Raw genomic sequence first — 45,567 nt, 5'->3', positions numbered from 1 at the left:
TTACTGTGACTCTTCCTGAGATCGCAGGGTCTTTGACGTCTCGTATTAACGATAACTTTCAGATGTTCAATCATGCATCTTCAAGTTAATTGGGTATATTGGTGTGTCGATTGCGGTGGCTCTGATCTTAGGGTTAGGATGCTTTGTGCAGAGTTTGATTGGCTTTGGAATGGCGATCGTAGCGGCGCCACTTTTATTGATGATTGATCCGAAATTGGTACCAACGACAATTTCGATGGTGGGGCTGACATTAGCCAGTATTAACGCTTGGCAATATCGTCATCAGTTGTCTTTTCGTGATTTGAGTTGGGCGTACTTCGGCCGAGTGCCAGGCACCGCGGTTGCGGGCGGGATCATGTTGGTAGTCACAACACAAATGCTTGAAATTATTATAGGTGCTGCCGTCTTGCTCGCTGTGTTTGCCAGTGTGATGCGCTTTAATATTGCCCCCAACCGGCGTAACTTTTTTATCGCTGGGTTTACGTCGGGAGTCATGGGAACAACGACCAGTATCGGTGGTCCACCGATGGCGCTTGTGTTACAGCATGCAGAGGTGAATAAAATGCGCGCCTGTTTGGCAGGCTACTTTGTTGTGAGCTGCATTTTGTCTTTAATCGCCTTGAGCGCGACCGATTATCTAACCTGGTGGCATGTCAAACAAGCGGCATTTGCTGTTCCTGCCGTATTGCTGGCGACCTGGTTGGCTTACCGTATTGCGCCACGTGTTAAACCGCAATTTGTTCGCCGAGCGATGCTAATACTCTGTACATTGGCGGGGATAAGTACATTGGCGCGCGGACTTATCGGTGCTTAAAGGTCGCACCCCATCAGCGTGGGGTGCGACCGATGGTGTGAATCAAGGTCGGCCCTCGGTGTGTTATCCGATAAATTGCGCCGCGACAACCGTGATACCGCCGACCATTGCCAGGCTCAATCCAAGATTACCGCCAATGACTTGATAGTGCTCGTCAGTTGAGACCGTCTGGCGTGCCTTACGCACCATCAAAACCGGGAGTACCACGGCAAGAATGACGAGTGCGATCGCGGCGTATCCTAACGCTGTGATAAAACCCTGCGGATAATACAGCGCAAAGACCAACGGTGGGAGGTAGGTAATAGCCGCTGTTTGTAAGCGCCCACGCACGCTATCTTGGCGGTTAAAGCTGTCGGAGATAAAGTCAAACAAGCCTAAACTGACGCCGAGAAAAGACGTAGCTAGTGCTAAATCGGCGAACAGTGAGATGCTTGAAGCGATATAGTCTTGTTGAACCACTGATTGGATAATTGCCACAAACTGGGACAGTTCACCGTTTTGTACCAAGGTAGACTGTGCCACCGTCCCGAGGCTGGCTACTTGCCAAAAGATATACAAGGCCAACGGAAGGGTAGAGCCAATAATCATGACCTTTCTTAGCGAAGGTAAGTCGATCCCGACGTATCGCACAATAGAAGGAATACTGCCGTGGAAGCCAAAAGACGTGAAAATGACCGGTAACGCGGCAACCAGCAAACCTCGTTCAACGGGCATTTCGACTAAGTTGATGCTAGAGACATGAGGCGTCAGTAGGGTTAAGGCCAAGATTAAGAATAATAACTTAATGGTGAATAACCCGCGGTTAATTAAATCCACTTTACTGGTGCCCAATGTCACCACAAGACCGAAAACCAGCGTAAATAAAACGGCGCCTGCCGCAGGTGGTAGCTCAATGGCCGACCATTGCGCTAGCTTTTCATTTAATTGGCTGCCCCCACCTGCAATATATGCGGCACAAAGTGAGTAGAATAAAAAGAGCATCGCAAACGACGCCAGCCATTTTCCTTTATTCCCCAAAAACTGTTTCGCTAAACTGTGCAATGTCGCGTCGGCCTCTGCGAACTGATGCACTTCTAACATCAGTAAGGCGGTATAGGTCATTAAGGCCCACATCGCACCCATGAGTGCCATCGATGCGCCAAACCCGATGCCGGCAGAGGCAAGAGGCAACGCCAGCATACCGGCGCCAATGGTTGTGCCCGCAATAATGAGCGAACTTCCGAGTACTTTATTCATATTATGTTTAACCAATGTTAATAAATAGTTAATTGTTGTGTTCGCACAAAAGATAACCTGAATTTATTCGTATTGTGCATCGTCTAGACAGATAAAAAAACGGCTTTGTGTAATGTTACAGGTACGGTGTTGTAAAATAAAGTGTACGACAAGGGTGGGGTAGTGCATTGTGCCGTCTAATGTCATAATCAAGGTCGGATGATCGCGACAACAAGGAGCGGCAAGGTGGACAAACAACAACATGAAACCCCATTGCCACGGATCGCAATGCTCTCGACAGGTGAAGAGGTATTGCTGGGTGATATTACCGATACCAACGCCGCTTGGCTTTCAAGAGTATTATTTGAAAACGGGCTGGCGATGTCTCGTCGTGTGACTATCGGCGATGAACTTGATGATATGGCGATTGAGCTTGTACGCCTGTCACAAACGGAAGAGGTCGTGATCGTAAATGGCGGATTAGGACCGACCACGGATGATTTAACCACGGCGGCCATGGCTGCTGCGATGGGGGTAGAGTTAACCCTCAATGAAGCGTGGTTAGACGAGTTAAAACAGCGGTTTGAGCGTCGAGGCCGGCCGATGGCCCAAAGTAACCTCAAGCAGGCGATGCTGCCAGAAGGCGCAAGGTTAATTGATAACCCCAAAGGCACTGCTTGTGGCTTTCACTGTGAGCTCAACGGGTGTCACTTTTACTTTACGCCCGGAGTGCCTTCTGAGTTTTTCTCAATGGTTGAACAGCAAATTCTTCCTGAGTTGTTACATAATTACCCAGCCAAAGCGCGATCGTGTTACCGTTTATTTACATTTGGGCTGTCAGAGTCGGGGATAAGCGATGTGATGGCATCGTTAGTGCTTCCCAATAGTGCAACACTCGGGTATCGCTCCAGCTTGCCGTTTATTGAAGTTAAGTTGTTCATCGAAGCGGATCATGTTGAAAAAGATGCGGTTCTGGACGCGTTACGGCATCGTCTTGCGGACTATGTCGTGTCCTTTTCTGAGCCGATGACGGCGGCATTGGCTGCGGATATCAATCATCACGGTGTGGTGTTAAAAGTTGCGGAACAATTCACTGGTGGTTGGCTGGCGAGCACTTTAAACGGTCAGGCGGCACATCTGGTTGAGCAGGGGTGGGTAATGTCGAATGCGCATGTGCCAGAGCAAGCGGTCGCTAATCCCTTAGCCGCGTCATTAGCGATGGCAAGTGCGACGACGTCGCCAGGACAGCGTCAAATCGGACTTGCCTGCGGACCTGAGCTTCACGGCCAGATATGTGTGGCGATTTCTACCCCAGAAGGTGAATGGGGGCAGCGGCTTAGTTTTAAGCGACACCTTTCAAATGACGATGCACGTTGTTATATGGCGACGGTCTTATTAGACATGCTACGGCGTTATCTTAGTGGTGAAGCCGTTATTGCGGATTATGCATCCTTAACTCGCCACGACGACATTTTTATCGATGCACAGACGCTGGCGTAGAGAAGGTTACAGAAAAGAAGAACACGCCACGAGGCGGTGACTGTCGGTCACGCCTCGTTCACTTGTTTTTTAATGCATGCCGGTTGGTAGTCAAAGACAATTGAGACGTTAGTTTGTGGGGCACTTTGGCAGGCAAGGATTTCCCCGGGCATCACGAAAGCCATGGCATCGTGTTGAGTGACCGAACCTTGATTAAGTTTACAGCGACACGCACCACACAGACCACTTCGGCACTGATATTCAGGCTGAATGCCAGCATTTTCGAGCTGTTCAAGCAAGTTTTGGTGGGTGTTGCCACCCACCTCCACGCCATTCACGTCGATAGTGATACGGGTCATAGTTCAAAATCACCGAAGTCTTCAACGCTGACTTCATTGTCAATCTGTCCCACCAAGTAGGAGCTAATCTCCGCTTCTTGTGGGGCAACTTGCACGTTATCCGATGACAACCATGCATTAATCCAAGGAATGGGGTTTTGGGTTGCATCGTCGTACGCGGGGGCGAGGCCAACAGCGGACATACGCAGGTTGGTAATGTATTCCACGTATTGACACAAGATGTCTTTGTTCAACCCAATCATGGAGCCATCACGGAATAGATACTCGGCCCAATCCTTCTCTTGCTCGGCGGCTTTTTTAAACAGATCAAAGCATTCTTGCTCGCATTCTTTTGCGATCTCAGCCATTTCAGGATCGTCCTGACCGCTCCGCAGAATATTGAGCATATGTTGTGTGCCGGTCAGGTGCAGCGCTTCGTCACGCGCGATAAATTTAATGATCTTGGCGTTACCTTCCATTAATTCGCGCTCAGCAAACGCAAACGAACAGGCAAAGCTGACGTAGAAGCGAATCGCTTCAAGTGCATTCACTGACATTAAACACAAATACAACTGACGTTTTAGGGCACGCAAACTCACGGTGACGGTATGACCGTTAATGGTGTGTGTGCCTTCACCAAGCTGATGATAGTAGTTGCTTAGTTGAATAAGATCGTCGTAATACTGCGCAATATCTTCGGCGCGCTTTTGAATGTGTTCATTCATCACAATGTCGTCAAAGACAACCGCTGGATCAGCGACAATATTACGAATGATATGCGTGTAAGAGCGCGAATGAATGGTTTCTGAGAAACTCCACGTTTCAATCCAGGTCTCTAGCTCCGGAATGGAAACCAATGGAAGCAGTGCCACATTTGGGCTACGACCTTGGATAGAATCCAATAATGTTTGATACTTCAAGTTACTGATGAAAATATGCTTTTCATGTTCAGGTAGCTTGTTGTAGTCAATACGGTCGCTTGATACATCGACTTCTTCTGGGCGCCAAAAGAAAGACAGCTGCTTTTCGATCAGCTTTTCAAAAATCTCATATTTTTGCTGGTCATAACGGGCAACGTTGACCGATTGGCCCAAGAACATCGGTTCTTTAAGCGGATCGTTGTTAATTTTAGAAAACGTACTGTAAGCCATGAATCTTATTAACCTCTAGAAAAGGGCCCGGGTGGGGCCCTTCGCATATTGTGTTAGATCTTACATGCACCGCCGGCACAATCATCATCGGCAGCTTGTGCCGCGCTTGAGTCGGATTGACCGTCCGTCGCGCCATCACGGGTGTTGTGATAATACAGGGTTTTTACCCCTAATTTATAAGCTGTGAGCAGATCTTTAAGCAGTTGGTTCATAGGAACTTTACCGCTTGCATGTCGGCTCGGATCATAATTGGTGTTGGCAGAAATCGCTTGGTCAACGAATTTTTGCATGATACCCACTAACTGTAAGTAACCCTCATTGCTACCAATGTTCCAGAGTAGTTCGTAGTTATTTTTATATTTATCATACTCCGGTACCACCTGCTTCAAGATGCCATCTTTTGATGCTTTGACCGAGACAAAACCACGCGGTGGCTCAATGCCATTGGTGGCATTTGAGATTTGCGAAGACGTCTCAGACGGCATCAGCGCTGTCAGGGTCGAGTTACGCAAACCATGGGTTTGAATATCCTTACGTAGGGTTTCCCAATCCAGATGAAGCGGTTCGTCGCAAATCGCGTCTAAATCTTTTTTATACGTATCAATAGGGAGAATGCCCTGTGCATAGGTGGTTTCATTAAAGGCTGGACACGCGCCTTTCTCTTTCGCCAGCTCTACCGATGCACGCAATAAGTGGTATTGGATGGCTTCAAAGGTACGATGCGTGAGGCCATTCGCACTGCCATCCGAATAACGCACGCCATGTTTAGCCAGGTGGTATGCGAAGTTAATGACACCCACACCGAGCGTACGACGGTTCATGGTCGCTTTACGTGCGGCGGGCAATGGATAGTCTTGGTAATCCAACAACGCATCCAGTGCACGAATGGTCAATTCAGCTAGCTCACCCAACTCATCGAGTGATTCAAGCGCACCCAGGTTAAAGGCCGAGAGGGTACACAGTGCAATTTCACCGTTCTCGTCTTCAACATTATTCAGTGGCTTAGTGGGGAGGGCAATCTCCAGACACAGGTTCGACTGACGAATCGGCGCAACAGATGGATCAAACGGGCTATGCGTATTGCAATGGTCCACATTTTGAATGTAAATACGGCCTGTTGACGCACGCTCTTGCATCATCAGTGAGAACAAATCCACGGCTTTAACGGTTTCACGCTGGATTGATTCATCTGCTTCGTACTGGGTATACAGACGCTCAAATTCTTCTTGGTTTTCAAAGAATGCGTCATAGAGCCCTGGCACATCTGATGGTGAGAACAACGAGATGTTGCCACCTTTAAGCAAACGGGTGTACATCAGCTTGTTAATTTGTACCCCGTAGTCCATATGGCGGACACGGTTCTCTTCGACGCCTCGGTTATTCTTCAATACCAGTAGCGATTCAACTTCACGGTGCCACATCGGGTAGAACAAAGTCGCTGCACCACCACGTACGCCACCTTGTGAGCAACATTTCACCGCGGTTTGGAAATACTTATAAAAAGGGATACAGCCGGTGTGGAAAGCTTCACCGCCACGAATAGGGCTACCCAGTGCACGAATGCGGCCTGCGTTAATGCCAATCCCTGCGCGCTGTGACACGTAGCGAACAATGGCACTGGACGTCGCATTGATTGAATCCAAGCTGTCGTCACACTCAATCAGCACGCAAGAGCTAAACTGGCGTGTTGGTGTCCGTACGCCTGACATAATCGGCGTTGGCAGCGAAATTTTAAACTGCGACGCGGCATTGTAGAAGCGGCGAATATAGTCAAGACGCGTTTCTTTGGGATAAGAGGCAAACAAACAGGCAGCGACCATCATGTACAAGAACTGCGCGCTCTCGTAAATCTCACCGGTGACACGGTTTTGTACCAGGTATTTACCTTCCAGCTGTTTGACGGCCGCATACGAGAAATTCATATCACGCCAGTGATCGAGATAGCCATCCAGGGTCTCGAGCTCTTCGAGGCTGTAGTCTTCCAAAATGTGTTTATCGTATTTGCCTTTCTCAACCATGCCTTTTACATGATCAACCAGCTTAGGTGGCTCGAATTGGCCATAGGCTTTTTTACGTAAATGGAAGACAGCCAAACGCGCAGCGAGATATTGATAATCCGGGCTTTCTTCAGAGATAAGGTCGGCAGCGGCTTTGATGATTGTCTCGTGGATATCTTCAGTGCGCATGCCATCGTAAAACTGGATGTGAGAGCGCATCTCAACCAGAGAAACGGAAACGTTTGAGAGGCCTTCGGCAGCCCAAGTCACAACGCGATGGATTTTGTCGAGGTTTAAGTTTTCTTTGCGTCCATCACGCTTTAATACGGTAATTTCTTGGTTCATTTGTATGCTTTCCCAATATTTCCTTGCCAAACTGCTCTTTTTGCAAGTTCTTATAAAATGCTGATGATTTTTTGGTCGGCCTCTATGCGGACGTTGCGTCGTTCATACACTATATATAGGGGTCGGCGTGTAAGTCGGTTACAAGATAGTGATATAGGCGCACTTTTGCAAGCCAATCTGACGGCCTTAGGGTGTGGATATCTTGGGGATGTTATCCTTAAAGTTAGTAACTACCAACCTACTGGCTCAAGGCCGCCAAGATTAATGAAAATTTCAATCACTGAAAGGCAAAAATTAGCAATAAAAAAAATTTATTTTGGTTGATCTTAGTCATGATCAGTGATCGGTTTTAACTGATTGAAAAGTCAGCAAACCCCACAAAATGTGGGGTGTGACTAGGATCCAAGAAAGGCGCTAAGCTGTGTTGGTGTGGTAAAAATATGATCTGCTTCCCAATTGCGAATTAGCGCCGGATCACCCACATATCCCCAGCCAGCAACAATCGACTTCATATTCGCTGCATGAGCCGCCCGAGTATCATTTTCGATATCTCCGACGTAGAAGCAGCACTCTGGCGCACAATCAAGCGTTTTGGCCGCTTCTAAAAGAGGTAATGGATGTGGCTTAGCGTGCGCATAAGTATCGGCACCCACAATCACTTGTGCCGCTTGCAGACGCGGAAAGTGGTCGAGTAACTGATGAGTGAGCCCTTCAGGCTTATTGGTCACAATGCCCCAACGCATCGCTAAATGCGTCAACTTATCCAGCAGTGCATCAATACCTGGATACACCTGCGTCCCTTGGCAAATCGCTTGGCCATAATGATAAAGAAAGCGCGCACGTAAGGCGATAGGATCTTGATGTTTTGCTTGCTCGCCAAATCCGGCCGTGAGCAGCCCTCGCGCCCCAAAACTGGTGTGGGTGTATATTTGCTCCGCGGTCAAAGGCGGCAGGTCAAATTCGGCTAAAACACGATTCGCAGCTTCACCCATATCGGGCGCAGTATCGAGCAGGGTGCCATCAAGATCAAAGAGGATGGTCGACGGAGTCATGCCAGCTTGCTTCCTTTTCAGTCGGTTAGGGGGCCTGAGTATGAACGAGATAATTCACATCGACATTGGTATTCGACAGCTTATAGGTGTCGAAAAACGGATTATAGTGCAACCCAGTCATATCTTGGGCATTAAGCGAGGTGTTATCAATCATTGTCATCAGCTCTGAGGGCCGAATAAATTTATGATGCTCGTGGGTGCCTTTCGGGACTAACTTCAGAATGTGCTCGGCACCGACAATCGCAAATAGCCAGGATTTTGTATTGCGATTTAAGGTTGAGAAAAAGACATGGCCACCCGGTTTAACCATTTGGGCACAGGCGTGAATGACAGAGGCGGGCTCAGGGACATGCTCTAGCATCTCCATACATGTCACTACATCGTATTGCTGGACAAAGCTACTGGCGTGTTCTTCGGCTGTTGATTGGATGTATTGAACATCGACGCCCGCTTCAAGCGCGTGGAGTCGGGCAACGGTGAGTGGCTCTTTACCCATATCTAAGCCGGTGACGTCGGCGCCTTCTTGCGCCATGCTTTCTGCAAGGATCCCGCCACCGCAGCCGACATCGAGCACCTTCTTACCAAATAGTCCACCGGCTTTGGCCATCACATAGTCAAGACGCAGAGGATTGATTTGGTGTAGAGGCTTAAACTCACCCTCTAAATCCCACCAACGTGATGCCATGTCTTCAAACTTTTGAATTTCTGCCGGATCGACATTTGATACCTGAGTCATAACTACAGCTTCCTTATCGGTTTTGCTGCATTATAGCGAAATCCAACACGATAAAAAGAAGCCTATCTATCAGCGCGACGTGATACATCAGGCCAGCGCGCTCAGACACCTTGTGGGCTTATATTCTTAAAAATGCATAGCCAGATACGGAAGTGGTGGGTTTTTATCCGTATAGACGCATTCAGAGCGTCTACTAACGAGATCCGTGATACATCTTGGCCATATTCACGTGTCTCGTAGAAGGCTTTGTGTTATTCTCCGTAGTCACGTATTTGAATACGCAAACATTATTTTGAGGGATGTTGGCTCCATGAGCGATCTTGCTAAAGAGATCACGCCAGTCAATATCGAAGAGGAGCTGAAAAGCTCATACCTCGACTATGCAATGTCCGTCATTGTTGGCCGAGCTCTTCCTGACGTGCGTGATGGCCTAAAGCCAGTACACCGCCGCGTATTATTCGCGATGAACGTACTAGGCAACGACTGGAACAAGCCATATAAGAAATCGGCCCGTGTGGTCGGTGATGTGATCGGTAAGTATCACCCACACGGTGATAGTGCGGTTTACGACACCATTGTGCGAATGGCGCAGTCATTCTCGCTACGCTACAGGTTGGTAGATGGTCAAGGTAACTTCGGTTCTATTGACGGCGATTCTGCGGCGGCGATGCGTTACACCGAAGTGCGCATGGCAAAAATTGCCCATGAACTGCTCGCCGATCTTGATAAAGAAACCGTGGATTATGTGCCAAACTACGATGGCACCGAACAAATCCCGGATGTGTTGCCAACACGCGTACCTAACCTGCTCGTCAACGGTGGGTCAGGCATTGCGGTCGGGATGGCAACCAACATCCCACCTCACAACTTAACCGAAGTGGTTAATGGTTGTCTGGCTTACATCGATAACGAAGATATTACCATCGACGAGTTGATGGACTACATCCCAGGCCCTGACTTTCCAACCGCGGCAATGATCAATGGCCGTAAAGGGATTGAAGACGCTTACAAAACGGGCCGTGGTAAAGTTTACTTACGTGCCAAAGCGGATATCGAAACAGAAAAAAATGGTAAAGAGACCATCGTTGTTAACGAGATCCCTTACCAAGTCAACAAAGCGCGTTTGATTGAAAAAATCGCCGAGTTGGTAAAAGACAAAAAAATCGATGGTATTTCTGCACTGCGTGATGAGTCGGATAAAGACGGCATGCGGATTGTCATCGAATGTCGCCGCGATGCGGTTGCGGAAGTGGTTCTAAACAACCTCTACGCGCAAACGCAATTGCAGACATCGTTCGGTATCAACATGGTGGCGCTGGACAACAACCAGCCGAAGCTTTTCAATTTGAAAGAAATGTTGAAATGCTTTGTCAATCACCGCCGCGAAGTGGTTACACGTCGAACGGTTTACGAATTACGTAAAGCACGCGATCGTGCCCATATCCTGGAAGGGCTCGCGGTCGCGCTTGCCAACATCGATGAAGTGATTGAACTGATTCGTCAAGCACCAACACCTGCTGTTGCCAAGCAAGAGTTACAAGACCAAGGTTGGAAACTCGGTGGCGTATCGGCAATGCTTGAAGCGGTTGGGGGCGAAAATGCCCGTCCAGAGTGGCTCGCGGCAGAATTTGGTGCCCGCAACGATGGGTCTTACTATCTCACTGAGCAACAAGCGCAAGCGATCTTGGATCTGCGTTTGCACAAGCTTACTGGGCTTGAGCACGAAAAGATCTTAGACGAGTACAAAGGGCTTCTAGAGCAAATCGCGGAGCTATTACACATCTTAGCGAGCACTGAGCGCTTGATGGAGGTCATCCGTGAAGAGCTGGAAGCGGTGCGTGATAGCTATGGTGATAAGCGTCTAACTGAGATCACTGCGGCAAGTGCCGACATTGATATCGAAGATCTGATCAACCAAGAAGATGTGGTAGTGACGTGGTCACACGACGGGTACGTCAAGTACCAAGCGTTGAGTGACTATGACGCGCAACGTCGTGGTGGTAAAGGCAAATCGGCGACGCGCATGAAAGATGAAGACTTCATCGAGCGTCTATTGGTGGCAAATACCCACGACACCATCTTATGCTTCTCCACCCGTGGCCGCATGTACTGGCTGAAAGTTTATCAATTGCCGCATGCGTCACGTAATGCCCGTGGTAAGCCGATTGTTAACTTACTCCCGCTTGAAGACGGTGAGCGAATTACCGCTATTCTACCGGTGCGTGAGTACGAGGAAGACAAGTATGTCTTTATGGCAACCGCACACGGCACGGTGAAGAAAACGCCGTTGACTGACTTTAGTCGTCCACGTAGCGCCGGTATTATTGCGGTGAACTTACGTGACAACGATAGCCTGATTGGCGCGCAGCTCACCGACGATAGCAGCGAAGTCATGTTGTTCTCGCAATTCGGTAAAGTCGTGCGGTTTGTCGCTTCAAATGACACCGTGCGTGCAATGGGTCGTACCGCTGCAGGGGTGCGAGGTATTCGATTGGCCGAGAATGACCAAGTTGTCTCGCTGATTATCCCGCAAGCCGGCGCTGAGATCCTAACCGTCACCGAAAATGGCTTTGGTAAACGTACCGCTTTGGATGAATATCCGACCAAGAGTCGTGCAACCAAAGGGGTGGTATCGATCAAAGTCTCCGAGCGTAACGGTGATGTCGTGAGTGCCATTCAGGTGTGTGAAGGCGACGAGCTGATGATGATCACCAATGCGGGCACACTGGTACGTACTCGCGCCGAAGAAGTGAGCCAAGTGGGTCGAAATACCCAAGGTGTTCGCCTGATCCGCGTCAGCGATGACGAGAAAGTAGTTGGCCTACAGCGCATTGAAGAGCCTGATGAAGAAGAAATGGAAGCGCTGGCGAATGAAGCTGCTGCGACCCATAAATCAGAGGGTGTCGACACGTCGGACGAGGATGTTTCACCTACGGTGAATGATGATCAAGACGACGCGCCAGCGCCGGATGAGGATTCAAACACCTAATCGTGACTCGGTGTAAGATTAAAAAGGGTGCAGTGAACTGCGCCCTTTTTTATTGCCTATTGATTGGGTAGCGCTAAAAATATCCAGGCGTGCCAAGAAATCAGGGTGGAATGTGCCTTGGTGCTTTCAAAATGTGCGTGAAACGTGTTAAATCAATCACACGCCTTTTAAAACGAACGGCTTAAAACGTCTTTTTAAAACAACGAGTATTCTTGCCGTCCAACGGACGCGGGAGATGACAAAAAGCAGGAGCCCCTCCCCAACATGGATAACGTCTATAACTTCTCAGCTGGCCCGGCGATGCTGCCGCGTGAGGTCATGCTTAAAGCCCAAAAAGAATTCATGAACTGGCAAGGCCTTGGCACGTCAGTAATGGAAGTTTCGCATCGCAGTGAGGCATTTTTATCTTTAGCTCGCCAGTCTGAGCAGGATCTGCGAGAACTGCTGGTTATTCCAGAGAATTATCACATTCTATTTTGCCAAGGTGGCGCACGTGCGCAATTTGCCGCAGTACCCATGAACCTCATGGGCAACCATACCATTGCTGATTACGTTGATGGTGGTTATTGGGCCGAGAGTGCCGTCAAAGAAGCAAAGCGCTATTGCACACCGAATGTGATTAACGTTCGACGCGAGCGTGACGGTAAGCGAGCTATCTCGCCAGCCAAAGATTGGTTGCTCAGTAGTGACGCTGCGTATGTGCATTTTTGCCCGAATGAAACCATTGATGGCATTGAAATTAACGATCTGCCCGACACCCATAAGCCGATTGTCGCCGACATGTCATCGACCATTTTGTCACGTCCGATCGACGTGTCTCGATATGGTGTTATTTATGCGGGTGCACAGAAGAATATTGGCCCTGCTGGACTCACACTGGTTATCGTGCGTGATGACTTACTGGGCTTGGCAAAAGATGTATTGCCAAGTGTGCTCAATTACAAAGTATTGGCCGATAAAGACTCCATGTTTAACACACCACCGACCTTTGGCTGGTATCTTGCGGCTGAAGTGTTTAAGTGGTTAAAACAACAAGGTGGTATTGAAGCGGTGTACGCGCGTAACCAACAAAAAGCGGCGTTGCTATACGATGCCATAGACCAGTCAAGCTTGTACCGGAACCAGATTCATCCTGACAACCGATCATTGATGAATGTGCCGTTTCAACTGGCCAATAGTGAGCTGGATGAAACCTTCCTCGCGGAAGCGACAGCGCAAGGCCTACATGCACTCAAAGGCCACCGTGACGTGGGTGGGATGCGAGCGTCTATTTATAACGCGATGCCACTAGAAGGGGTGCAAGCCCTCGTGGACTTTATGCATGAGTTTGAGAAAATGCACGGCTGATTCACTGTGTCCAGGTAAGATTTATCGAAAAAGACCGCTTTTGTCGTGAAAGCGGTCTTTTTATTTCCCTTCTCGACACTTTGATAAAAATAATAATTGTGAGACCGCTTGTATTTTGGTTACTCTGGGGACACTAAGCATCACGGATATAAACCAGAATGGAGCAACTGACACTTTCCCCCATCTCTCATGTTAATGGTCAAATTAACCTACCTGGCTCGAAAAGCGTGTCTAATCGCGCCTTGCTGCTCGCCGCGTTAGCGTCAGGCACCACACGATTGACCAACCTACTCGATAGTGATGACATTCGGCATATGCTTAATGCATTTACCGCGTTAGGTGTGTCGTATCAACTGTCTTCGGATCGCACCGAATGTGTGGTAGAAGGGCTGGGACAAGCTTTTCAGGTCGACACCCCGCTTGAGCTATTTTTGGGCAATGCCGGCACAGCGATGCGGCCTTTAACTGCGGCACTGTGCCTGGGTAAAGGCGAGGTGACCTTGACTGGCGAACCAAGAATGAAAGAACGCCCGATTGGTCACTTGGTCGACGCGCTCAATGCGATCGGCGCTGATGTCCGTTATCTCGAGGCCGAAGGTTACCCGCCATTGCGCATCAAAGGTACAGGGTTAGCTGGCGGTGATGTCAACATCGATGGCAGTATCTCCAGCCAATTTCTGACCGCGCTGCTGATGGCTGCTCCGTTTGCGCGCCAAGAAACGCGTATTACTATCAAAGGCGATTTAGTCTCTAAGCCTTACATTGATATTACCCTTGCTATCATGGCGCAATTTGGTGTCGAGGTGCAAAACGACAACTATCAGCGCTTTGTCGTGCCGGCTGGTCAGCACTATCGCTCGCCTGGGCATTTTATGGTTGAAGGCGATGCATCGTCTGCCTCTTATTTTCTTGCGGCCGCGGCAATCAAAGGCGGTGAAGTTAAGGTCACAGGCATTGGACGGAAAAGTGTACAAGGTGATATCCAGTTTGCCGATGCGCTAGCCGCAATGGGCGCGGACATAGAGTGGGGCGACGATTACGTGTTAGCGCGCCGCAATACGCTACAAGGCGTGGATATGGATTTTAACCATATCCCCGATGCCGCGATGACCATTGGTGTCGCTGCGTTATTTGCAAACGGACCGACGCGCATTCGTAACGTGTATAATTGGCGAGTCAAAGAAACCGATCGACTTTATGCCATGGCAACGGAGTTGAAAAAACTCGGCGCCGTGGTCGAAGAAGGTGACGATTATCTGTATGTTGAGCCACCTAAGCAACTTAAGCATGCGGCAATCGACACGTATGACGATCATCGCATGGCGATGTGTTTTTCGCTGGTGGCACTCAGTGATACGCCCGTTACCATCAATGACCCGGGTTGCACCTCAAAAACCTTTCCTGATTACTTCGACAAGCTAGCGGCGATCAGCGCTGACTGATGATAAAGCGTGAGGGTTTTTTATTGCTGCTGATATTGAGTCAGCAGCAATGATTTCCTTGTCCATTTCTTCTATAATGTGCACCGAATTATACAACCGCCCGTTTTCGTTAAAGCGTGATGCAAGCAAAAGCCTGATGCGACTAACAAGCATCATGTGACTAACAAGCCTGATGCGACAAAACGGGCGCGTTGAGCGATCGAGACCAACGTGGAGAGATTTATGCCGATACAGGCGCCTGTCATTACAGTAGATGGACCAAGCGGTGCAGGAAAAGGAACCCTATGTATGCGACTGGCTGAAAAGCTCGGTTGGCACCTGCTCGACTCAGGAGCTATCTATCGGGTACTGGCTCTCGCAGCGATTCATCATGACGTTGATACCGAATCTGAAGAAGCACTGGTGCCACTGGCCGCCAACTTAGACGTGCAGTTTTTGGCCGAAGGAGACTTGGTGAAAGTGATCCTGGAAGGCGAAGATGTGTCCGGGACCTTGCGGACCGAGCAGGTAGGCAACCAAGCCTCAAAAGTGGCTGCGTTACCCCGGGTTCGTGAAGCATTATTACGCCGCCAGCGCGCCTTTGTTGGTGAGCCGGGGTTGATTGCTGACGGACGTGATATGGGAACGGTCGTGTTCCCGAAAGCGGCGGCTAAAATCTTTTTGGATGCCAGTGCAGAAGAACGCGCGCGTCGCCGTCAGCACCAGTTGCAAGGTAAAGGGGTTAATGTTACCTTTGAGCAACTTTTAAGTGAAATTCAAGAGCGTGATGATCGCGATCGCAACCGAGCGGTGGCACCATTGCGCCCTGCGTCTGACGCCTTAGAGCTAGATTCGACCTCGTTATCGATTGACGAGGTGATCGAGCAGGCGTTAGCGTTTATTGAAAGCAAATTATCGGCTGCATAAGCAGTCTATAACCGTTAGCTGCAAGGATGATAGCTGACATATTTTACAACCCCATGCGGTAGGATACCCGTGGACGTTTATCAAATTGAAGATTTTAAATATAATGACTGAATCTTTTGCTCAACTCTTTGAAGAGTCTCTAAAAGAAATCGAAACTCGCCCAGGTTCTATTGTTAAGGGTACTGTTGTTGCTATCGAGAACGGTTTCGTTCTGGTTGACGCAGGCCTGAAATCTGAATCGTCCATTCCGGCTGACCAATTCAAGAACGCTGCTGGCGAACTTGAAATTGAAGTAGGCGGTGAAGTCGATGTAGCCCTGGACGCAGTGGAAGATGGTTTCGGTGAAACTCAGCTTTCTCGTGAGAAAGCTAAGCGTCACGAAGCTTGGATCCAGCTAGAAAAAGCGTACGAAGAAGCTGAAACCGTTAACGGTGTTATTAACGGTAAAGTGAAAGGTGGTTTCACCGTAGAACTGAACGGCATCCGTGCGTTCCTACCGGGTTCACTGGTTGACGTTCGTCCAGTACGTGACACTTCTCACCTGGAAGGCAAAGAGCTCGAGTTCAAAGTAATCAAGCTTGACCAGAAGCGCAACAACGTTGTTGTTTCTCGTCGTGCGGTTATCGAGTCAGAAAACAGCGTTGAGCGTGACGAGCTGCTAGCTTCTCTGCAAGAAGGCATGGAAGTTAAAGGTATCGTTAAGAACCTGACTGACTACGGTGCGTTCGTTGATCTGGGCGGCGTTGATGGCCTGCTTCACATCACTGATATGGCGTGGAAGCGCGTTAAGCACCCATCAGAAATCGTTAATGTTGGTGACGAAATCAACGTTAAAGTTCTGAAGTTTGATCGTGAGCGTACTCGTGTATCACTTGGTCTGAAACAACTGGGTGAAGATCCATGGGTAGCCATTGCTAACCGTTACCCAGAAGGTCACAAGCTGACTGGTCGCGTAACCAACCTAACTGACTACGGCTGCTTCGTTGAAATCGAAGAAGGCGTTGAAGGTCTGGTACACGTGTCTGAAATGGACTGGACCAACAAAAACATCCACCCATCTAAAGTGGTTAACGTGGGTGACGAAGTTGAAGTTATGGTTCTGGACATCGACGAAGAGCGTCGTCGTATCAGCCTAGGTCTGAAACAGTGTAAAGCCAACCCATGGCAGCAATTCGCTGAAACTCAGAACAAAGGCGACCGCGTTACTGGTAAGATCAAGTCAATCACTGACTTCGGTATCTTCATCGGTCTAGACGGCGGCATCGACGGTTTGGTTCACTTGTCTGACATTTCTTGGAACGCAACGGGCGAAGAAGCCGTTCGCGAATACAAGAAAGGCGACGAGATCTCAGCAGTGGTTCTTCAGGTTGACGCAGAGCGTGAGCGCATCTCACTCGGCATCAAGCAGATGGAAGAAGACCCATTCAATAACTACCTGGCAGCCAACAAAAAAGGTGCTATCGTTAATGGTACGGTAACTGCTGTTGACGCGAAAGGCGCAACGGTTGAGCTAGCAGAAGGTGTTGAAGGTTATCTGCGTGCTTCTGAAGCATCGCGTGACCGTGTTGAAGACGCGACGCAAGTGCTTTCAGTTGGCGACAGTGTTGAAGCGAAGTTCACCGGTGTTGACCGTAAGAACCGCGTTCTTAACCTGTCTGTCCGTCTGAAAGACGAAGCTGACGAGCAAGAAGCAGTAGCGAGCCTGAACAAAACCGAAGAAGGTTCTATCGGCAACGCTATGGCTGACGCGTTTAAAGCAGCGAAAAGCGAATAATGTATATGTTGAGGGGGAAATTTTCCCCCTCTGCACTTATACTGTTGAGAAACATACTAAAGCGGGGTGTTTATGACCAAATCTGAGTTGATTGAAAGACTCTGTAGTCAACAAACCCATCTATCTGCGAAGCAGGTAGAGGATGCCATCAAGGAAATCCTTGAGCATATGGCAAGCACACTAGAAAGCGGTGATCGTATCGAAATCCGTGGTTTTGGTAGTTTCTCACTACATTATCGCGCGCCTCGTGTGGGGCGTAATCCTAAAACAGGCGAAAAGGTCGAGTTAGACGGCAAGTACGTCCCTCACTTTAAACCTGGTAAGGAACTTCGTGATCGCGTTAACATTTATGGTTAATCGATAGACGCTGAAAAAAACGGCATGCTGCAAGTATGCCGTTTTTTTATGTCCGCTGATCATAGCTTGCGTGACGAATTTCCTGCATAATCATACCTCCTGTGTAAGATCTTATACCTACGACGACACGTTGTTATTCGGATTAACCTTAGCCTGAATAAAGCGTAAGCTAGGGGAAGGGTAACGACGACGTTTGGTATTGAAATCAAGCGTCAATGTTCACAATGGCAGGTGCCTCGCACTTTGTCTATCTACCATAACTGATCGGGCATTCGGCCTTTCGCAATGAGGGAATACTTGTGAAAATACTCGGCATTCTGTTTCTGGTATTATGCTTTTTGATCGCCTTGGCGCTAGGAGCGCAAAACCAAGCTGTGGTCAATTTTAACTATTTAATCGCTCAGGGTGAGTTTCGTTTATCCGTCATCTTGGGTATTGTCTTTGTCATCGGGTTTGGCATTGGCTGGCTCGTTTGCGGCGCACTATATCTCAAAGCCCGAATGACGGCTCGAGGACTACGTAAACAGGTGGAAAAGCAACGCAAAGAACTTGATAAGTTGCGTACGGACCCGCTTAAGGAACAATAATTCATGCTAGAGCTGTTGTTTCTGTTACTCCCGATTGCCGCCGGTTACGGCTGGTACATGGGTAACAGGAATGCTCGTCATCGACGGCAAGAACAGTCCCATCATTTGTCTCGCCAATATGTGGCGGGGCTCAATTTGCTGCTGTCTGAGCAATCAGATAAAGCGGTCGACTTATTTATCGAGCTTTTGCAGGTCGATAACGAAACCATTGATACTCACCTGGCGTTGGGCAACCTTTTTCGCTCTCGGGGTGAAGTCGACCGGGCAATCCGAATTCATCAAAACCTAATCGCTCGGCCCAATCTCACCTTAGATCAGCGCAACCTCGCGATGCAGCAGCTGGCTAAAGATTATATGGTTGCCGGCTTTTTTGATCGCGCCGAGAAAATCTTTGCAGAGCTGGTTGATGAGCCCGATTATCGCGAATTTGCCCTGCAGCAATTACTTGCCATTTCGCAACAAACGCGAGAATGGGAGCAAGCAATCGATACCGCAGCGAAGCTGGTCAAAATGGGCAAACATAAGCTGCGTAAAGATATCGCACATTTCCACTGTGAGCTTGCGATGCAGCAACTCGCTGAGGGTGATGAGCACAAGGCACGGCAATTGTTACGTCGTGCTTTGTCTTACGATAAAAGCTGTGTCCGAGCGAGCTTAAAATTGGCAAGACTCGACATTCAGCATGAAGATTACAAAGGGGCGCTCAAACAGCTCGAGAACATCTTAGAGCAGGATGCTGATTTTGTCAGTGAAGCGCTACCTTTGCTTGCAGAAAGCTATCGCGCCTTGGGACGAGAGATGCAGTTGGTGCGTTTTTTAAAAGAATGTATTGAAAAGAATGCAGGCGTCAGCGCCGAGCTAATGCTCTCTGAAGTGATTGGCAGCAACGAGAATATCGCCATGGCGCAGAGTTTTCTTACGCGCCAACTTACGCGTAATCCGACCATGCGCGGCTTTTATAAGTTAATGGAATACCATGTTGAGCAAGCCGAGGAAGGGCGAGCAAAAGCAAGCTTAAACACCTTAAAAGGCTTGGTCGCTGAACAAATGAAAGTGAAGCCTCATTACCGATGTCGTAAATGTGGTTTTTCCACGCATGCGCTTTATTGGCAATGCCCATCTTGCAAAAGCTGGGGCGCTATCAAGCCAATTCGAGGGCTTGATGGGGAGTAATGGCGATGCTTAGGCATCGCCGTTTTTTTATCGGTTAGTGCGGCATTATGCCGTTTATAAGCATTCAACGAGGAACGAGGAAACAACATGCACGACCCAAAAGTCATCGTGGCACTTGATTATGCAGATATGAACCAAGCGTTAGCCTTTGCGGATAAAATCGAGCCAGGTTCATGCCGTTTAAAAGTGGGCAAGGAAATGTTTACCTTGTTTGGCCCGGCGCTTGTCAAACAGCTTCATGCAGGCGGACACGACGTCTTTCTCGACCTCAAGTTTCATGATATCCCCAATACCTGTGCCCGTGCTGTAGCGGCTGCGGCAGAGCTAGGCGTGTGGATGGTCAATGTGCATGCATCAGGAGGCGAGCGCATGATGAGTGCAGCACGCGAGGCGCTTGAACCATATGGAGGCAACCGCCCATTGCTTATCGGTGTCACCGTGTTGACCAGCATGACGGATGCGGATTTACGCCAAAGTGGGGTACAACGCTCACCACAAGCGCAGGTGCAGCATCTTGCCAAGCTGACGCAACAGTCGGGTTTGGATGGTGTGGTGTGTTCAGCACAAGAAGCCAGTTTGCTTAAAGCGCAGTGTGGTGACACCTTTAAGTTGGTGACTCCAGGGATCCGTCCGGCTGGCAGTGCCGCAGGCGATCAGCGCCGAATTATGACGCCAGAAGAAGCGGTAAATGCAGGTTCGAATTACCTTGTCATTGGTCGACCTGTCACCCAAGCTGCCGATCCAGCCGCTGTGTTACATACGATTAATCAATCCCTACGCACTTGATATGCCAGCTATCTAAGTCTTACCAGAGAAGGCACTAACAGAGAAGGCACTAACAGATAACGCACTAACAGATAAAGCACCAACAGAGAAAGCATTCAAAGAGAAAGCATTAACAGAGAAGCATCAAGCAAGGAAAGCATGAGCGGCGGACAGAGCCGGCCGCTCATGCCTGTATTACGGTCGTGCACCTGAGGATTTGCGAGAGCGCCTGTCTAATACCGGAGCGGTAAAGTGGCTATCGATAAGCCTTTGGGTGAGGCTATGCTGTGGGTTAGCAAACAGTGAGGCGGTATCGCCCGATTCAACCACTTCGCCTTTTTGCATCACCATCAACTTATCCGTCACATGTTTAATCACGCCCATGTGTTGCGACACATAGACATAAGATAACCCCATTTCTTCTTGTAGCTCGAGCAGCAGGTTGATGATCTGCGATCGCATTGACATATCCAAGCCATTTAATGCTTCATCTGCAACAATCACACTGGGTTGCAAAATTAACGCCCTTGCAAGCGAAACACGTTGCTTTTGACCGGTAGCAAGCATTTGCGGATAAAAATAAGCGTGCTCCGGGATTAGCCCGACCCGTAATAAGGTGTCTTTAATCCGTTTCCCACGCTCTTGGGGTGTCATATTGGTATTTCGACGTAAAGGCCCTTCCAATATTTGTCCAATTTGGTTGCGTGGGTTCAGCGAGGTATTCGGGTCTTGAAAGATCATCCGTATGAGCTTGCAGCGTGTTTGATAATCTTTATAGCGGAGCGGATCGCCATTAACGCGGATTTGTCCCGCGGTCGGTTCAATCACGCCAGCAATCATTCGTGCTAAGGTTGACTTACCTGAGCCATTTTCCCCGACAAATGCAATTGTCTCGCCGACATCCAATGAAAAGGACACCGGCTTCACCGCATGGGTGACGCGCTTTTTTAGCCAACCAGACCGGTGATGATAGTCTTTCGATAGCCCATCAATTTCAAGAAGAGCGGCCATGCTTGTTCTCCATGTTGAGCGGGAAATGACAGGCAAATTTATGGTTTTTCACTTTCTCGGTTCGCGGTACTTCTACGCATTTACGCTGCGCATAAGGGCAGCGCGGGCCAAGTCGGCAACCAATAGGTAAATGTTGTAATGGCGGTATTGAGCCAGGCAGAGTTTCTAGTTTGCTTTTATGCGGGATCTCGCGGCTAAAATCCGGCATGGTCCGTAATAATGCGTCTGTATATGGATGATGGGGTGTGGTGAGTATTTGCTCTCGGTTTCCCGACTCCACAGACTGGCCACAATACATCACGGTAATTCTATCCGCCCAACGCGTAACCAAAGTCAGATCATGACTAATCAACAAAATGGTCGTGTTCGACAGCTGATTGGTGCGGCTGAGCAGTCGGAAAATTTGTGCTTGCGTGATGGGATCCAAATCATTGGTTGGTTCATCGGCAATTAATAATCGAGGGCGGTTAGCGATCGCCATTGCAATCATCACCTTTTGACATTCGCCATCGGTGAGCTCGTAAGGATAGCTGTCCATCACCCGCCGATGATCTTTTATCCCAACCTTATGGAGTAGGGCGATGGAATGCTGTTTACGCCAGTTTAAACGCTGCCACCAACTGCCAGAAAACGACGCGGGAGGAATCGCTTCTTCAAGCTGATGGCCCACCACTTCAGAGGGGTCAAGACAGGTCGATGGCTCTTGAAAGATCATCGCAATATCTTTACCCACTACGTGGCGGCGCTCTCTGGCTGGTAGCTCCAGTAAATCAATATTGCCCAGCCTCAAACGGTCGGCGCTGACATGCCATTGATCTTTGGTCACACCGCAAATGGCCTTAGCGACCAAGCTTTTGCCTGAGCCCGATTCTCCTACCAGGCCACGAATTTCACCGTCATTAATGGTCAGGCTCATTCTATCAACCGCTTTCACCATCCCTTGAGGCGTTTCAATTTCGATGGTTAGGTGTCGAATATCTAATAACGGCATTATTCAGTTCCTGCGTTGATGGCTTGGCTGACGCCCTCACCGACAAGGTTAACAACCAACACGCTAAACGCAATGGCTATGCCGGGCAGAGTCACTGTCCAGGGGGCGGTAAAAATAAGCTCAATGGAATCACCGAGCATAGCGCCCCATTCGGGGGCTGGGGGTTGAGCCCCTAATCCCAGAAAACCCAGCGCGGCAACATCCAAGATCGCGACCGAGATTGCACGGGTTACTTCAGTACTCAATACGGTGACAATATTCGGCAAAATAGAATGGTGTAACAGATAGATATTATTCGCGCCATCCAAGCGTGCGGCGATGATGTAATCTTTCTCTATTTCATCGTGGACCGCGGTATACACCGCACGAATAATTCGAGGGATCAGTGACAACCAAATCGCGAGCAATATCTGGGTTTCACCGACACCGAGAAAGGCGACCACAATGATCGCCAATAGCAGCGAAGGGATAGAAAGAATGCTGTCAAGAATGTGGTTTAACACACTGGACTTTAGCCCCTTGGTCATGCCTGCCAGCACACCAATAGCGATGCCGACCAACGACGCGGTTAATGCCGTTATCAGCGCCAATCCAAAGGTTAAGCGAGAGCCGGCAATTAAGCGCGATAGCATGTCGCGGCTCAAATCATCGGTGCCGAGAAAAAACTCAATCTGCCCAGACTGCACCCAAGAGGGTGGCATCAAAAGCTGACCCGTTTGATGTTGCGGGCTCCAAGGGGCGAGCAAGGGTGCAAAGAGGGTCACTAAGAGAAGCCCGGCTAGACACCAAAACCCAATCACAGCTAACTTATTGCGGCGAAAGGCAGTCCAAGTCCGCTCAAACTGAGTGGGAATATGCTGTTCAACGTAGACACTATTTGAGGGCATACCATTTCTTCCTTACCAGCGGATTCATAAACGCCCCTAGCACATCGGAGACAATATTAATCAATAAGACAAATCCACCAATCGCGAGCACTCCCGCCTGTACAGAGGTATAGTCTTTGACAAGGAGCGCATCGAGTAACCAACGCCCAATGCCTGGCCAGTTAAATACAGACTCGACAATAATCACAAAGGTCACCATGGTGGAAACCAATAATCCAAAATTGGGAATAATAGGCGGAATCGCGTTTTTCATTCCATGCCGAAGCACAATCTCGGTTTTCGATAGCCCTTTAGTGGCCGCGGCTTTAATGTAATTCTGACTCATCACATAGGCCATTGAGTTTCTGACCATCTTAATAATTTCAGTTGTCGGAACCACGGCAAGCGTCAGTGTCGGGAGAGCAAGATGACGCATAATATCGGTCGCGACTTTTCCCTGGAGCGGTAAATCCGAGAGCCATAAATCGACTAACGCAAACCCAGAAATATGCGGAATCTCATACAAAAGGTTGTAGCGGCCTGATACGGGGAACCATTGTAAGTCGAGTGAGAACACCATAATCAGTAAGATGGCTAACCAGAATGTCGGAATCGAAAATACCACGACGGCGAGGGATGAAATCACTTTATCAGTGGGGCCTTGACTACGCAGCCCTGCAAGCGTGCCGAGCGGTACGCCGACCATCACGCTAATGACCAGCGCTGAAATACAGAGCTCTAAAGTCGCCGGTGCGACATGGGCAAGAATATTGACTACTGGCTCCCCGTTAGCCGCAAGCCCTAGGTTTCCATCAATGAGTTGGCGTAGATAATAAACCCACCCTAACCAATAGTCATATTGGTGCCATCCTGAATCAGGCGACAATAAAATGATGTTATAAGCGACCAAGGTGAGGATCACCAAGGTAATCAAAAATAAGTTGAAGCGTCGTAAGGTATAAATCAGCATGGTTTAGCGCTCCCGTGACACATCAGCAAAACTGTCTGCCCCAAAGGGTGTCATCGTGAGCCCGGTTAAATGTGCATCACGGACTTGGTGTTGAATACCATGGGCAAGTGGCACCACCGGCATCCGACGGTCAAGAATGGTTTGTGCGTCCTGGTATAAGGTTTTGCGCATGGCCATATTGTCTGTCGCAATTGCCTCATTTAAGGTTTGATCGAAAAAGCGGTTACACCAATTGGCAATATTCCACCCCGTGAACTTGGCATTGCAAGTCAGTAATGGGCGTAAAAAAGCATCAGGATCCCCATTATCGGCCACCCAACCGGTAAGCACCATACCGTGACTGTCATCGCCTTCCCGAATCGATGCGCGGTTAACGGTTTTTTCTGGAATGATATTTACGTCTATGCCAATTTCTCCCAGATCGGCCTGGATCAGTTCGGCGGTTTTACGCGGACTTGGATTAAACGCCGTGGGCTTTAATGGCACCGTTAAATCAACACTGAACCCATGGCGATACCCGGCTTTGGCGAGTAGGGCCGCTGCGAGCTTGGGATCATGTTGGCTTTGCTGATTAGGGTTATACGCCCAGGACATCGGCGGCAACAAGCTGGTGGCAGGTGTGCCTGTGCCATAGTACACCGAGCTTAGTAAGGCGCCGCGATTAACCGCCAGATTGATCGCCTGACGAACCGCCACCTGCGAGAGCGCTGGGTGGCGGGTGTTGAGCGCAATAAACGCCACGTTCATCCCCGTTTGAGATGATAAATGAAAGCGCGGATCATTCACCACGACGGGTAACTGACTGGCAACGGGAGAGGCGAGCACATCACATTCACCCGTCAGCATTTTTGCCAAGGTGCCCGTTCCTCGGGTTGAAATATCAAAGACCACCTGCTCCATCGGGGCGGGGCCTTGCCAATATTGCCAGTGGCGGCGCAGACGAATTAATTCACGAGGCTGATACTCAGCCATAGCAAACGGGCCGGTGCCAACCGGGTAGGTGTCGATTTTTTCCGGTGTACCGGCGGCTAATAATTGGTTGGCATACTCTTTTGAAAGAATCACCGAAAATTTGGTGGCCAGTGTAGAAAGAAACGACACATCGGGTCGCGAGAGGGTAAATTGCACACGATAGGTATCGGTCGCTTTGACACTCGAGACTAAACTTGAAAAATCCATGCTATCGAACCATGGATATTGGCCGCCAGAAATGCGATGAAAAGGGTGACGGGGGTTAATCAAGCGCCGAAAAGAGAAAACAACGTCCTCAGCATTGAGGTAACGAGACGGCGTAAAGGTCACGCTGCGATGAAAAGCCACACCACGACGGAGTACAAAGGTATAGGTTTTACCGTCATCACTGACCTCCCAACTTTTCGCGAGCATGGGCTCGGGTTGGTAGGTGTCAGGGTTCAGCTGAAGCAGGCGATCGTACAGCTGGCTCGATAAGGTGTCTGCGGTCAGGCCGCCATCGGTCAACTGAGGGTTAAATGTGTTCGGTTGGCCTGGGCCACAAAACACAAAACCACGGTTGTCGGCCGCACGTTGATCGTTAGCCGCATCACAACCTGCGAGAAGCAGACCGCTCACGCCCAGGATCAAAAACTGGAAAAAAACGCGCATAAACCAAGTAAAATCAGCTATCAAAATGAATCCCGTAATCTACCACCGAAACGGTCTTACCACCAAGTAAAGTAGGGGTTATCTTGCGTTTCTGTGTCCGTGAGTTGTCCCTGTGCCGATAAAGGTTGAGCAACCACAAGATTAGTTATCTTGTCCCACGTTATGCTTGCGCAACAGCCCCCTGAATTGATGGTAGCTTAGGCCGAGTAACTGCGCGGCCTTCCTCTGATGATAGTTGGCTTGCGACAACGCCGCTGTGACCAAATCGCGTTCTTGTGTGGTTTGCCACTCACGCAGATCAAGAGGAAAGGCTGGCAGTGAACCTTTGACCGCTGAAGGAGCATGTGTGGATTGCTGAGGCTGCCAAGGCGGTGAAAATGGGTCAAGGCAAATCGTATCGATGGGTGTGGTGGCATCATTATGGCGAGAAAGCGCCCGCTCAACTGCATTTTTCAGCTCTCGCACATTACCTGGCCAGGAGTGTGTTAGCAATTGTGCTTGGGCCGGTTGCGAAAAGCCCGCAAATAATGGATAACCGAGCTCAACCGCCATTTTCATGGCAAAGTGCTCGGCCATGATCAAGATATCCTGCTGGCGCTCGCGAAGCGGGGGAAGATGGATAACGTCGAAGGCGAGCCGGTCTAGCAGATCAGGACGAAATTGGTTGTCTTGCGCAAGCGCGGGTAGATCTTCATTGGTGGCGCACACCAGCCGAACATCTGCGCGCAAAGGCGTGGTGCCGCCAACGCGTTCATATTCACCATATTCAATCACACGGAGTAACTTTTCCTGAACGCCCTGAGGCGCGGTAGCAATCTCGTCCAAGAATAGAGTTCCGCCCTCAGCGCGCTCAAATCGGCCCGCATGTCGGCCTTTGGCACTGGTAAAAGCACCGGCCTCATGGCCAAAGAGCTCAGAATCGATCAGCCCCTCGCTTAGCGCCGCACAGTTCAAGCTCACAAGCGGTTGTGACCAACGGGTTGAGAGGTAATGAAGACGCTGCGCGATTAACTCTTTCCCGGTGCCGCGCTCACCCATAATCAGAACCGGACGGTTGAGCGGGGCCAGCCGACTAACATGGTCTAACACGGCTAAAAAACGGTCTGACTCCCCCAGTAAGTTATCTTGTTCTCGCATGGCGATTTTTACCAAATAGTGGTTTTATTCATCATGAACGGTTTAGAAGGCCGACGCAACTGCTTTTAACCGATTGAAAAATAGTGCATAAAAAGTTGGCATACCGTTTGAATAAGTGTGAGCAGGTTTAAACAAACTTGAACAAATAGAAGGAGTCAATGATGGGAATCTTTTCTCGTTTTGCAGATATCGTCAATGCCAACGTCAACGCCTTGCTCGATAAGGCAGAAGATCCACAAAAAATGATCCGTTTGATCATTCAAGAAATGGAAGACACCTTGGTAGAGGTGCGGACATCATCAGCGAAAGCGCTGGCAGATAAAAAAGAAGTCGCGCGTAAGATTGAAAACATCGAACGCCAAATTCAAGACTGGCAGGAAAAAGCCTCGCTAGCGCTGCAAAAAAATCGTGAAGATCTCGCGCGCGCTGCCTTGATCGAAAAACAGAAAGCGCATGATGTGAAAGTCGCACTCGATGAAGAGCTGAGTTTAATTGCGGAAAGCGTTGAAAAACTGAGTGGTGAAATTGCAGCGCTTGAGACCAAGCTGAGCGAAACGCGGGCACGTCAGCAATCGCTGAGCATTCGCCGTGAGACTGCGGGCAATCGTCGTGATGTACGTCGTCACCTCGGCAGTGGTCGTGCGGACGAAGCAATGGCGAAATTTGAACAATACGAGCGCCGTATTGACGAACTTGAAGCGGAAGCCGACAGTTATCAAGTTGGCAAAGGCAAAGGACTAGACGACGAGTTCGCGGATCTTCAAGCCCAAGACGAAATTGAGAAAGAGTTGGCGTCTTTAAAAGCCAAAATGAAAGATAATCAATCATAACCAATACGACGAGGAGCGGACATGTCATCACTATTTCTTGGCTTTCCACTGGCGATATTTTTACTGTTCGTCGCCCCGCTATGGCTGTTGCTGCATTACCGCAGTAAACGCCAAGTTGAGCAGGGCTTAAGTGGGCAAGATTACGAAACGTTACAGCAGCTGGCTCAGCGCGCTGAAAAACTGCAAGCCCGTGTGGATAACTTAGAGCGCTTGCTTGATGCTGAAGCGCCACAATGGAGGCAACGCGCATGAGGGGAACCTTATATCGAGATCCCGACAACGGCCGCATTGCCGGTGTGTGCGCCGGCCTTGCCAACCACTTTGGGATGGAAACCTGGTTAGTACGGATCCTGACGGTCTCCGCGTTTTTGCTCGGCTTCGGTTTTTTTGTGGTGGTGGCCTACATCGCCGCCGTGCTGATCTTAGATAAAAAACCGGCGCAAGAACACGAAACGGTTGAGCCGGCTCAGGCGGCGCCAGCGCATCAGGTGAAACAAAAGCCATGGCAGTCGGGCAAGTCAGCCAGCCAACTGATCCGTGATCTCAACGGCGAGTTCACGCAAATGGAAGACAAGATCACTCAGATGGAAGCCTATGTGACATCATCAGCGTTTAACGTTGATCAAGCGTTTAAAAAGCTATAATCCGCCTCAACTTATCAGAACACGCATTTAACCATGCACAGCGGCTGCCTGTTGTAGGCAGCTTGGCTGATCAAGGAGCCATAAAAACTTATGCCATCAGTGAAAAGGCGCGTAAAGCAGTGGGCCAGCCGAGGCGCTGACCGTCATGTTCGTCTTGCGGTTACTGGCCTCTCGCGTGCGGGAAAAACGGCCTTTATTACCTCACTCATTAACCAGCTGACGCATTTGGGGACCGAGCCTAATTTGCCGTTAATGCAACTGGTGCAGCAGGGACGTGGATTAGGGGCGCGTCGAGAGCCACATCCACATATGCACTTGCCCGCGTTTGATTACGACTCTGCCATGCAGGCGCTACATAGTACTCCGCCGGTGTGGCCGTCACCCACGCGTGATGTCAGTGAAGTACGCCTAGCCGTGCGGTATCGGCCCCAGTCTGCCGCACTGAGAGCGATTAACGACATGGCGACCTTGTACGTTGATATTATTGACTATCCCGGAGAGTGGCTGCTCGATTTACCCTTGTTGAGTCAAACCTACTCGCAATGGTCAGCTAAACAGTCGGGATTATTGACCGGGCGTCGTGGCGAGCTTGCTGGCACGTGGACAACCAAAGCCGCGGCACTCGACCCGTTTGCACCTGCAGATGAAAAAAAGCTGGCTGAGATTGCTGCCGACTACACGGCCTTTTTACACCAGTGTAAAGCACATGGCGGGCTGCATTGGGTGCAACCTGGCCGGTTTGTGCTCCCCGGGGAACTAGCTGGTGCACCTGTGGTGCAGTTCTTTCCTTGGGTTGGCTCGGACAATGAACAGGATTTGGCCAAAGCAGGGAAAGACTCCAACTATGGGGTACTCAAAGCGCGCTACGACTATTACTGTGAACATGTGGTTGCCCATTTCTACCGCGAACACTTTGCCAAAATTGATCGCCAAGTCATCTTGGTCGACACCTTACAACCGTTGAACGCTGGGCCCGCTGCGTTTCACGATATGCGCCTCGCCGTTGAGCAGCTCATGCAAAGCTTTAAATACGGCAAGTCAGGGTTACTCAAACGGCTGTTTTCGCCCCGTATCGATAAAGTGTTGTTTGCCGCCACCAAAGCCGATCATGTGACCCCCGAGCAACATCCAAACTTGGTGAGCCTGTTGCAACAAATTGTTCATCAAGCGTGGCAACAGGCGGCGTTTGAAGGCATTGATATGCGCTGTCAAAGTGTCGCCGCGATTGAAGCAACCACACCGGGCTATGTCTCGGTAAAAGGCAGCACCCAAAGCGCGTTAAAAGGCCATTTGGCCGATAACAGCCCAGTGACGTTATACCCGGGAGAGGTACCGGCTCAGTTACCGGAAGATGCCTTCTGGCAGGATCAAGGGTTTGACTTCCCGTCGTTTCGTCCGCAACCTGCGCCGCTCGATGCCCCCTTGCCACATATCCGCATGGATAAAGCCTTGGATTATTTGCTTGGCGACAAATTTCGATAAATGAGGTAGTCATGACCCAATATAAGCCAAAACAAACCTTTGCACAGGATGCCGAGATAGACCAGACGGCATTAGATAGCCGGATACAACAAGGCACCACGTTTGAATCGGACCATGATTTTACGCCGGCGGCGAGTGCTGAATGGGAAGCCTCGCTTGATGCAACGCTCGCCCCCTCATCACGCAAGCGACGCCGAGTGTGGCCATTTCTTATGTTGGCAACCATGCTACTGGCATTGTGGCAATCCGCTGACAGTGTGTATCAAAGCTGGCTAACGCAAGATTGGCTTAGCCTTGGCTGGCAAGGTTTGTTGATCGCCATCGCCACGACTGGATTGGTGATGCTGGGTAAAGAATGGCGCGCGATGCGTCGTTTGCTGCAACGCGATGCTGTCCGCCAACAGGCTGAGCAACTGCTGGCCAGTGATGCGGTCGGGCAGGGCGAACACTTTTGTCGTCAGTTAGCGGAGCAAACCGGACAAGTACAACGTCCAGCTTTTACACAGTGGCAGCAAGCGATCACGGCAACCCATAACGACAGCGAAATTTTAGGCCTTTATGAGCAACAGGTACTCAGCGCTCAAGATAAGGCAGCGCGCGCCTTGGTGACGAAACACTCGCAAGAGGCGGCCTTAATGGTGGCCGTTAGCCCATTGGCGGCCGCCGATATGTTACTGGTTGCGTGGCGAAATTTTCATTTAATGACCAAGATTGCCAACGTGTATGGCATTCAACTTGGAGTCAAAGCCCGATTGAGTTTACTTAAAATGGTTCTCACCAACATGGCGCTTGCCGGCGCGAGTGAGGCCATGACCGATGTTGGCTTTGATGTCCTTTCAGTGAACCTCGCTGGACGTGTTTCTGGCCGCGTCGCCCAAGGGTTGGGGGTTGGTTTGCTCACGGCTCGCCTTGGATTAAAAACCATGACCCTGATGCGGCCACTGCCTTGGCATGGGCAAGCGGCCCCGAGCTTGTCACAGTTGCGGCGCGAGCTGGTAAAACGGCTAATGGGTAAAAGCCCAACCCCCGGCGAATCACCCCACTGACGCGAATGCGTGTAGCACGCGTGGTGACACGTTCTTGGTGGCGCCCTTGGTGACGCTCTTGGTAACATGCTCTTAGTAACAGGCTCTTGGTGACATCGTAGCCCATTGCGCTCTGTCACCTTATGTTTTTATTTATAATATAATCAAAAGTTTAAACGGCAAAAGTCTGTGCTACAAACGTGATGTCGCAAGGCAAAAATGGCATCAGGGCTTGACTGTTAACCCTAACCCGCTCAAACTTCGCCTCAGTGTCAACTTATCCTGACAGCTAATCCGGCGCATGAAAAAATACTGACGATTGCTTTTGTAACGTCTTGATCAGAGCAGGTTTTAATCACCTCATCCCATCTTGTTCTGCGCCGGTATTGGGTATCACTGTCACGTTACAGGAATCCATTATGAGACTGAAAGTCTGTTGTGAAGATAGGATCGGACTGACCCGCGAACTGCTTGATATTCTGGTTCGCCGCGATATTGATCTACGCGGGATCGAAATCGACCAAGTCGGGATTATCTATCTGAACTGCCCTGAAATTGAATTTGAAGCCTTTAGTCAGTTGATGTCTGAAATTCGACTGATTTCTGGGGTCACCGATGTGCGCAAAGTCCAGTTTTTGCCTGCCGAGCGCGAGCATAAAGAGCTACGTGCCTTGGTCGAAAGCCTGACCGATCCTGTGGTCTCGATCAACCTCGACGGCTACATCGATATGGCCAATAAAGCGGCACAAGATCTGATTGGATCCAGTGAGCATCAGCTTATCGACGAGCATGCGAACACCGTGTTTCCTGACTTTCAGTTTGCCCATTGGCTTGAAAAAGAAGAAGCCAGCCAAAGCTGTAGGATGGTGGTGATGGCTGGCCTCGACTTCCTCATGGAAGTGATGCCTGTTCATATCAACGATGAAAGCGAACAGCCTGTGCTCGTGAGCGCCGTGGTCCAACTGAAACAAGTGGCGCTGAATAACACCCCGCAAACGGTTTTCCGCACGCCTAGCGACCATGGTTTTGAGCACCTCGTTGGCCAATCCAACAAGTTTAAGCAGCTGATGAGCCAAGCTAAAAAATTAGCGATGCTCGACGCGCCACTGTTGGTACAAGGCGAAACCGGAACAGGCAAAGAGATGATTGCGCGCGCTTGCCATCGGCATTCACTGCGGGCAGACAAACCCTTCTTGCTGGTGAACTGTGTGTCGATGCCTGATAACGCCGCTGAAACCGAGCTATTTGGCATGGCCGCCGCAGAAGAGGGCGGTAGCGCGAAAAAAGGGATTTTAGAGCAAGCGGACGGCGGCACCGTCTTCCTATATGAAGTCGGTGAAATGAGCCGTCACCTGCAGGTAAAACTGCTGCGCTTTATGCAAGACGGCACCTTCCGTCGGGTCGGTGAAGAGCGTGAAATGCAGGTCGATGTGCGGGTGATTTGCTCAACGCAGAAAAATTTACCTGAGCTGGTGGCCGCGCACCAATTCCGCGAAGACCTCTTTTATCGCCTTAATGTCTTATCGCTGACGGTTCCACCGCTGAGAGAACGTTCTGCGGATGTGATGCCACTTGCGCAGCTATTTATTAAACAATTTGCCGCCGATTTGGGCCAATCCAAGCCAAGCATCGATGACGCCCTTGCAGACTACCTGACCCACTATGCATGGCCGGGTAATATCCGCCAGCTTCGCAATGTGTTATTGCATGCGATGACCCAAATCGATGCCGACGTGATGACGATAGACGATGTTCAGTTACCAGAAATCGAAAACACCCAGTTTCTGAGTGAAGAGTCGATTGATGGATCGTTGGACGAAATCATGAAGCGTTATGAGTCTGGCATACTGCATAACTTGTACCGAAGCTACCCTTCCACGCGTAAACTGGCTAAGCGGCTGGATGTCTCGCATACCGCTATCGCCAATAAACTGCGCGACTATGGCATTGGTAAGAAATAACGCGGGCCAAGACAGTGACTATGTACGAACCCTCGGTGAGTGATTTGCCGCGATTATCCGTGGATGAACTGCGCATTGATGCCATCAGCCATGAAGACGTCATGCGAGTTGTGCAATACTTTCAGCGCAATCGTGCCTTTCTTGCCCCCTGGGAGCCGGCGCGAACATCGGGCTTTTACTCCGAACAGGGCTGGAAACGGCGGGTGCTACAGCTGATGGAGTTACAAAAGCATCAGCTGGCATATTATTTTTTAATTGCCAAGCAAGATTCTCCCACGGTATTGGGAGTGATCTCTTATACCAGCATGATGCAGTATCCTTCGTATTCTTGCACCGTCGGTTACTCGTTAGACCAAGCGGCACAAGGGCAGGGCATTATGCGCCGCGCATTGGCGACCACCAATCAATGGTTATTCGATAATATCCATATTCACCGCGTCAATGCCGCTTATATGCCATGCAATGCGCGCAGTGCCAAGGTGTTAGAGGCCGTTGGATTTGAACGAGAAGGACGAGCACGGGATTACCTGCTCATTAATGGTCAATGGGAAGATCACCTGTTAATGGCACATATTAATCCCCACTGGCGCCCTAAATCGTCGTCCTAAAGGAAGGTTCCATGAAAAAAGGCGATCGATTGCGATCGCCTTTTGCGTTGCTGTTTTTGCTCGTGCCCTCATGGACATTCGCTATTTCACTGTTAAGACTCGCATCGTATTGGTTGAGCCAATCACTTCCATTTGGTCACCTTGGGTCATGATCACCTGATCGCCTTCATTCAAAAACCCACCCGCTTTCAGTGTCTGCAGGGCAAGCTCGGCCACTTGCGGACCGGCACCACTGTTGCTGTCGAAATACACGGGGGTGACGCCGCGATACAATGCTGCACGATTCAGCGTTTGTTCATGGCGAGACAAAGCGAAAATGGGCTTACCCGATGAAATACGTGACATCATCAACGCGGTGCGGCCTGACTCAGTCAGCGACACCATGGCTTTAATCCCTTTCATATGGTTTGCCGCATACATGGTTGCCATCGACACCGTCTCTTCTTGACTATCAAACTGACGATCCAAGCGATGGTTAGACACATTCACCGACGGCATTTTTTCCGCACCGACACACACTTCTGCCATGGCGCGTACCGTCTCAACCGGATACTGTCCTGCTGCGGTTTCTGCTGATAGCATTACCGCGTCGGTACCATCCAACACGGCGTTAGCGACATCCATCACTTCTGCACGGGTTGGCATCGGGGCTGTGATCATCGACTCCATCATTTGCGTGGCAGTGATCACTAAGCGGTTCATACTGCGTGCGCGTCGGATCAATTGTTTCTGTACCCCGACTAACTCAGGGTCACCAATTTCGACGCCAAGATCGCCACGTGCCACCATCACTACATCAGACGCTTCGATAATGTCATCAATACTGGCATCGCTCACCACGGTTTCTGCGCGTTCAACCTTGGCGACCAAACGTGCATCCAGACCAGCCTCGCGTGCTAATGAGCGGGCATAATGCATGTCTTGACCGTTGCGAGGGAACGAGATAGCCAAAAAGTCGACCTTGATTTTGGCGGCGGTGAGAATGTCTTGTTTATCTTTTTCGGTCAACGCAGGCGCAGACAGGCCACCGCCTTTCTTGTTGATCCCTTTGTTGTTTGATAGCTTCCCGCCCACCGTGACTTCGGTGTGCACTTTGGTGCCGTCAACGGCCAATACTTTGAGCTGTACACGGCCATCGTCGAGCAGCAAAATGTCGCCATGGGTGACATCTTGCGGTAGCGCCTTGTAGTCCAGCCCCACAGCGTCTTGATCGCCCATTCCCGGAGAAAGATCGCTGTCTAGGGTAAATTTATCACCCACCGCAAGCACAATAGCGCCGTCTTTAAACGTGGATACGCGAATCTTAGGGCCTTGTAAATCGCCTAAAATCCCCACATGGCGACCCAATCGTGCGGCGATAGCACGCACCTGTTCGGCACGCTTAATATGATCTTCTGCACTGCCGTGAGAGAAGTTGAGGCGAACGACATTGGCACCCGCCTGAATGACGGCCTCTAACACACTGTCTTTATCCGTTGCCGGGCCCAAGGTGGTGACAATTTTCGTTCTTCTCAATTTTGCAGACATGATTAACTCCTGTAGACAGGGTGATGCGCAAGAAGCGTGTTACAAGGCAAGCATCACCGCTTAGTAATAAACCAATAAAACGCTGACATCAGTGTAGCGCACGGAAAATATCAACGAGATGACACAAAAAAGGAGTGCCATGCACTCCTCGGGATTAGGTCAATGATTCTTTATGAAAACGTGAATCGCGAATGGCTTCTTTGACACGTTTCAAGTTATCTCTAAAGCCGGGGCCGCGGCGTAGGGTAAAACCGGTAGCCAAGACGTCGATGACGGTCATTTGCACCACGCGGCTTGCCATTGGCATGTATTCATCGGTATCTTCAGGGACATCGAGTTGAATGGTGTGCGAGCAAACCTTATCGAGCGGTGAATCGCGTTGGGTGATACCAATCACGGTGGCGCCATTTTCTCGGGCCAAGTTCGCCACGTCGACCAGGCTTTTGGTCCGGCCTGTGTGTGAGATCATCACCACCACGTCGCCGTCATTGCAGTTAATACAGCTCATGCGTTGCATCACAATATCGTTAAAGCAGACGACAGGGATGTTAAAACGGAAAAACTTGTTTTGCGCATCGTGGGCAACAGACGCTGACGCACCCAAACCAAAGAAAGAAATTTTCTTTGCTTGGGTCAACATATCAACAGCACGGTTAATTTGGTGTGTATCAATGCTGTTCTTCGCCACATCTAAACAGGCCATGGTTGACTCGAAAATCTTGGCTGTGTAAGCATCGGCACCGTCGTTCTCTTCAACGTTACGGTTCACATAAGGCGTACCGTTTGCCAAGCTCTGCGCTAAATGCAGTTTAAAGTCGGGAAATCCTTTGGTGTCTAAACGACGACAAAAGCGATTCACCGTTGGCTCACTCACATCAGCCATTTTCGCTAACGTCGCAATGCTTGAGTGGATAGCGGTTTGAGGCGAGGCGACAATAATTTCAGCAACTTTTCTTTCAGATTTGCTGAAGTTTTCAATATTTTTTTGTATTTTTTCCAGAGTATTCATCTGAGTTACCGCTTACGTTCAAGACCAAATTAAAAACTATCGCTCCCTGAGAGCGAACAAAATGCAGTGTTTAAGTACGTCAATCATCACGGTTTTTGACCACCGTTTAATGATGAATAGTCTATCTTCTCACGCTTTGTAATGACATTATTATGACTATCTGAGAATGAAAACTTTGTCACCATTCACGCTTTTGGTTATTTCCTTACACAATGAAGGAATATATTTACAGCGTGAAATAAATAATCGGTCAAAAATGGGGCAAAAAGCGGTGTGAAGCCGATTACATTGAAAAATAATTACGTAACCCTAAGGAGTGCTTGTGTCAGGATTGAAAGTCGGAATTTGTGGTTGTGGTTGGTTGGGTACCCCCCTTGCGTCGCACTTGCTAGCGGCAGGGCATCAGGTGGTGGGGACCAAGCGCCAATCGGATGCAGCGCAAGCATGGAGCCAGTCACTAGGTGCGCCAATGGTGCCTTTTGATGTCATGGCGCCCGATTACCACCACGCGCAGCCATTGCTTGATTGCGACATTGTGGTGATCAATATCGCGGCAGGGCGACGTAATGCCGATTTTGATTCCTACCGCAACGCGATGACCGCCTTTATTGATCATCTGGCACAAGCGGGCGTTGAACATGTGCTCTTTATTAGCACGACGTCTGTGTATGGAGAGCTTAAAGGACAAGTCACAGAACAAACACCGACCGCCGCGACAACGGCTTCCGGTCAAGCGCATGAAGCCATTGAAGCCCATGTTGATCGCGTGTATGGCGAGCGGGGCAGTGTGCTGCGCTTAGCCGGTTTAATTGGCGGTGAACGTCACCCATCAACCATGTTATCAGGGCGTACAGGGCTGTCTGGCGGTAGCGAGCCGGTTAACCTTATCCATCGTAGCGATGTCATAGCTGCAATCAGTGCAATGATTCATCAGCGCCAATGGGGACATGTTTTCCATTTGAGTGCGGATCTTCATCCATCCAAAAGCGTTTATTACAGCTGGGCTGCACGTGAAATGGGATTAACGCCACCTGAGTATCACCCAAGTGCTGGCGATGGAAAATGGATTGATGCCTCGCATACGCTGGCGCAGCTGGGACTCACCTTACGGTATGCGTCGCCCTATCAAATGATTGCCAATGGTCAGGTAACGTCTGATGACCCTGCACCAAAATAAAAAAAGCCCACACAAGGTGGGCAAAATAAAGGTAGAGACAAATAAACTCTAAAGTAAGTAGAAAAAGCAGCAGCAGTTCGGAAAGAAAGGTGAATCATGCACCTCAATCGCTGAGGGGGACAAGGCATTTCTTACCGATGCACCCATTAGGACTGGGCGATGACCAAGAAGTTCCTGATGATTTAAAAAAGTCGCCAAATCTTGTCAATGGGCGACGTTTTCGTGATTTTTATCACAAACTTGGCGGCAATAAACGCCGCCATCTCGTTAAATTGAAACAGATATAAATTATTTATCCTGCGTGTAATTGGTGTAGCACTACACGGCCCATTGGCGTTGTTTGAGCCACTGGAATAAGCCACCTAGACCCACTAAGCATAGCCCGAGGCCAATGAAGGACAAAGCTCGCATTAGCCCCTCCAAACTTGCCATATCAACCAAGAAAACTTTCAATATCACTAACGCCAAAGTCGCCATGGCACCTTGCTGCACACGTACCGATTGTTGCCAGTATCCACCGAGCAGAGTCAGGCTGCCAATTACTAACCAAACCAATGAATAAGTGTAAAGCTCTGCGTTTGATGTTGGCAGTGAAAGCACAATGGTGTCACCTTGCCAAGCTTGGCGGATTAATCCGTTGACGAGCAAGAACCCAAAAAATGCCGCAGCGGTACCCGTAAGCAGTTGTACTCGCGCGTTAAACGCCAGGCTCGATGAGGATCCCTCTCGGCCCAGCCAAAGACAAACCAGCAAGGGGACGCCCCACCAAGGCCAGAGCAAACTGGAAAGTGGCGAATAACCAATAGATACCTCTTCAAAGTAGGGATTGTGGTCGACAAACAGGATCAGTTGAATGAGTATGCTCAATGCCAGCAGTGCTATCCCGCTAAAGCGGTATAAAAAAGCGAACGTCTGCGCGAGGCGATAGCGATAAAGATAAACACAAGCTAACAATGACCAGTTCATACTCATTACCACAGCGCCTGAGACGGAATAGATGACACCGCTAATGCCCTGAAGATCACACAGCCAAATTGTCGTGCTGGTCAGCCACAGTGCGATGAGCTGTAACTGGGCACCCGTGAGCCAAGCGGGCAGTGTTTGGCTTTGTACCCAACGCTGACTGCCATAAATCAACAGACTAAGCGACGGATAAAGCCACAGTGTATCGGGCACCGATGTCATGTGATTGGTTGTGAGCAATAATAAGGTCGCGCGAGCGAGCACAATACTGACCAGGGCTTGAATAATCCAATCAGCGAGTGTAATCCTGTATTTATGGGTAAGCCAAAGCCAAAGCATCACCACGGCTTGAAGGGCGATCGCCAAGGTTAGCGCGTAATTGCTCAATAGTAAGGTCAGCGCAAGCGCAAGGTGTGCATTCACCCCACACCATAGGCTTAACCGGACTAAATGTTGTGTGTGGTCTGTCCCTTTAAAATAACGAGTAAATGCCGCTAATATCGCCGCGCCACCGGCTAAACATGCTGACCATAATAGGGTGCTATATGCGTGAGGAGGTTGCCCACCCCAAAACGGATCCGTCACTACCGAGTTTAGGCTCACCATTAATGGTGTCGCTAGGCACGCCAACCAGATAAAGTGAATGCTTTTTGGCGAACGCTTACCCAAGGCCAAACTATATAACAGGGTAAACACACCGATACTTAAACCCATATGTTGGGCAAGTGCAGAGCCATCAAGATCACTTGTCAGTAGCCAAAGCGCGGCCCAAATTAAGCCTAGAGCAGGCCAAGCACCCCAACGCACAGAGAATAGGGGAGCGAGGTAAAGCCACCCCACTAGTGCTGCGATCAATGGAATACCAGCAGTGATAGATAATGGAAATGCCGCCATTGATGCAATCAGCATAATGGCAAGCATCAGCCAGGTGTCGAGTGCGTGATGGTGCCATGATCGAATATCAACAAGAATACGCCAAGATAGTGGCCCGTCAGATGTTGGTTTAAGCAACCAACCCAATCTTGGTACTGCAATCAGCACGTAGACTGAGCCGACAGCAAATCCAGTGACGATAAGCAGGGGCGCCGAAAAATGGGCAAAAGCAAATAGCCAAGCAAGATGCATCCCCCACAAGCTATGCCACAGCCATCGGCGCTCGACACGTTGAGCCACATAGGTGATGGCGGCGGCGACGAGTAAAAAATAGCTGGCGAGCAACCCGTAGCTGGGGGTGGCACTGGTAGAGAACAATGGCGCGCCATACGCACCGATGAGCCCGACTACGGTCAGTAGTGGGCCAAACCTAAGCCCGTAGAAGGTCGCAGCGAGCGAGATCAGCGCCAGCATCACAACAGCGATAGGATCAGAAATAAACTGATAGGGCGTCGCCGCCATCAAGGTCAGGCCAAACAAGCTGATAAAGCCCGCACTCGCAATGGCAGCGGGCACATAGCTCGGCCAATCAATTTGCGTATAACAGCGCAACTTATCGTGCAGCCACTCACTGCTTACAATCAAACCGACGCCAAACAGCGCTCCCAAGCCAAGACGGGCAAGAGGGGGAAAATAGCCTTCGCTGATCAGGTAGGAAATTAAGAAAAGTCCACCGAGGGTAAAAATACCGGCGCCACTCCAAACCAGCCATTGCTGTTTCGCGCGCTCAAGCCATGCCATCGCATGTCCTTTGGTGGCACGCATGGCGTTATCGTCGTGAAGAGGGGGGGCATCTGTGGGCTGGAGAGTATGATGCTCGCGGTTTTCCTCTAAAGCGTCCGATTCCGTTGATGACTTTACTGAAGGTTCATTGCTCGAACGGATACTTGATGACGTATGGTTCTCGCTGGAACTTGTCGTGGTCTCTTGCCTGTGACGCAACTGCCTCAGTGCATGTTGGGTCGCCTCAAGATCATGACGCAAGGAACTCACTTTAATGATCGCAACAACGCCGCAAATACTGCCGACCATAATGATCAACGCCATAGCGACAAGAAAAGTGAAATACATAATAGGGTGACCACATCTGTTAGCGAACGCAGACACACTTTACTGTGGATAGACATTAAATCATCGAAATCGGGCGAAAAGAGCCCAGATTTGGGAGTAAGCGCATAAAAAAGCCCACAAGCAACGAGCAAGTGGGCATAGAAGAAAAGTCTTCTAGAAAAAGCAGTGGCACAAGGTGTGACTAGCAAAAATGCGAATGGGTTCCCACATTGGTATAAAAAAAGCGCCGCCTATTTTTGCGGCCGTACGGGCTTACTGGCTTAGTCTCTGATATTCAATACGTTACATATCGTCTTGCCCCTCCTGTTTCAGACGGATCATTTACCAAACATTATACGGTGACAACAAACGGGCGCTGAACGCCAGTAATGGCCTGATCACCTTGTCATCACTCAATAATGTGATGTTGCTCATGCGATACATAGGTGTTTCTTACTTGTTAAATAAGGCTTGTCGGTATAAAGTTAAACAAGCGTTTAAATCAGGTGAATGAATAATGGCAGGACGAGGCGACACCAAAGCGAAAATACTGGATGCCGCGGAGCAGCTCTTCGCCGAGCATGGCTTTAAAGAAACATCGTTGCGCACCATCACCAGCAAAGCAGGGGTTAACCTTGCCTCGGTGAATTACCATTTTGGTGATAAAAAATCATTGGTGCGCGCGGTGCTTGGACGTTATCTCGAGGCATTTATGCCCGCACTTGGCGAACAACTGCAAATGTTGTTAAGCCAGCGTGAATGTACGATGGCCCAAGTGTTTTCTTGTGCCAAACAGCCGGTACTCGCACTTGACCAATACCGGCCTCATGGCGCGGCCACCTTTATGCAATTAATTGGTCGAGGCTACACCGATGTGCAAGGGCACTTGCGTTGGTTTATTACCACGCGCTATGAGCACGTTTTATCCTTGTTTAACCAAGCGGTGCACAAAGCCAACCCGGCACTCACCCCCGAAGCCGTCTTCTGGCACATCCATTTTACGCTCGGCGCTGCCATTTTCACCATGGCATCGAGCGAGGCACTCCGTGATATTGCCGAAAATGATTTTGATCGCACGTTAGACACCGAAGCGATCGTTGACCGCCTCATCCCGTATTTAGCAGCAGGGATGAACGCCGAGCCAGCAGTGATGCAGCAAGGCCAAGTGCTTCCGTTTGCGGCGGAATCGCAGGCCGACTAGCGCAACAACGTATGGGCGTGGTAGGCGTGGAGCCAGCCCTCATTTATTCGCCCACGTTATTGTCGATGTCTGACAATGCGTGGAATGCAATGTAAAACCCGTTCTGGTCGCACAATAACAGCAACAAGAGTGCAACCATGATCAACAAAAGGACCTGAATCATGAGCTCTCAAACTTCATTACGTCGTTCACTGATTAGTGACAAAGCGTTTACTTTCTTCAAAAAGGTGCTGCCACCCTTATCAGCGACAGAGCGTGAAGCGATGGAAGCGGGCAGCGTTTGGTGGGATGGCGAACTCTTTTCCGGATCGCCAGATTGGAAAACCTTGCACAGCTATGGCAAGCCAACGCTCACCGCTGAAGAACAAGCTTTTATTGATAACCAACTCGATACCTTACTGGCCATGCTGGACGATTTTAAAATCGTGCAAGAGCAAAAAGATTTGCCGGAAGAGGTGTGGGATTACTTGAAGAAAGAACGCTTTTTCTCGCTGATCATCCCCAAAGAATACGGCGGCCTCGCGTTCTCGGCGCTGGCCAACTCCACCATCGTATCGCGCATTGCAACGCGCAGTTTAAGCGCGGCGGTCACTGTAATGGTGCCGAACTCACTGGGCCCAGGAGAACTACTGACGCACTACGGCACCCAAGAACAACGCGATTACTGGCTGCCACGTCTGGCCGATGGCCGTGAAGTGCCTTGCTTTGGTCTCACAGGCCCGGAAGCAGGCTCGGATGCAGGGAGCATTCCCGACCATGGTGTTATTTGCATGGGTGAGCATAATGGCGAAGAGGTTCTCGGGATCCGCTTAAGCTGGAACAAGCGCTATATCACCTTAGCTCCCGTGGCCAGTGTCGTTGGGCTTGCCTTCAAACTCGGCGATCCTGAAGGGTTGTTGGGTGACAAAAAAGATCTCGGCATCACCTGTGCCTTGGTCCCGGCAGACCATCCAGGGGTGGAAATTGGCGATCGCCACAACCCACTCAATATGGCCTTCATGAATGGCACCACCCGTGGTGAAGACGTCTTTATTCCGATTGATTGGGTCATCGGGGGTAAAGACTACGTAGGTCGAGGCTGGCGTATGCTGGTGGAATGCTTGTCTGCTGGACGTGGGATCTCGCTGCCTGCGCTCGGCACGGCGGTCGGCCACTTAGCCACACGCACCACAGGCGCTTACAGCTATGTACGTAAGCAGTTTGGTATGCATATTGGCCGCTTTGAAGGGGTCGCCGAAGCACTGGGTCGCATGGGCGGGTTGAACTACTTGATTGAATCGACCCGCACCCTGACCACCACCGCGCTTGACCAAGGTGAGAAACCGGCGATCATCACCGCCATTTCTAAATACCACATGACCGAGATCGCGCGCACCATCTTAAACGATTCGATGGATATTCACGCGGGTCGTGCCATTCAATTAGGGCCACTCAACTACATTGGCCACCATTACTTTGGTATTCCTGTCGCGATCACCGTGGAAGGGGCGAACATTCTTACCCGCAACCTGATGATCTTTGGTCAAGGGGCGACCCGTTGCCACCCTTATGTACTTAAAGAGATGGAAGCGGCGGCTAACCCAGACCAAGAGCAAGGCGCACAAGCATTTGATAACCTGCTGTTTAAACACATTGGTCATGCCACTAAAAACAGCATCATGGGGTTAGTGAATGCGTTAACCGGCTCGCTGACTAACCGTGCACCGGTTAGTGGTGAAACGGCCAAATACTATCGCCACCTGACTCGCATGAGTCGTGCACTGGCGGTAACCACTGATGTGGCGATGTTGTCACTAGGCGGTGAGCTAAAACGCCGCGAAATGCTTTCAGCGCGCCTTGGTGATGTATTGAGTCACCTTTATATGGCATCGGCAACCCTGAAGCGCTATGAAGATGAAGGGCGTCCAAGCCAAGATCTGCCAATGGTGCACTATGCGCTGCAATACTGCTTAGCCCAGTGTGCCAAAGCCTTTGATGGCGCCTTTAACAACTTCCCGGCCAAAGGCGTGGGTCGTAGTTTACGGGTGCTACTGTTCCCATTAGGCATGCGTTATACGATGCCGTCCGACAAACTGCTCAACCAGATCGCCGAGCAGTTAATGACCCCAAGTGCAGAGCGCGACCGTTGGACGCATCTTTGCTATGTCGGGGAAAAAGCCGACGATCCGGTGGCGGTAATGGAACGCGCCTTCACAGCCATGTGGGCGTGTCGTGATACCGAAAAAGCCCTGATCAAGGCAGTAAAAGCCAAGAAAATCAATGGTAAAGCCAGCCTGGCCGACCGCTCACAACAAGCGGTAGAGCAAAATATTATCACCGCCGATGCGCGTGAAAAATTGCTTGAGGCCGATGCGTTGCGTGCTTACGCCGTACAAGTGGATGATTTTGAGGCCGATTGGTTTACCTCAAACCAGTTACAAGGGGGCGCTATCGACAAAGCTAACCCAAATAAAGCCGCTTAAACGCTGTGATTACGCTAATGAAAAGCGTCTGTGATGAGCAGACGCTTTTTTGTTGGCTCGCTCATGGAACCGATTAACACTGCGATCTTGCCCACTATTTTTGCCTGCAACACCTCCAACCACTGGGTATTTTTGCCCTTTTTCCATAAAAGGGGATGCATAGGCAGGCGTTAGTATTTATCCTAGCCTCAATTTTGTGAGGGACGTTGAATATGATCATCAAACCTAAAATTCGCGGATTTATCTGTACAACCACCCATCCAGTGGGGTGTGAAGCGAACGTAAAAGAACAAATTGACTACACCAAAGCGCAAGGCCCGATTGCCAATGCGCCAAAACGTGTGTTGGTCGTGGGTGCATCCAGCGGCTATGGCTTGTCCTCACGCATTGCAGCCGCCTTTGGTGGCGGCGCAGCAACCATAGGCGTGTTCTTCGAAAAGCCAGGCACCGAGAAAAAGCCAGGCACCGCAGGCTGGTATAACTCAGCCGCGTTCGACAAGTTTGCCAAGCAAGAAGGCCTGTATTCAAAAAGCCTGAACGGCGATGCTTTCTCGCACGAGGCCAAGCAAAAAACCATCGATTTGATCAAACAAGACTTGGGTCAAATCGACATGGTGGTTTACTCACTGGCCTCGCCAGTCCGTAAGCTACCTGACAGCGGCGAGCTGGTACGTTCATCACTCAAACCTATCGGTGAGACGTACACCTCAACCGCCGTCGATACCAACAAAGATCAACTTATCGAAGCGAGCGTCGAGCCTGCTACTGAGCAAGAGATCCAAGACACCGTCACTGTCATGGGCGGTGAAGACTGGGAACTTTGGATTAACGCACTCAATGACGCCGGCGTATTGGCCGAAGGCTGCAAAACCGTCGCCTACAGCTACATTGGCACAGAGCTCACTTGGCCAATTTACTGGGAAGGAGCACTAGGCAAAGCCAAAATGGACTTAGACCGTGCCGCCAACGAGCTAAACCAGACGCTTGCCACCAAAGGCGGTAGCGCCAACGTCGCCGTATTGAAAAGCGTCGTGACCCAAGCAAGCTCGGCTATTCCCGTTATGCCGCTTTATATCGCCATGGTGTTCAAAAAAATGCGCGAAGAAGGGGTCCATGAAGGCTGCATGGAGCAAATCCATCGCATGTTTACTCAACGCCTCTATCAAGCCGATGGCAGCGAGCCTGCCGTTGATAGCGAGCGTCGCTTGCGTTTAGACGACCTAGAGCTACGCGAAGACATTCAGCAGCACTGTCGCGACTTGTGGCCGCAAATCACCACTGACAACCTCACCGAGCTAACCGACTACAACGAATACAAAGCCGAGTTCTTGAAGCTATTTGGCTTTGGCGTAGACGGCGTAGACTACGACGCAGACGTGAGCCCATTGGTAGAATTTGATATCGAAAACATCTAAAACTGTTTAGAAAACAGACGAAAGAGGTCAGCCAAACGCTGGCCTCTTTTTTATTGCACGAAAGCTAACCAAACAAACCAAAATCGTCGCTTTTTACTTTACAAGCGAAGCCTAAGCCAATAATATACGCCGCGTTCCGGAGAGATGGCTGAGTGGTTGAAAGCACCGGTCTTGAAAACCGGCAAGGGTTAATAGCCCTTCTAGGGTTCAAATCC

At 50.0% G+C, this 45,567-nt stretch carries 37 protein-coding genes and 1 pseudogene; 23 read left to right on the top strand and 15 right to left on the bottom strand.

Features of this window, described 5'->3' with window-relative positions; all coding sequences use genetic code 11:
* Nucleotides 1-103: 103 nt before the first annotated feature.
* Complete coding sequence (locus BZJ21_RS10670) at nucleotides 104-814, top strand: sulfite exporter TauE/SafE family protein (protein WP_330359244.1); 711 nt, start codon at nucleotides 104-106, stop codon at nucleotides 812-814.
* Between the two features lie 63 nt (nucleotides 815-877).
* On the opposite strand, the gene tyrP is transcribed toward BZJ21_RS10670, so the two are convergent.
* On the bottom strand, nucleotides 878-2,050 hold the full coding sequence (gene tyrP / locus BZJ21_RS10665; RefSeq protein ID WP_077669761.1) for a tyrosine transporter TyrP: 1,173 nt from the start codon (nucleotides 2,048-2,050) through the stop codon (nucleotides 878-880).
* Nucleotides 2,051-2,275: 225 nt separating this feature from the next.
* Here tyrP and BZJ21_RS10660 point away from each other — a divergent pair, with 225 nt between their 5' ends.
* A complete protein-coding gene (locus BZJ21_RS10660) occupies nucleotides 2,276-3,529 on the top strand; it encodes a CinA family nicotinamide mononucleotide deamidase-related protein (RefSeq protein WP_236719548.1) in 1,254 nt (417 codons plus the stop codon).
* Nucleotides 3,530-3,576: 47 nt separating this feature from the next.
* Here the strand turns inward: BZJ21_RS10660 and yfaE are convergent, their stop codons facing one another.
* The 5 genes from yfaE to ubiG form a co-directional block, all read right to left on the bottom strand.
* Entirely contained in the window at nucleotides 3,577-3,867 is a 291-nt protein-coding gene (yfaE, locus tag BZJ21_RS10655; protein ID WP_021022400.1) for a class I ribonucleotide reductase maintenance protein YfaE, read from the bottom strand.
* On the bottom strand, nucleotides 3,864-4,997 hold the full coding sequence (gene nrdB, locus BZJ21_RS10650) for a class Ia ribonucleoside-diphosphate reductase subunit beta (protein ID WP_021022399.1): 1,134 nt from the start codon (nucleotides 4,995-4,997) through the stop codon (nucleotides 3,864-3,866). The genes yfaE and nrdB overlap by 4 nt, the downstream gene beginning before the upstream one ends.
* A gap of 53 nt (nucleotides 4,998-5,050) precedes the next feature.
* Nucleotides 5,051-7,339 (bottom strand): class 1a ribonucleoside-diphosphate reductase subunit alpha, encoded by a 2,289-nt coding sequence (gene nrdA / locus BZJ21_RS10645; RefSeq protein WP_077460203.1) that lies wholly within the window; start codon nucleotides 7,337-7,339, stop codon nucleotides 5,051-5,053.
* 395 nt (nucleotides 7,340-7,734) lie between these two features.
* Complete coding sequence (gph, locus tag BZJ21_RS10640; protein WP_077669760.1) at nucleotides 7,735-8,391, bottom strand: phosphoglycolate phosphatase; 657 nt, start codon at nucleotides 8,389-8,391, stop codon at nucleotides 7,735-7,737.
* A 25-nt stretch (nucleotides 8,392-8,416) separates the two neighbouring features.
* On the bottom strand, nucleotides 8,417-9,127 hold the full coding sequence (ubiG, locus tag BZJ21_RS10635) for a bifunctional 2-polyprenyl-6-hydroxyphenol methylase/3-demethylubiquinol 3-O-methyltransferase UbiG (RefSeq protein WP_021022396.1): 711 nt from the start codon (nucleotides 9,125-9,127) through the stop codon (nucleotides 8,417-8,419).
* Between the two features lie 310 nt (nucleotides 9,128-9,437).
* On the opposite strand from ubiG, the gene gyrA reads away from it, so the two are divergent.
* The 9 genes from gyrA to pyrF all read left to right on the top strand — a co-directional run bounded on the left by gyrA (nucleotide 9,438) and on the right by pyrF (nucleotide 20,488).
* Nucleotides 9,438-12,116 (top strand): DNA topoisomerase (ATP-hydrolyzing) subunit A, encoded by a 2,679-nt coding sequence (gene gyrA / locus BZJ21_RS10630; RefSeq protein WP_077460205.1) that lies wholly within the window; start codon nucleotides 9,438-9,440, stop codon nucleotides 12,114-12,116.
* 264 nt (nucleotides 12,117-12,380) lie between these two features.
* Nucleotides 12,381-13,463 carry a 3-phosphoserine/phosphohydroxythreonine transaminase gene (gene serC / locus BZJ21_RS10625; RefSeq protein WP_077669759.1) on the top strand — a complete coding sequence of 361 codons (1,083 nt, stop codon included), beginning with the start codon at nucleotides 12,381-12,383 and terminating at the stop codon, nucleotides 13,461-13,463.
* A gap of 158 nt (nucleotides 13,464-13,621) precedes the next feature.
* Nucleotides 13,622-14,905 carry a 3-phosphoshikimate 1-carboxyvinyltransferase gene (gene aroA, locus BZJ21_RS10620; RefSeq protein ID WP_077646068.1) on the top strand — a complete coding sequence of 428 codons (1,284 nt, stop codon included), beginning with the start codon at nucleotides 13,622-13,624 and terminating at the stop codon, nucleotides 14,903-14,905.
* Nucleotides 14,906-15,127: 222 nt separating this feature from the next.
* Nucleotides 15,128-15,811, top strand: a complete 684-nt coding sequence (gene cmk / locus BZJ21_RS10615; RefSeq protein ID WP_077460208.1) for a (d)CMP kinase — start codon at nucleotides 15,128-15,130, stop codon at nucleotides 15,809-15,811.
* 103 nt (nucleotides 15,812-15,914) lie between these two features.
* Complete coding sequence (gene rpsA / locus BZJ21_RS10610) at nucleotides 15,915-17,585, top strand: 30S ribosomal protein S1 (RefSeq protein ID WP_021022391.1); 1,671 nt, start codon at nucleotides 15,915-15,917, stop codon at nucleotides 17,583-17,585.
* Nucleotides 17,586-17,657: 72 nt separating this feature from the next.
* Entirely contained in the window at nucleotides 17,658-17,942 is a 285-nt protein-coding gene (gene ihfB, locus BZJ21_RS10605) for an integration host factor subunit beta (protein ID WP_021022390.1), read from the top strand.
* 299 nt (nucleotides 17,943-18,241) lie between these two features.
* Nucleotides 18,242-18,529, top strand: coding sequence for a LapA family protein (locus BZJ21_RS10600; protein ID WP_021022389.1), 288 nt, complete (start codon nucleotides 18,242-18,244; stop codon nucleotides 18,527-18,529).
* Nucleotides 18,530-18,532: 3 nt separating this feature from the next.
* Complete coding sequence (gene lapB / locus BZJ21_RS10595) at nucleotides 18,533-19,702, top strand: lipopolysaccharide assembly protein LapB (RefSeq protein ID WP_021022388.1); 1,170 nt, start codon at nucleotides 18,533-18,535, stop codon at nucleotides 19,700-19,702.
* A gap of 87 nt (nucleotides 19,703-19,789) precedes the next feature.
* A complete protein-coding gene (gene pyrF, locus BZJ21_RS10590) occupies nucleotides 19,790-20,488 on the top strand; it encodes an orotidine-5'-phosphate decarboxylase (protein WP_077669758.1) in 699 nt (232 codons plus the stop codon).
* A 174-nt stretch (nucleotides 20,489-20,662) separates the two neighbouring features.
* Here pyrF and BZJ21_RS10585 read toward each other — a convergent pair.
* The 6 genes and pseudogenes from BZJ21_RS10585 to pspF form a co-directional block, all read right to left on the bottom strand.
* Nucleotides 20,663-21,364: pseudogene (locus tag BZJ21_RS10585) on the bottom strand (peptide ABC transporter ATP-binding protein); the annotation flags it as partial.
* A gap of 97 nt (nucleotides 21,365-21,461) precedes the next feature.
* A complete protein-coding gene (locus BZJ21_RS10580) occupies nucleotides 21,462-22,469 on the bottom strand; it encodes a peptide ABC transporter ATP-binding protein (protein ID WP_021022385.1) in 1,008 nt (335 codons plus the stop codon).
* A complete protein-coding gene (gene sapC, locus BZJ21_RS10575; protein ID WP_021022384.1) occupies nucleotides 22,469-23,356 on the bottom strand; it encodes a putrescine export ABC transporter permease SapC in 888 nt (295 codons plus the stop codon). The genes BZJ21_RS10580 and sapC overlap by 1 nt, the downstream gene beginning before the upstream one ends.
* The gene (locus tag BZJ21_RS10570) at nucleotides 23,343-24,305 is read right to left on the bottom strand and encodes an ABC transporter permease (RefSeq protein WP_021022383.1); all 963 of its coding nucleotides are present in this window, start codon (nucleotides 24,303-24,305) and stop codon (nucleotides 23,343-23,345) included. Before BZJ21_RS10570 ends, sapC begins: the two co-directional genes overlap by 14 nt.
* 3 nt (nucleotides 24,306-24,308) lie before the next feature.
* A complete protein-coding gene (gene sapA, locus BZJ21_RS10565; RefSeq protein ID WP_077669757.1) occupies nucleotides 24,309-25,928 on the bottom strand; it encodes an ABC transporter substrate-binding protein SapA in 1,620 nt (539 codons plus the stop codon).
* Between the two features lie 141 nt (nucleotides 25,929-26,069).
* Nucleotides 26,070-27,065 carry a phage shock protein operon transcriptional activator gene (gene pspF / locus BZJ21_RS10560; RefSeq protein WP_021022381.1) on the bottom strand — a complete coding sequence of 332 codons (996 nt, stop codon included), beginning with the start codon at nucleotides 27,063-27,065 and terminating at the stop codon, nucleotides 26,070-26,072.
* Nucleotides 27,066-27,226: 161 nt separating this feature from the next.
* Between pspF and pspA the strand changes: the two genes are divergently transcribed.
* From pspA to BZJ21_RS10525, 7 genes are all read left to right on the top strand, one after another.
* A complete protein-coding gene (gene pspA / locus BZJ21_RS10555) occupies nucleotides 27,227-27,895 on the top strand; it encodes a phage shock protein PspA (RefSeq protein ID WP_077669756.1) in 669 nt (222 codons plus the stop codon).
* 21 nt (nucleotides 27,896-27,916) lie between these two features.
* Nucleotides 27,917-28,147 carry an envelope stress response membrane protein PspB gene (gene pspB, locus BZJ21_RS10550; protein WP_021022379.1) on the top strand — a complete coding sequence of 77 codons (231 nt, stop codon included), beginning with the start codon at nucleotides 27,917-27,919 and terminating at the stop codon, nucleotides 28,145-28,147.
* Nucleotides 28,144-28,539 carry an envelope stress response membrane protein PspC gene (gene pspC / locus BZJ21_RS10545; protein WP_021022378.1) on the top strand — a complete coding sequence of 132 codons (396 nt, stop codon included), beginning with the start codon at nucleotides 28,144-28,146 and terminating at the stop codon, nucleotides 28,537-28,539. The genes pspB and pspC overlap by 4 nt, the downstream gene beginning before the upstream one ends.
* 90 nt (nucleotides 28,540-28,629) lie before the next feature.
* The gene (locus tag BZJ21_RS10540) at nucleotides 28,630-30,021 is read left to right on the top strand and encodes a YcjX family GTP-binding protein (RefSeq protein WP_077669755.1); all 1,392 of its coding nucleotides are present in this window, start codon (nucleotides 28,630-28,632) and stop codon (nucleotides 30,019-30,021) included.
* 11 nt (nucleotides 30,022-30,032) lie between these two features.
* The gene (locus tag BZJ21_RS10535) at nucleotides 30,033-31,067 is read left to right on the top strand and encodes a YcjF family protein (protein ID WP_077669754.1); all 1,035 of its coding nucleotides are present in this window, start codon (nucleotides 30,033-30,035) and stop codon (nucleotides 31,065-31,067) included.
* A 398-nt stretch (nucleotides 31,068-31,465) separates the two neighbouring features.
* A complete protein-coding gene (tyrR, locus tag BZJ21_RS10530) occupies nucleotides 31,466-33,007 on the top strand; it encodes a transcriptional regulator TyrR (protein ID WP_077575833.1) in 1,542 nt (513 codons plus the stop codon).
* A gap of 20 nt (nucleotides 33,008-33,027) precedes the next feature.
* On the top strand, nucleotides 33,028-33,615 hold the full coding sequence (locus BZJ21_RS10525; RefSeq protein ID WP_077669753.1) for a GNAT family N-acetyltransferase: 588 nt from the start codon (nucleotides 33,028-33,030) through the stop codon (nucleotides 33,613-33,615).
* A gap of 81 nt (nucleotides 33,616-33,696) precedes the next feature.
* On the opposite strand, the gene pyk is transcribed toward BZJ21_RS10525, so the two are convergent.
* Together pyk and BZJ21_RS10515 are read right to left on the bottom strand one after the other, a co-directional pair.
* On the bottom strand, nucleotides 33,697-35,142 hold the full coding sequence (gene pyk, locus BZJ21_RS10520; RefSeq protein WP_021022373.1) for a pyruvate kinase: 1,446 nt from the start codon (nucleotides 35,140-35,142) through the stop codon (nucleotides 33,697-33,699).
* Nucleotides 35,143-35,296: 154 nt separating this feature from the next.
* Entirely contained in the window at nucleotides 35,297-36,151 is an 855-nt protein-coding gene (locus BZJ21_RS10515) for a MurR/RpiR family transcriptional regulator (protein WP_021022372.1), read from the bottom strand.
* Nucleotides 36,152-36,473: 322 nt separating this feature from the next.
* On the opposite strand from BZJ21_RS10515, the gene BZJ21_RS10510 reads away from it, so the two are divergent.
* Nucleotides 36,474-37,328, top strand: coding sequence for an SDR family oxidoreductase (locus BZJ21_RS10510; RefSeq protein WP_158075524.1), 855 nt, complete (start codon nucleotides 36,474-36,476; stop codon nucleotides 37,326-37,328).
* Nucleotides 37,329-37,417: 89 nt separating this feature from the next.
* Complete coding sequence (locus tag BZJ21_RS16265) at nucleotides 37,418-37,615, top strand: hypothetical protein (RefSeq protein WP_131826343.1); 198 nt, start codon at nucleotides 37,418-37,420, stop codon at nucleotides 37,613-37,615.
* A gap of 31 nt (nucleotides 37,616-37,646) precedes the next feature.
* On the opposite strand, the gene BZJ21_RS10505 is transcribed toward BZJ21_RS16265, so the two are convergent.
* The gene (locus BZJ21_RS10505) at nucleotides 37,647-40,295 is read right to left on the bottom strand and encodes a DUF2339 domain-containing protein (protein WP_077669751.1); all 2,649 of its coding nucleotides are present in this window, start codon (nucleotides 40,293-40,295) and stop codon (nucleotides 37,647-37,649) included.
* A gap of 496 nt (nucleotides 40,296-40,791) precedes the next feature.
* On the opposite strand from BZJ21_RS10505, the gene BZJ21_RS10500 reads away from it, so the two are divergent.
* From BZJ21_RS10500 to fabV, 3 genes are all read left to right on the top strand, one after another.
* The gene (locus BZJ21_RS10500) at nucleotides 40,792-41,475 is read left to right on the top strand and encodes a TetR/AcrR family transcriptional regulator (RefSeq protein ID WP_077460224.1); all 684 of its coding nucleotides are present in this window, start codon (nucleotides 40,792-40,794) and stop codon (nucleotides 41,473-41,475) included.
* 161 nt (nucleotides 41,476-41,636) lie between these two features.
* A complete protein-coding gene (locus BZJ21_RS10495) occupies nucleotides 41,637-43,937 on the top strand; it encodes an acyl-CoA dehydrogenase (RefSeq protein WP_077669750.1) in 2,301 nt (766 codons plus the stop codon).
* 212 nt (nucleotides 43,938-44,149) lie between these two features.
* Nucleotides 44,150-45,352, top strand: coding sequence for an enoyl-ACP reductase FabV (fabV, locus tag BZJ21_RS10490; RefSeq protein ID WP_077669749.1), 1,203 nt, complete (start codon nucleotides 44,150-44,152; stop codon nucleotides 45,350-45,352).
* Nucleotides 45,353-45,567: the final 215 nt, after the last annotated feature.

It is taken from the genome of Salinivibrio costicola subsp. alcaliphilus, from assembly GCF_001996185.1.
In the GTDB taxonomy this organism is placed as follows: domain Bacteria; phylum Pseudomonadota; class Gammaproteobacteria; order Enterobacterales; family Vibrionaceae; genus Salinivibrio; species Salinivibrio costicola.
This window is presented reverse-complemented; position numbering and strand designations above follow the sequence as displayed.

Excerpts from the sequence above, each read along its gene's own strand:
- BZJ21_RS10535 (WP_077669754.1), top strand. The coding sequence starts at position 30,033 with ATGACCCAATATAAGCCAAAACAAACCTTTGCACAGGATGCCGAGATA.
- tyrP (WP_077669761.1), bottom strand. The coding sequence starts at position 2,050 with ATGAATAAAGTACTCGGAAGTTCGCTCATTATTGCGGGCACAACCATT.
- pspA (WP_077669756.1), top strand. The coding sequence starts at position 27,227 with ATGGGAATCTTTTCTCGTTTTGCAGATATCGTCAATGCCAACGTCAAC.
- BZJ21_RS10515 (WP_021022372.1), bottom strand. The coding sequence starts at position 36,151 with ATGAATACTCTGGAAAAAATACAAAAAAATATTGAAAACTTCAGCAAA.
- ubiG (WP_021022396.1), bottom strand. The coding sequence starts at position 9,127 with ATGACTCAGGTATCAAATGTCGATCCGGCAGAAATTCAAAAGTTTGAA.
- BZJ21_RS10540 (WP_077669755.1), top strand. The coding sequence starts at position 28,630 with ATGCCATCAGTGAAAAGGCGCGTAAAGCAGTGGGCCAGCCGAGGCGCT.
- yfaE (WP_021022400.1), bottom strand. The coding sequence starts at position 3,867 with ATGACCCGTATCACTATCGACGTGAATGGCGTGGAGGTGGGTGGCAAC.
- BZJ21_RS10580 (WP_021022385.1), bottom strand. The coding sequence starts at position 22,469 with ATGCCGTTATTAGATATTCGACACCTAACCATCGAAATTGAAACGCCT.
- pspB (WP_021022379.1), top strand. The coding sequence starts at position 27,917 with ATGTCATCACTATTTCTTGGCTTTCCACTGGCGATATTTTTACTGTTC.
- pyk (WP_021022373.1), bottom strand. The coding sequence starts at position 35,142 with ATGTCTGCAAAATTGAGAAGAACGAAAATTGTCACCACCTTGGGCCCG.
- aroA (WP_077646068.1), top strand. The coding sequence starts at position 13,622 with ATGGAGCAACTGACACTTTCCCCCATCTCTCATGTTAATGGTCAAATT.
- pyrF (WP_077669758.1), top strand. The coding sequence starts at position 19,790 with ATGCACGACCCAAAAGTCATCGTGGCACTTGATTATGCAGATATGAAC.
- cmk (WP_077460208.1), top strand. The coding sequence starts at position 15,128 with ATGCCGATACAGGCGCCTGTCATTACAGTAGATGGACCAAGCGGTGCA.
- rpsA (WP_021022391.1), top strand. The coding sequence starts at position 15,915 with ATGACTGAATCTTTTGCTCAACTCTTTGAAGAGTCTCTAAAAGAAATC.
- BZJ21_RS10500 (WP_077460224.1), top strand. The coding sequence starts at position 40,792 with ATGGCAGGACGAGGCGACACCAAAGCGAAAATACTGGATGCCGCGGAG.
- nrdB (WP_021022399.1), bottom strand. The coding sequence starts at position 4,997 with ATGGCTTACAGTACGTTTTCTAAAATTAACAACGATCCGCTTAAAGAA.
- sapA (WP_077669757.1), bottom strand. The coding sequence starts at position 25,928 with ATGCGCGTTTTTTTCCAGTTTTTGATCCTGGGCGTGAGCGGTCTGCTT.
- fabV (WP_077669749.1), top strand. The coding sequence starts at position 44,150 with ATGATCATCAAACCTAAAATTCGCGGATTTATCTGTACAACCACCCAT.
- gph (WP_077669760.1), bottom strand. The coding sequence starts at position 8,391 with ATGACTCCGTCGACCATCCTCTTTGATCTTGATGGCACCCTGCTCGAT.
- tyrR (WP_077575833.1), top strand. The coding sequence starts at position 31,466 with ATGAGACTGAAAGTCTGTTGTGAAGATAGGATCGGACTGACCCGCGAA.
- BZJ21_RS10525 (WP_077669753.1), top strand. The coding sequence starts at position 33,028 with ATGTACGAACCCTCGGTGAGTGATTTGCCGCGATTATCCGTGGATGAA.
- ihfB (WP_021022390.1), top strand. The coding sequence starts at position 17,658 with ATGACCAAATCTGAGTTGATTGAAAGACTCTGTAGTCAACAAACCCAT.
- pspC (WP_021022378.1), top strand. The coding sequence starts at position 28,144 with ATGAGGGGAACCTTATATCGAGATCCCGACAACGGCCGCATTGCCGGT.
- BZJ21_RS10495 (WP_077669750.1), top strand. The coding sequence starts at position 41,637 with ATGAGCTCTCAAACTTCATTACGTCGTTCACTGATTAGTGACAAAGCG.
- BZJ21_RS10570 (WP_021022383.1), bottom strand. The coding sequence starts at position 24,305 with ATGCTGATTTATACCTTACGACGCTTCAACTTATTTTTGATTACCTTG.
- pspF (WP_021022381.1), bottom strand. The coding sequence starts at position 27,065 with ATGCGAGAACAAGATAACTTACTGGGGGAGTCAGACCGTTTTTTAGCC.
- nrdA (WP_077460203.1), bottom strand. The coding sequence starts at position 7,339 with ATGAACCAAGAAATTACCGTATTAAAGCGTGATGGACGCAAAGAAAAC.
- serC (WP_077669759.1), top strand. The coding sequence starts at position 12,381 with ATGGATAACGTCTATAACTTCTCAGCTGGCCCGGCGATGCTGCCGCGT.
- BZJ21_RS10505 (WP_077669751.1), bottom strand. The coding sequence starts at position 40,295 with ATGTATTTCACTTTTCTTGTCGCTATGGCGTTGATCATTATGGTCGGC.
- gyrA (WP_077460205.1), top strand. The coding sequence starts at position 9,438 with ATGAGCGATCTTGCTAAAGAGATCACGCCAGTCAATATCGAAGAGGAG.
- sapC (WP_021022384.1), bottom strand. The coding sequence starts at position 23,356 with ATGCCCTCAAATAGTGTCTACGTTGAACAGCATATTCCCACTCAGTTT.
- lapB (WP_021022388.1), top strand. The coding sequence starts at position 18,533 with ATGCTAGAGCTGTTGTTTCTGTTACTCCCGATTGCCGCCGGTTACGGC.